Source organism: Nonomuraea longispora (assembly GCF_004348345.1).
In the GTDB taxonomy this organism is placed as follows: Bacteria; Actinomycetota; Actinomycetes; order Streptosporangiales; family Streptosporangiaceae; genus Nonomuraea; species Nonomuraea longispora.
In genome coordinates this window covers 1-47,341 of the sequence record NZ_SMJZ01000044.1, presented here as the reverse complement: position 1 = coordinate 47,341, position 47,341 = coordinate 1, and the positions used below count along the sequence as shown (strand labels likewise).

36 protein-coding genes and 1 pseudogene are annotated in these 47,341 nt (G+C 69.9%); 21 read left to right on the top strand and 16 right to left on the bottom strand.

Annotated elements, in window-relative coordinates:
* Positions 1-314 (top strand): annotated as a pseudogene (locus tag E1267_RS44325) (hypothetical protein); the annotation flags it as partial.
* A gap of 123 nt (positions 315-437) precedes the next feature.
* On the opposite strand, the gene E1267_RS14355 reads toward E1267_RS44325, so the two are convergent.
* Genes E1267_RS14355 through E1267_RS14345 form a run of 3 tightly spaced genes read right to left on the bottom strand, consistent with a single transcriptional unit; the run spans position 438 to position 5,060 of the window.
* Positions 438-1,811 (bottom strand): FAD-dependent oxidoreductase, encoded by a 1,374-nt coding sequence (locus E1267_RS14355; RefSeq protein WP_132332942.1) that lies wholly within the window; start codon positions 1,809-1,811, stop codon positions 438-440.
* The gene (locus tag E1267_RS14350; RefSeq protein ID WP_132332941.1) at positions 1,759-3,759 is read right to left on the bottom strand and encodes a molybdopterin oxidoreductase family protein; all 2,001 of its coding nucleotides are present in this window, start codon (positions 3,757-3,759) and stop codon (positions 1,759-1,761) included. Before E1267_RS14350 ends, E1267_RS14355 begins: the two co-directional genes overlap by 53 nt.
* Positions 3,756-5,060: an MFS transporter gene (locus tag E1267_RS14345; protein WP_132332940.1), complete on the bottom strand. Its 1,305-nt coding sequence runs from the start codon at positions 5,058-5,060 to the stop codon at positions 3,756-3,758. The genes E1267_RS14350 and E1267_RS14345 overlap by 4 nt, the downstream gene beginning before the upstream one ends.
* Before the next feature lie 104 nt (positions 5,061-5,164).
* Here E1267_RS14345 and E1267_RS14340 point away from each other — a divergent pair, with 104 nt between their 5' ends.
* From E1267_RS14340 to E1267_RS14295, 10 genes are all read left to right on the top strand, one after another.
* A complete protein-coding gene (locus tag E1267_RS14340; RefSeq protein ID WP_165959616.1) occupies positions 5,165-6,406 on the top strand; it encodes a cation:proton antiporter in 1,242 nt (413 codons plus the stop codon).
* A gap of 57 nt (positions 6,407-6,463) precedes the next feature.
* Positions 6,464-7,480, top strand: coding sequence for an LLM class flavin-dependent oxidoreductase (locus E1267_RS14335; RefSeq protein ID WP_165959615.1), 1,017 nt, complete (start codon positions 6,464-6,466; stop codon positions 7,478-7,480).
* A gap of 21 nt (positions 7,481-7,501) precedes the next feature.
* Positions 7,502-7,690, top strand: coding sequence for a tautomerase family protein (locus tag E1267_RS14330; RefSeq protein ID WP_132332937.1), 189 nt, complete (start codon positions 7,502-7,504; stop codon positions 7,688-7,690).
* Positions 7,691-7,700: 10 nt separating this feature from the next.
* Complete coding sequence (locus E1267_RS14325) at positions 7,701-13,913, top strand: non-ribosomal peptide synthetase (RefSeq protein ID WP_165959614.1); 6,213 nt, start codon at positions 7,701-7,703, stop codon at positions 13,911-13,913.
* Positions 13,910-16,393, top strand: a complete 2,484-nt coding sequence (locus E1267_RS14320) for an AMP-binding protein (RefSeq protein ID WP_132332935.1) — start codon at positions 13,910-13,912, stop codon at positions 16,391-16,393. Before E1267_RS14325 ends, E1267_RS14320 begins: the two co-directional genes overlap by 4 nt.
* On the top strand, positions 16,390-17,190 hold the full coding sequence (locus E1267_RS14315; protein ID WP_132332934.1) for an alpha/beta fold hydrolase: 801 nt from the start codon (positions 16,390-16,392) through the stop codon (positions 17,188-17,190). The genes E1267_RS14320 and E1267_RS14315 overlap by 4 nt, the downstream gene beginning before the upstream one ends.
* On the top strand, positions 17,171-17,566 hold the full coding sequence (locus tag E1267_RS14310) for a RidA family protein (RefSeq protein ID WP_132332933.1): 396 nt from the start codon (positions 17,171-17,173) through the stop codon (positions 17,564-17,566). Before E1267_RS14315 ends, E1267_RS14310 begins: the two co-directional genes overlap by 20 nt.
* Complete coding sequence (locus E1267_RS14305; RefSeq protein ID WP_132332932.1) at positions 17,563-18,858, top strand: SagB/ThcOx family dehydrogenase; 1,296 nt, start codon at positions 17,563-17,565, stop codon at positions 18,856-18,858. The genes E1267_RS14310 and E1267_RS14305 overlap by 4 nt, the downstream gene beginning before the upstream one ends.
* Entirely contained in the window at positions 18,858-19,892 is a 1,035-nt protein-coding gene (locus tag E1267_RS14300) for a zinc-binding dehydrogenase (protein ID WP_132332931.1), read from the top strand. The genes E1267_RS14305 and E1267_RS14300 overlap by 1 nt, the downstream gene beginning before the upstream one ends.
* Positions 19,893-20,010: 118 nt before the next feature.
* A complete protein-coding gene (locus E1267_RS14295) occupies positions 20,011-21,495 on the top strand; it encodes a DHA2 family efflux MFS transporter permease subunit (RefSeq protein WP_132332930.1) in 1,485 nt (494 codons plus the stop codon).
* Positions 21,496-21,693: 198 nt separating this feature from the next.
* On the opposite strand, the gene E1267_RS14290 is transcribed toward E1267_RS14295, so the two are convergent.
* The 4 genes from E1267_RS14290 to E1267_RS14275 all read right to left on the bottom strand — a co-directional run bounded on the left by E1267_RS14290 (position 21,694) and on the right by E1267_RS14275 (position 25,666).
* Entirely contained in the window at positions 21,694-22,455 is a 762-nt protein-coding gene (locus E1267_RS14290; RefSeq protein WP_165959613.1) for an IclR family transcriptional regulator, read from the bottom strand.
* Between the two features lie 142 nt (positions 22,456-22,597).
* Positions 22,598-23,548, bottom strand: coding sequence for a carbohydrate ABC transporter permease (locus E1267_RS14285; RefSeq protein ID WP_132332928.1), 951 nt, complete (start codon positions 23,546-23,548; stop codon positions 22,598-22,600).
* A complete protein-coding gene (locus E1267_RS14280; protein WP_165959612.1) occupies positions 23,538-24,401 on the bottom strand; it encodes a carbohydrate ABC transporter permease in 864 nt (287 codons plus the stop codon). Before E1267_RS14280 ends, E1267_RS14285 begins: the two co-directional genes overlap by 11 nt.
* Before the next feature lie 86 nt (positions 24,402-24,487).
* Positions 24,488-25,666 (bottom strand): ABC transporter substrate-binding protein, encoded by a 1,179-nt coding sequence (locus tag E1267_RS14275; protein WP_165959611.1) that lies wholly within the window; start codon positions 25,664-25,666, stop codon positions 24,488-24,490.
* Between the two features lie 441 nt (positions 25,667-26,107).
* Between E1267_RS14275 and E1267_RS14270 the strand changes: the two genes are divergently transcribed.
* The 5 genes from E1267_RS14270 to E1267_RS14250 all read left to right on the top strand — a co-directional run bounded on the left by E1267_RS14270 (position 26,108) and on the right by E1267_RS14250 (position 30,660).
* Positions 26,108-26,968 (top strand): SDR family NAD(P)-dependent oxidoreductase, encoded by an 861-nt coding sequence (locus E1267_RS14270; RefSeq protein ID WP_132332925.1) that lies wholly within the window; start codon positions 26,108-26,110, stop codon positions 26,966-26,968.
* Positions 26,965-28,113, top strand: a complete 1,149-nt coding sequence (locus E1267_RS14265; RefSeq protein WP_132332924.1) for a mandelate racemase/muconate lactonizing enzyme family protein — start codon at positions 26,965-26,967, stop codon at positions 28,111-28,113. The genes E1267_RS14270 and E1267_RS14265 overlap by 4 nt, the downstream gene beginning before the upstream one ends.
* Positions 28,110-28,985, top strand: coding sequence for a RidA family protein (locus tag E1267_RS14260; protein ID WP_132332923.1), 876 nt, complete (start codon positions 28,110-28,112; stop codon positions 28,983-28,985). Before E1267_RS14265 ends, E1267_RS14260 begins: the two co-directional genes overlap by 4 nt.
* 28 nt (positions 28,986-29,013) lie before the next feature.
* Entirely contained in the window at positions 29,014-29,754 is a 741-nt protein-coding gene (locus E1267_RS14255) for a creatininase family protein (protein WP_165959610.1), read from the top strand.
* A 120-nt stretch (positions 29,755-29,874) separates the two neighbouring features.
* Complete coding sequence (locus E1267_RS14250; RefSeq protein ID WP_220449487.1) at positions 29,875-30,660, top strand: HAD-IIA family hydrolase; 786 nt, start codon at positions 29,875-29,877, stop codon at positions 30,658-30,660.
* An 83-nt stretch (positions 30,661-30,743) separates the two neighbouring features.
* On the opposite strand, the gene E1267_RS14245 is transcribed toward E1267_RS14250, so the two are convergent.
* The 6 genes from E1267_RS14245 to E1267_RS14215 form a co-directional block, all read right to left on the bottom strand.
* Positions 30,744-31,391 (bottom strand): TetR/AcrR family transcriptional regulator, encoded by a 648-nt coding sequence (locus E1267_RS14245; RefSeq protein WP_132332921.1) that lies wholly within the window; start codon positions 31,389-31,391, stop codon positions 30,744-30,746.
* Complete coding sequence (locus E1267_RS14240; protein WP_132332920.1) at positions 31,384-32,220, bottom strand: alpha/beta fold hydrolase; 837 nt, start codon at positions 32,218-32,220, stop codon at positions 31,384-31,386. The genes E1267_RS14245 and E1267_RS14240 overlap by 8 nt, the downstream gene beginning before the upstream one ends.
* Before the next feature lie 58 nt (positions 32,221-32,278).
* Positions 32,279-33,496 (bottom strand): hypothetical protein, encoded by a 1,218-nt coding sequence (locus E1267_RS14235; RefSeq protein WP_132332919.1) that lies wholly within the window; start codon positions 33,494-33,496, stop codon positions 32,279-32,281.
* 34 nt (positions 33,497-33,530) lie between these two features.
* Complete coding sequence (locus E1267_RS14230) at positions 33,531-34,082, bottom strand: RNA polymerase sigma factor (protein ID WP_132332918.1); 552 nt, start codon at positions 34,080-34,082, stop codon at positions 33,531-33,533.
* A 487-nt stretch (positions 34,083-34,569) separates the two neighbouring features.
* The gene (locus E1267_RS14220; protein ID WP_132332917.1) at positions 34,570-35,454 is read right to left on the bottom strand and encodes a neutral zinc metallopeptidase; all 885 of its coding nucleotides are present in this window, start codon (positions 35,452-35,454) and stop codon (positions 34,570-34,572) included.
* A gap of 318 nt (positions 35,455-35,772) precedes the next feature.
* On the bottom strand, positions 35,773-36,933 hold the full coding sequence (locus E1267_RS14215) for a pyridoxal phosphate-dependent aminotransferase (protein WP_132332916.1): 1,161 nt from the start codon (positions 36,931-36,933) through the stop codon (positions 35,773-35,775).
* A 201-nt stretch (positions 36,934-37,134) separates the two neighbouring features.
* Here E1267_RS14215 and E1267_RS14210 point away from each other — a divergent pair, with 201 nt between their 5' ends.
* Complete coding sequence (locus E1267_RS14210; RefSeq protein ID WP_132332915.1) at positions 37,135-38,034, top strand: alpha/beta fold hydrolase; 900 nt, start codon at positions 37,135-37,137, stop codon at positions 38,032-38,034.
* Positions 38,035-38,386: 352 nt separating this feature from the next.
* Here E1267_RS14210 and E1267_RS14200 read toward each other — a convergent pair whose 3' ends face one another.
* Positions 38,387-39,316, bottom strand: coding sequence for a LysR family transcriptional regulator (locus tag E1267_RS14200; RefSeq protein WP_220449486.1), 930 nt, complete (start codon positions 39,314-39,316; stop codon positions 38,387-38,389).
* Between the two features lie 174 nt (positions 39,317-39,490).
* Between E1267_RS14200 and E1267_RS14195 the strand changes: the two genes are divergently transcribed.
* The 4 genes from E1267_RS14195 (at position 39,491) to E1267_RS14180 (ending at position 45,266) form a co-directional block, all read left to right on the top strand.
* Complete coding sequence (locus tag E1267_RS14195) at positions 39,491-40,345, top strand: SDR family NAD(P)-dependent oxidoreductase (protein WP_132332914.1); 855 nt, start codon at positions 39,491-39,493, stop codon at positions 40,343-40,345.
* A 310-nt stretch (positions 40,346-40,655) separates the two neighbouring features.
* Entirely contained in the window at positions 40,656-41,261 is a 606-nt protein-coding gene (locus E1267_RS14190; RefSeq protein WP_132332913.1) for an RNA polymerase sigma factor, read from the top strand.
* Positions 41,254-42,150, top strand: a complete 897-nt coding sequence (locus E1267_RS14185) for a CU044_5270 family protein (RefSeq protein WP_132332912.1) — start codon at positions 41,254-41,256, stop codon at positions 42,148-42,150. The genes E1267_RS14190 and E1267_RS14185 overlap by 8 nt, the downstream gene beginning before the upstream one ends.
* On the top strand, positions 42,147-45,266 hold the full coding sequence (locus E1267_RS14180) for a S8 family peptidase (protein ID WP_132332911.1): 3,120 nt from the start codon (positions 42,147-42,149) through the stop codon (positions 45,264-45,266). The genes E1267_RS14185 and E1267_RS14180 overlap by 4 nt, the downstream gene beginning before the upstream one ends.
* Positions 45,267-45,531: 265 nt before the next feature.
* Here E1267_RS14180 and E1267_RS14170 read toward each other — a convergent pair whose 3' ends face one another.
* A complete protein-coding gene (locus E1267_RS14170; RefSeq protein ID WP_132332910.1) occupies positions 45,532-46,530 on the bottom strand; it encodes a MerR family transcriptional regulator in 999 nt (332 codons plus the stop codon).
* 75 nt (positions 46,531-46,605) lie between these two features.
* Positions 46,606-47,341, bottom strand: a 736-nt coding sequence (locus tag E1267_RS44320; protein ID WP_165959609.1) for a MerR family transcriptional regulator, incomplete at its 5' end; no start/stop codon positions are given.

Genomic DNA, 47,341 nt, shown 5'->3' with positions numbered 1-47,341 from the left:
CCCCCGGCACTCCGCAACCCACCGACTGGGGCGACCCTGACCGGCTGCGCGCGCTGTTCGGCGACGGGATCGCCGACTTCCGTGCGACTCGCAGGGACTTCGTCTTCCGCTACCGCTCGCCCGAGCACTGGCTGGAGCATTTCAAGACCAACTTCGGACCCACCAGCATGGTCTTCTCCGTGCTCACTCCGCGCCAGGCGACGGCGCTCGAGCGGGACCTGATCGACATGTGGCACCCGTGGAACAGGGCCACCGACGGCGCCCTGGTCGCACCCGTCGAATACCTTGAGGCCATACTGACCAAGAAGCCCTGAGCAGGAACCGACCGCGCGGCCGGCCGGCGTTCGGCGGGATCGGGTCACACCGACCGCCGGCGAGCGCCGACCGGCGGAAGTCGTGAGAAAGGCCGACCGCGTGGGCGGTCGGCCTTTCGTCTGTCAGCCGGCCTCGGCGACGGGGGCGAGCGCATCGCCGAACGAGCCGAGCAGCGACTCGATGGCGGTCAGGCAGGTGCCGCACCCGGTGCCCGCGTGGGTCTCCCTGCCGATGGCCGCCGCCGTGTCCGCGCCCGCCAGCCACGCGGTCCTGATCCGGTCCTTGGAGACGCCGTTGCAGTGGCAGACCGTCGACGTGCCCGGCAGCCGGGCCGGATCGTGCGCCGGTTCGTGGGCGGCCAGCTCAGGGAAGAGCAGGCTCTCCCGTACGGCGGGCACCCGGCTTTGCCGGTCGTACAGTTGCGTGAGCGTGCCGACCGCGTCACCGCGGCCCAGCAGGATGGCGCCGGCGAGCCGGTGGTCGCGGATGACCAGCTTCCGGTAGATCCCGGCGGCGGGATGACTGAAGGTGACGGTCTCGCCTTCCGCGTGCACATCGCCCAGCGACGCCACCTCCAGGCTGGGCGCCTTGAGCCTGGTGACCACCTGAGACCCGCGGTAGCGCACCGGCTCCCCCGCGAGGTGGGCGGCGAGCACGGCGGCCTGGTCCCAGCAGGGGCCGACCAGGCCGTAGGTGACGCCGCGATGCTGCGCGCATTCACCGATCGCGTACACGGCCGGGTCATCGGTGCGGAGCCGGTCGTCCACCACGATGCCGCGCTCGACCGCCAGCCCCGCGTCCTGGGCGAGGGACGTGACGGGACGCACCCCACAGGAGGTGATCACCAGGTCTGCCTCGATCGACGCGCCGTCGGCCAGCACCACCCCGCCGGGCTCGACCGCCGCGACGCTGACGCCGACGTGGACGGTGATGCCGAGACCGGCCAGCGTCCTGGCGAGGATGTCGCCCCCGTGGGCGTCGAGCTGGCGTTCCATGAGGTGACCCGCGAGGTGCACGATGGTCACCCGGTTACCCCGTACCGCCAGCCCGCGTGCCGCCTCGATACCGAGCAGGCCGCCGCCGATCACCACGGCGTGGCGGGCGGTGCGGGCGCGGGCGAGGATGCGCTCGCAGTCATCCAGCGTGCGGAACGGGAGGGTGCGTTCGATGCCGGGCACGGGCGGCATGAGCGGCTCGCTGCCGGTGGCCAGGACGCAGACGTCGTAGCGGGCGCGGCTGCCGTCCTCGGCGACGACCTGCCGTGCCGCCCGGTCGATCGCGGTGACCCGCAGGCCGGAGCGGACATCGACGTCGTCGGGCAGCGGCGTCGCCAGTTGGCTCTCGCGGGTGGTCTCGGCGAGCACGCCGGAGAGCAACACCCGGTTGTACGGCAGACGCGGCTCGGCCCCGAACAGGGTGATGTCCGCGCCGCGCAGCCGTGCGTCACTGACCAGCCGGGCGCCGGCCATGCCGCCGCCGATCACTACCACTTTCACGGGCGGCCTCCACGCGTACTGCGCACACCTTCAGTTCCGGCATGCGCGAGATGGGATCCAGGGCTGGATTTGTCAGGAAATTTGCTCCCAACCAGTGGAAGGGCATGAACACCGTGTCGTGCCGGACACCCGCGGTGATCCTGGCGGGTACGGTGACGCTGCCCCGGCGGCTGCTCACCCGGACGGCGTCGCCCTGCGCCACTGACAGCCGGGCCGCCAGATCGGGGTGCAGTTCGACGTACGGCCCAGGGACGGCACGGTCGAGATCGCGGACCCGGCGGGTCTGCGCGCCGCTCTGGTAGTGCTGCAGCACCCGGCCCGTGGTGAGGTAGACCGGGTAGTCCGCGCAGATGTCCTCGGCCGCCGGGCGGAACTGCACAGGCACGAAGCGCGCCCTGCCGTCGGGGGTGGCGAAGCCGTCCTGGAACAGCCGCGTCCCTCCCCAGAACCCTCCGGTGTCGTAGTCGATCCGCGAGTAGTCGGCGGGGCCGCCGGCGCTGGCCCGGCGGAGTTCCGCGAAGACGCGCTCGGGGTCGGGAGTGAAGTCTCCCGGGGCGTTCATGCGCCGTGCGAGCTCGTACATGACGTCCAGGTCGGATCGGACGCCGGGCGGTGGGACGGTCGCCCTGCGGCGGCGGACCACCCTGCCCTCCAGGGTCGTCATGGTGCCGTTCTCCTCCGCCCACTGGGTGACGGGCAGGACCACGTCGGCCAGCCGGGCGGTCTCGGACGGAACGACATCGCACACCATCAGGAAGTCAAGGGCACGCAGTCGCCGCCGTACGCGTGCCGTATCGGGCGCGGAGACCGCCGGGTTGGAGCCGAAGACCAACAGCGCCCTGGGTCCGCCCGGCGCGCCCAGTGACCGGAGAAGTTCGTGGGCCGACCGCCCGGGCCCCGGCAGGTCCTGCGGACGAACTCCCCAGACGCGTGCGACGTGCGCACGCGCCGCGGGATCGCGGATGTCGCGATAGCCGGGCAACTGGTCGGCCTTCTGCCCGTGCTCTCGACCGCCCTGTCCGTTGCCCTGCCCGGTGAGCGTGCCGAAGCCGGATCCCGGACGGCCGGGCAGTCCCAGGGCGAGCGCCAGGTTGATGAAACCGGTCACCGTGTCCACGCCCTTGGCGTGCTGTTCGGCGCCGCGCGCGGTGAGCACGACGGCGGGACGGCGTGCCAGCGCGCGGGCCGTCTCGCGCATCAGGCGCACCGGCACCCCGGTGATCCGCTCCGCCCGCTCCGGCCAGTAGGCGTTGGACGCCGCGACCGCCTCGGGGAAGCCGCAGGTCCGTTCCGCTATGTAGCCGGCGTCGATGAGGTCGTCGGCGACGGCGATGTGCAGCAGCCCCAACGCCAGCGCCAGATCCGTCCCGGGGGTGATCTGCAGATGCAGGTCGGCGAGCCTGGCCGTCGCCGTCAGGCGCGGATCCACCACGATCAGCCGTTTCGCACCGCGCAACCGCCGTATGAAGGGCGGCATGGTCTCGGCCGGGTTGGCCCCGACCAGCAGCACGGTCTCCGCTTCCGCGAGGTCGGCGGCGGGGAACGGCAGGCCACGATCGACGCCGAAGGCGCGTTGCACGGCGGCGGCCGCCGACGACATGCAGAAGCGGCCGTTGTAGTCGATCTGGCTGGTGCGCAGCGCGACGCGGGCGAACTTGCCCAGCAGGTACGCCTTCTCGTTGGTGAGGCCGCCCCCGCCGAACACCGCCACGCCGTCCGGGCCGTAAGACTCCTGAACCAGGCGGATGCGAGTGACGGCCAGATCGAGCGCGTCGTCCCAGGTGGCGGGCTGCCCGTCCACCAGGGGCGTGGTCAGCCGATCCGGCGCGCGCAGCACCTCGGCGGCCGTCCAGCCTTTCTGGCACAGGTTCTCGGCGGAGATCAGCCCGCCGGACGAGACGTCCATGCCGCACTGGAGCGCGCAGTAGGGGCAGTGCGTCCTGGTCATACCCGCGCCTCGGCCAGGCTGGGCCGCCACCACAGCAGCACCGTGCGCATGTAGCACCACCACGTGACCCCGCAACAGACCAGGTAGAACAGCACGAACGCGGCCAGCGCCGCCCCCGCGCCGCCGACGGCCGCGTAGGACGCGCCGAACGCGCGGTTGATGAAGAAGCCGCCCAGCGCGCCGACCGCGGACACCAGGCCGAGGGCGGAGGAGGTCGCGCGCCTGCCGCCTTCCGCACTGCGCTCGATCGTCGTGAAAATGGCCGGGATCATGCGGTAGGTGGAGCCGTTCCCTACTCCGGACGTGACGAACAGGAGCATGAACGCCGCGAAGAACGCGGGGAAGACGGCGGACGCGATCGCCGCCCACACCGCAAGCGCGCCACAGCCCATGACGGCGAAGTTCCAGAAGGTCACCTTCGCTCCGCCGTACCGGTCCGACAGCCATCCGCCGAGCGGCCTGGCCAGTGACCCGGCCAGCGGGCCGGCGAACACCAGGGCGCCGACGGCCAGGTGCGGGAACTCGCTGCGCACCAGCAGCGGGAAGGCGGTCGCGTAGCCCATGAACGACCCGAACGTGCCGATGTAGAGAAACGACATGACCCACATCTGCCGGTGCCGCACCACCCGGAGTTGTTCACGCACGCTCGCCCTCGCCGAGGAGAGGTTGTCCATCCCCCACCAGGCGGCGAGGGCCGCGATCAGCAACAGCGGCACCCAGACCCATCCGGCGGCGGCCACCCCGTAGGCGGCGACCACCACCGGAATGACCACCTGGACGGAGCTGACCCCGACGTTGCCTCCCGCGGCGTTGAGGCCGAGGGCCACGCCCTGCTTGCCGGCGGGAAAAAAGTTGGTGATGTTGGCCATGCTGGAGGCGAAGTTCCCGCCGCCGAGGCCAGCCGTCGCCGCGATCACCAGGAACATCCAGTACGGCGTCGCGGGGTCGCGTACGGCGACGACGAGCAGCAGGGCGGGGATCAGCAGGAGCAGCGCGCTCAGCACCGTGAAATTCGCGCCTCCCATTCGCGCGGGCAAGAACGTGTAGGGGATCCGCAGGACAGCCCCCACCAAATTGGGTAACGCCACCAGCCAGAACAGCTGGTCCACGGAGAAATGGTATTCGCCGAGCGCCAGCACGGCCACGCTCCAGATCGTCCACACGGCGAATCCCAGATGTTCCACGAGGATCGACAGCACGAGATTGCGCCAGGCGACTCTCTTGCCCACCGCCCGCCAATACGCCGCGTCCTCGGGCCGCCAATCGTCGATGCGGCGGCGCCGGGAAAAACTTATGACCATGCTTTCTATAATGAGGCATACCGCAGGCGCGAAAACAATCACAGACGAAAAGGACAGTCGTCGTGTTAGAATCCCCCGTCGCCCTTGTCCCCGATCATCAGCTATTGATCTTCCTTTTGCAAGGCTGCACCCTGCTGGTCGCGGCCCGGCTGCTGGGTGCGCTGGCGCGGCGCATCGGAATTCCCGCGATCGTGGGTGAGCTTACGGCGGGCATGCTGCTGGGGCCGACCGTGCTCGGCAATGTCGCGCCTGAGTTTTTCGAGTGGTTTTTTCCGAGCGATCCCGCCCAGTTCCACCTTCTTGACGTCGTGGCCCAGTTGGGCGTGCTCCTGCTGGTCGCGTTGACCGGCGCGGAGACGGATCTCGCCGCGGTACGCAGACGCCGCCGGGCGGTCGTCGCCATCAGCTCCGCCGGAATGCTGGTGCCGCTCTGCCTGGGTGTGGCCATGGGGTGGCTGATGCCGGCGTGGGTGCGGCCCGACGGCGCGGATCCGCTGGTCTTCGCGCTGTTCCTGGGGGTGGTCATGGGCGTGAGCGCGTTGCCCGTCATCGCGAAGACGCTGATGGACCTCGACCTGCTCGGGCACCGGGTCGGCCAGTTGATCATTGCTTCCGGTGTGGTGCAGGACATCGTCGGCTGGCTGCTGCTCATGGTCGTGTCGGCGCTGGCGGTCACCGGCCTGTCCGCCGGCGACTGGGCGGTGTGGCTCGCCGCCCTGCCCGTGCTGGCGTGCGTGCTGCTCATCGGCAGGCCCGTGGCCCGCATGGCGGTGCGGTCCGCGCCCGGCTCGGCGGTCACCACGATCGTGATCATGACGCTGGTGGGGGCGGCGACGGCGCACGCCATGGGCATGGAGCCGGTCTTCGGCGCGTTGCTCGCGGGGCTCGCCATCGCACCCGTACGGGCGCGCATCGCTCCGGCCCTGTCCGTGGTGCGCACGTGGGTGATGTCGGTCCTGGCGCCGCTGTTCTTCGCCACGGTGGGCCTGCGCATGGACCTGACGGCGCTGGCCGAGCCCGCCATCCTGGCCGTGTCGGCGGCGGTGCTCTGCGTCGGCATGTCCGGGAAGTTCGCCGGCGCCTGGATCGGCGGCGCCTGCTCCGGCATGGACCGGTGGGAACGGCTGGCCGTGGGCGCGGGAATCAATGCCCGCGGCGTGGTCGAGGTGATTATCGCGACGGTCGGCCTGCGACTTGGAATTCTGGACGGCACGATGTACACCGTCATCGTGGTGTTCGCCATCGTGACGTCGTTGACCGCTCCGCCGATCCTGAGATTCGCCACCCGCAAGATGCCCCACACAGAAATGCCGGTGTCCCGCCAGCGAGACCTCGTCGTTGACTGAACCACCTTCCCGAGTATCGTCATGGCCATAAGAATTGGTTTCCCAGTGGAGATGCTCATGAAATTCGGAATTGGCATCGGCCGCACTTTGCCGGCCCATCAGGCGGCCGATGTCGCGGCGCTGGCGGACGAACTCGGATACGAGCACTGCACGTTCATCGAGTCGCAGAACCTGTGTCGCGACTCAACCGTCATGATGGCGCTCGCGGCCGAACAAACCACCCGCATCAAGCTCGGGCACGCGGTCACCAATCCGTATATTCGACATCCCGCGGTTCTGGCCAACACGATGGCGACGATCGACGAGCTTTCCAGCGGTCGCATCTTTTTGGGCATCGGCGCGGGCGGCAGTGCGGTCGCCATGGTGGGCCGCAGCGCGCGACCGCTGGGTGAGCTGCGCGACGTGGTCTCCTTCTTCCGCGCCTTCGTCGCGGGAGAGCAGACGACCTGGCACGACGCGCCGATGAGGTCGGGATGGTCCCGCAGGGACATCCCCGTCGTGCTGGGCACCCACGGCGCGCGCAGTTGCCGACTGGCCGGGAGCATCGCCGACGGCGTCTTCCTGCCGGGCCTCGACCCGCGGATCGCCGCGTGGAAGCGGGCACGGGTGGCCGAGGGCGCCGAGCAGGCCGGCAGGAGCCTGGACGACCTGGAGCTGTGGAGCCGGGGCGCCGTGTTCGTCCACGACGACGTGGACTACGCCAGGGAGTTCGTCCGCTCCTACGCCGCCACCTCGGCCTTCTTCCTGTGGCGCTCGGCGGTCAGCCGTCCGGAGCCGGTGAACCGCCTGCTCGCCTCCGCGCTGCCCGAGGGCGTGGCGGAGGAGATGGCCAAGCTGGCCGAGCGCTACCAGTGGGAGCAGCACGAGGCCAAGGGCGCGGCACACGCCCGCGACCTGTCCAGCGACCTGATCGACTGCTTCGCGATCTACGGCCCGCCCGGGCGGTGCGTGGAACGCCTTGGCGCCCTGGCCGAAGCCGGCGTCGACGCCGTGTCGTTCACCCTGTACGGCGTGCCGGACAAGGCTCACATGATCACCCGGATCATCCACGACGTGGCCGGTCAGCTCCGCTGACGACCGGAAAGGAATGCGCCGATGCCGTTCATCACGGTGCTCATGCTCAGCGGCAAGGATCTCGACCAGCGCCGCAGGTTCGCAGAAGAGGTGACCAAGTCGGCCGAGGCGACGCTGGGCGCCAGGCCCGAGGAGGTGCGTGTCCGGTTCGTAGAGATGGCACGCAGCGATTTCGCCCGGGCCGGGCGGCTGATGTGTGACGAGGTGTGAGGACATGGGTATGGCTACGTTGACCGACACAGGTGTCCGGGCGTCGGCCCGACAGACCCGGTTGTGGTACCTGCAGCATCTGCACGACGCCGTCGCCTCCTTCTCCACGGGCGACGCGCTGATCCTTGATGGCCCGCCGCGGGAGGACCGGCTGCGCGCCGCGATCGCTCAGCTCCGGCTGCGGCACACCGAGCTGCGGTCCGGTTTCATCGCCTCCGACGGCGTCATCCGCATGGTGCCGGTCGACCAGCCGTCCCCTGCCGTGGTCGTGGAGGAGGGCGAGGAGTCCGCCGTCCGGCAGTGGGCGGCGCAAGCGGCCAGGATCCCCTTCGACATCGCCAACGGTCCGCTGTGGCGGGTCCGCGTCCTGTCACTGCCGGACGACAGGCACGCGGTGATGCTTGTTGCCCATCAACTGATCGCCGACGGCTTCCGCGTCCGTGACCTGCTTGACGAGCTGCTCACCTGCTACGGCGGCGGTGTGCCGGAGCCGGGCGGGGACCCGGTGCCGGCACAGGAGTCGGCCGACGCCGTGGAGGCTGCGACGCACCGGCTCGCCAGCGCTCCGACCGGTGTCGAACTGCCGGCCGACCGGCTGCGACCGCCCGTGCTGAGCTACCGGGGCGGCCGGGTCGGCGCCGACGTCGAGGCCCCGGTGCTGGACCGGCTCGGTGGCGAGGTGGCGCTGCTGGCCGCGTTCGCGGTGCTCGCCCACCGCTACACCGGGTCGGAGGAGATGGTCATCGCGGTCCACGACGAGGCGGTGACCGTCGAGGGCGCGACCAACCCGCTGCCCGTGCGCATCGACCTGACCGGTGACCCCACCTTCCCCACCGTGCTGCGCCGGGTCCGAGGCGCTGTCGAGGAGGCACGCGTCCACGGCGCGGTGCCGTTCGAAGCCGTGATCGGCCGTCTGGAACGCGAACACGACCCCAGCCGGCGCCCCGTGTGCCAGCTCGCCTTCTCGTCGTCGCGGCGACGGCGCGGCGCGGTCGAGGTGGACGCGGGCCTCGCCCTGTTCGACCTCGCCCTGTCCGCCCGGCTGCACGAGCACGGCGCGTCCCTGACGTTCGACTACGACGCCGACCTGTTCACGGCCCAGACCGTGCGGCGGTTCGGGGGCAACCTGGTCGCGCTGCTCAAGAGCCTCGCGGAGAACCCCGATGTGCCGATCTCGCGGCAGCGGATCCTGACCGACGAGGAAGGCGCGCTGATCGCCGGTCACCAGGACGGCGGCCCCGTAGCGGGCACCGAGCTGGTGCACCGGCTCATCGCCGAACAGGCCGCGCGCAGGCCGCACGCGCAGGCGTTGGTCTCCGAGTCCGCGCGGCTGACCTTCGCCGAACTGAACGGCCGGGCCAACCAGATCGCGCACCACCTGCGTGACCTGGGCGTGCGACGCCAGACCCCGGTGGGGGTGTGCCTGCCCCGGTCGGCCGAGATGGTGGTGGCCGTGCTCGGCGTGCTCAAGGCGGGCGGCGCTGCCGTACTGCTCGATCCGGCGCAGCCCGCGCGGCGGCTCGCGATGATGCTCGACGACTCCCGGCCACTGGCCGTGCTCACCGCCGAGGAGCAGCTCGGCAAGCTGCCCGGCACGTACGCCGGTCACATCTGGTGCGTGGATCGCGACAGCGACCTGTTGAACCGATCGTCCACCGGCGACCCCGACGAGTGGGCGCATCCGCTGTCGGTCTGCCAGATCGCCTACACCTCGGGCTCGACCGGCGAGCCGCGCGGAGTGGCGTTCAACCACGCCGCGGTGGCCAAAGGCGCGCTGGGCACGCGGCAGTGCTACCGGCTCGGCGAGGACGACCGGGGCACGTGGATCTCGGCGCCCGGTTTCGGGATCTCGTTCGTCAACGAACTGTGGCCGTTCCTGACCGCGGGCGCGGCGGTGCACATCGCCGGCGAGCGGACCGTGAGCACGCCCTTCCGGCTGCGGGACTGGCTGGTGGAGTGCGGGGTCACGGTGTCGCTGGTGACCAAGGCCCTGGCCGAACGGCTGTGCGCGGTCGACTGGTCCGAAGAGGTGGCGCTGCGCGCGCTGCTGGTGTCCGGGGAGCGGACCGGCTGGCTGTCGTCGGCGGTGCCGTTCGAGGTGGCCACCATCTACGGCTCGACCGAGACCACGAACGCCACCACCTGCCTGAACGAGGCGGCGGGCATCCGCGTCACGCCCAAGCAGGTCCCCGAGCGGCAGCGGCGGTCGATCTCGTCGCCGATCGGGCTGCCGGTGCCGGGCGCGCGCGTGTACGTGCTGGACGCCAACCTGCGGGTCGTCCCCATGGGCGTGCCGGGCGAGATCCACGTGGGCGGCGACCTGCTGCAGAGCGGCTATGTCAACAGGCCAGGCCTGACGGCGCAGAAATGGCTGCCCGACCCCTACGCGGGACGCGCCGGCGCCCGCATGGTCGCCAGCGGGGACATCGGGCGCATGCTGCCCGACGGTTCGATCGAGATCCTCGGCCGCGTGGACGACCAGATCAGCCTCAACGGCTACCGGGTCGAGCCCGGCGAGGTGGCCGCGCGCCTGCTCGAACACCCGGCGGTACGGCACGCCGCGGTGGTCGTCCGTGAGGACGAGCCGGGCGAGCGGCGGCTCGTCGCCTACGTGGTGCCGGAAGTCAACCGCCGGGTGCACAAGTCCGAGCTGCTTGAGCTGCTGCGCGAGCAGTTGCCCGGGTACATGGTGCCGGGTGCGTGCGAGCTGATCGACGCGCTGCCGACGCTGCCCAACGGCAAACTCGACAAGCGCCGCCTGCCCGCGCCGGACCGTGGCAGCCGCTCGGTCTCCTACGAGGAGCCCGCCACCGAGGTGGAGCGGGAGCTGGCCGCCATCTGGCGCTCGGTGTTGAGAACCGACACCGTGGGCGCCGACGACAACTACTTCGAGCTGGGCGGCGACTCCCTGACCGGAATGGAGCTGATGGCGGCGATCAGCGCCGGCTTCGGCGTCGAACTCGCGCTGTCCGTCCTGTTCGAAGCGCCTACCGTGCGGGAGATGAGCCGGGCGATCGAAAGGGAACGCGACGGCGACGGCGCCCACGCCGCCGACAAGGACGCGCTGCCGGTGATCCGCACCGACCCCGCGTCGCGGTACGAGCCCTTCCCGCTCACCGACATCCAGCACGCCTACTGGATCGGCCGGATGACCGGCATGGAGCTCGGCGACGTCGGCTGCCACGGTTACCAGGAGTGGGATGTCGCCGACCTCGACGTCGAGCGCCTGCGCATCGCCATCGACCGGCTGGTGCGCAGGCACGACATGCTGCGCGCGGTGGTCACGGGCGACGGTCGTCAGCGGGTGCTTCCGACGGCACCGCCGTACGAGGTGGAGGTGACCGATCTGCGGCGGGCCGACGCGTCCGAGCGTGCGGCCAGGCTGGGTGAGATACGGGAGCGGCTCTCCCACGAGGTGCTGGCCGCCGACCGGTGGCCGCTGTTCGGTGTGCGGGTGACCCGGGTGGACGAGGTCATCTCCCGGATGCACATCAGCTTCGACCTGCTGATCTTCGACGCGCGGAGCGCCCGCGTCTTCACCCAGGAGCTGTCCCGGCTCTATCGGGACCCCGACGCGCCGCTACCGCCGATCGAGCTGTCGTTCCGCGACTACGTGCTGGCCGAACGCGCCGCGCGGGAGAGCTCCCCGCTGTACCGGGCCGCCCGGGAGTACTGGGACGGCAGGCTGGCCGAGCTGCCGCCAGCGCCCGAACTGCCCTATTTGCGCAGCCTCGGCTCGGTCGACAACCCGAAGTTCGAACGGCACGCGGGACGCATCGAGGCCGATGAGTGGCTGCGGCTCCGGCACGCCGCCGCCGGCGCCGGGATCACCCCGTCGGCGCTGCTGCTCGCGGCCTTCGCGGAGATTCTGGCCACCTGGAGCGCGGGGCCGCGTTTCACCGTCAACATGACGCTGTTCAACAGGCCGCCGCTGCATCCACAGCTCAACGATCTGCTAGGCGACTTCACCTCGGGAGTGCTGCACGCGGTGGACCACCGCGGCGCCGACTTCGCCGAACGCGCCCGTGACGTGCAGGAGCGGCTCTGGCACGACCTGGAGCACCGGCACGTGGGCAGCGTGCAGGTGCTGCGGGAGCTGGGCAGGCGGCAGGGCGGCGCCCCGCGGGCCGCCATGCCGGTCGTGTTCTCCAGCCTGGTCGGCGTGCCGCGCATGGACTGGGGCAACCTCGGCCGCTACGCCTTCGGCGTCACGCAGACCCCGCAGGTCGCGCTCGACCACCAGGTGATGGAGGTCAACGGCGGACTCGACTACTGCTGGGACGCGGTGGCCGAACTCTTCCCCGCGGGCCTGGTCGGCGACATGGCCGACGCGTACGGCAAGCTGCTGCGCCACCTCGCCGACTCCCCGGACACGTGGCGGGAGCCCAACCCGGTCAGGCTCCCGCAGGCCACCGTGGAGCGCCGCGGCGCGGCGAACTCCACCGAGGCGAAGGTGACGGCGGAACTGCTGCACGAGCCGTTCCTGCGTCAGGCCGAACGGACGCCCGACGCCGCCGCGGTGATCGACGAGCGGGTGATCACGTATCGGCAGCTCGCCGACGCGTCGTCGGCGCTGGCCGCCCGCGTGATCGACGCAGGGGCCGGGCCGGAGAAGCCGGTCGCGGTGGTCATGCGCAAAGGCTGGGAGCAGGTCGCGGCCGTGCTCGGTGTGCTCCGGGCCGGTGCCGCCTACCTGCCCATCGACCCCGACCTGCCGACCGAGCGCATCGCCTACCTGCTCGACAACGGCCGGGCCGACTTCGTGCTCACCCAGCACGGCGTGGACGTCCCCACAGCGGCCGAGGTGATCACGGTGCCCGCCGACCCCGGCGCGCTACGGCCGGCGCCGCTTCCCGACTGTCCCGCCCGCCCGGACTCCCTGGCGTACGTCATCTACACCTCGGGCTCCACCGGCAGACCGAAGGGCGTGATGATCGAGCACAGGGCGGCGTGGAACACGATCGCCGACATCAACGACCGGGTCGGCCTCGGCGCCGACGACCGTGTCCTCGCCCTGTCCTCGCTCAGTTTCGACCTGTCGGTCTGGGACATCTTCGGGTTGCTCGCCGTCGGCGGTGCCGTGGTCATCCCACCGGCCTCCGCCAACCCGGACCCGAGGGCCTGGGCCGACCTGGTCGCCCGGGAACGTGTCACGATCTGGAACTCGGTTCCCGCGTTGTGGCAGATCCTCTCCGACTACCTGCGCGGGCGCGGCGAGCGGGTGGCCCCGAGCCTGGCCACGGTGATGCTCAGCGGCGACTGGATCCCCCTCACCACGCACGAGCACCTGGCCGAGATCTCTCCCGGCACCCGGCTGATCAGCCTGGGCGGGGCGACCGAGGCCGCCATCTGGTCCATCGCGCACGAGGTCGGCCCCGCCGCGCCGGACTGGGCCAGCGTGCCGTACGGCAGGCCGCTGCGTAACCAGCGCTGGCACGTCCTGGACGGCAGGCTGGAGCCGTGCCCCGACTGGGTCACCGGGTCGCTGTTCATCGCCGGTGACGGGCTGGCCCGCGGCTACTGGGCCCAGCCCGAGCTGACCGACGAGCGGTTCATCACCCATCCGAGGACGGGCGAGCGGCTCTACCGGACCGGCGACCTGGGCCGCTACCATCCCTCGGGCGACCTGGAACTGCTGGGACGCGAGGACTTCCAGGTGAAGATCCTCGGTCACCGCATCGAGCTGGGTGAGATCGAGACGGCGCTGGCCGGCCACCCGCAGGTCGCCGCGTGCTGCGTGGTGGCCGTGGGCGAACGCACGGCCAAGCGGCTGATCGCGCACCTGGTGCCGGAGCCCGGCGCCGCGCCCGACCCCGCCGAGATCAGGCAGTTTCTGACAGGCAAGCTGGTGCGCGACGTCGTGCCCACGCACTACAACATCCTCACCGAGCTGCCCCTGACCGCCAACGGCAAGGTGGACCGGCCCGCCCTGGTCGCGCTCGGCGCACCCGAGCGGAAGAGCTCCGGTGACGCCCTGCCCGCCTCCCCCGCCGAGGCGGTCCTGCTCGACGTCGCGGCGGAGATCCTCGGAGTCGACGCGTTCGGCCCGGAGGAGGACTTCTTCGCCGCGGGCGGCGACTCGCTGCGGGCCATCGCGTTCATCAACGAGGCCGCGAACGCGGGCTTCGACATCCCCGTCGAGGCCTTCTTCCAGTACCCGACCATCCGCGCCGCCGTAGACGCGGGGCCGGTCGTGGTGGACATGAGAGGAGAGTCGGCGTGACCGGCACTGTGCACTCCCTGATCGAGGAGCAGGCACGGCGGAGCCCGCACAAGCTTGCCGTGGTGTCCGGCTCCACGGTCCTTTCCTACGGCCGGCTGAACAGCCGCGCCAACAAGGTGGCACGCCTGCTCGGGGAGCTGGGAGTGGCCGCCGACGAGCCCGTGGGGACCTGCCTCTCCCGGTCCCCCGACGCGGTGGTGTCCCCGCTGGCCATAGTCAAGGCCGGCGCGGCCCCCGTCCTGCTCGACCCCGCGGCGCCCATCGAGCGCACCGTCGACCAGATCCGCTCCTGCGGCGTCAAGGTGCTGGTCACCTCCACGGTGAACTGCGACACCCTGGCGCAGCTCCAACCCGTCCTGGCAGACCTGGGGGTGCAGGTCTTCCGGCTGGACGCCGACCGGCACATGTTCGACGAACTGCCCGCCAACGACCTCACCGAGGTGCGCGTCACTCCGGACAGCGCCGCGCACATCGTCTACACCTCCGGCTCCGTCTCCACTCCCAAGGCAGTGGTGGCCAGGCATGAGACCGTCAGCGAGTGCGTGGCGCTGGCCCGCGAGGACTTCGGCTTCACGGGCGACGACCGGGTGGCCTGGTGCTCCTCGCCCGGGTTCGGTGTGTCGCTGGTCAACGAGTTGTGGCCGGCGCTGGCCGCGGGCGCGACCGTGCACATCCCGGACGCCGGGACGCTGCTGGTGCCGAAGCAGCTGCAGGACTGGATCCTGCGGGAACGGATCACCGTGGCGCACCTGGTGGGGACGCTCGCCGTACCGCTGTGTGAGCTGAGCTGGCCCGCGGACTGCTCGCTGCGGCTGCTGCTCACCACTGGCGAGCGGTTCCGGCTCGGGCCCGAGGCCGCGCCGCCCTTCACGATCGCCGTGACCTACGGCTCCACCGAGACCACCCACATCACCGGGCGGTCGGGCCGCGGGGAGACGGTGGGGCGTCCGCTCGGCGGCGCCGCCGTGTACCTGCTGGACGAGACGGGCCGACCGGTGCCGGACGGCGAGGTCGGGGAGGTCCATGTCGGCGGACGGCGCCTGGCGCGCGGCTACCTGGACGACCCCGCGCTGACCGCGGCCAGGTTCCTGCCCGACCCGTTCGCCGGCGACCCCGGCGCCCGCATGTACCGCACCGGCGACCTCGGCAGGTTCGACGGCGACGGTGAGCTGGTCCTGGTGGGACGGGTGGACCGGCAGGTCAAGATCAGGGGCGTCGCCGTCAACCTGGACGAGGTGGAGGCCGTCGTCGCCGCGCACGCGGGCGGCGACGAGGTGGCCGTGGTGGCGGTCGGCGACGAGCCGCGCGCCGTCGCCTACCTCACCGGCGTCGAGAGCGCCGGCGTGCCCGCGCTGCACAGGACGCTGGCCGCGCGGCTGCCGCGCTCCCACATGCCCGCCGAGTTCGTACTGCTCGACCGGCTGCCCCGCACCGTCACCGGCAAGGTGGACCGGGCCGCGTTACCGCCGCCGCGCCGTTCCTCCTCCGCCACGGCTGGGGCGGACTCCACGGCGGGAGCCGGCGACATCGCCGGCATCTGGTGCGAGCTGCTCGAACGCGACCATGTCGGGATCGACGAGGACTTCTTCGAGCTGGGCGGCCACTCGCTGCTCGCGGCGCGCATGGTGATGGAGCTCCAGGAACGGCACGCCGTCAAGATCGACCTCACGGCCTTCTACGAGCGGCCCACCATCCGCGCTCTGTCCGGCCTGCTGGACGCGGCCGAACAGCCCGGCAACGTGCTGGTCCGGGTGAGCGGACCGGAACGGCCACTGACCCGGCTGGTGTGCTTCCCCTACGCCGGCGGCGGCGTCAACGCATATGCCCCGTGGGGTGAGCTGCTGCCTTCCCATGTCGAGCTGGTCTGCGCGCAGCCGCCCGGCCGCGGCCCCCGGCTGGCCGAGCGACCGCTGGAGTGGGTCGCCGAGCTGGTGGCCGGGCTGGGACCGCGGCTGGCGGCCGATCCGCACCCGCGCACCTTCCTGTTCGGGCACAGCCTGGGCGCGATCGTGGCCTTCGAGCTGGCGCGGTGGCTGCGCAGGAACGGGCACCCGGAACCCGCGGGGCTGCTGGTCTCCGGTTCCGCCGCGCCGCAGACGCCGATCAGCGCGCGGGTCCACCTGCTGCCCGATGACGCCCTGCTCGCGCATGTCGGCACGCTGGGCGGCACGGACCGCCGCCTGGTCGACGACGAACGGCTCCGCCCCGTACTGCTGCCGGCCCTGCGCGCCGACTTCACCATGCACGAAACCTACCGGTACACGACGGACGAGCCGCTGGAGTGTCCCGTCACCGCCTTCGCGGGCAGCCATGACGACGACGCGCCGATCGAGGACGTGCTCGGCTGGCGGGAGCAGACCGCGAGCCGGTTCCGGCTGGAGGTGCTGGACGGCGGTCACTTCTTCGTCGCCTCGGCGCGGGAGCGTCTGCTGTCGCTGGTGGGCGACGCGCTCGCGGTGGAAACGGAGCCGGTGACATGAGGGTTTCATCGGGGCACACGTCGATCGACGTCGAGCGCGCCGGCACGGGACCCGCGATCCTGCTGGTGCACGGGACGGGTGACGACAAGACGTGCTGGCGCTCGGTGGTGCCGCCGCTCTCCGTCCGCCACAGCGTCCACACCATGGATCGCCGGGGCCGGGGCGGCAGCGGAGACGCGGCCGGGCACAGCATCCGGGCGGAGGCCGACGACATCGTGGCCGTGCTCGATCACATCGGTCCCGCGACGCTCGTCGGGCACTCGTTCGGCGCGATCTGCGCGTTGGAAGCGGCGTCCCGCGCACCGTCCTCGGTCGAGGGGCTGGTGCTCTACGAGCCGCCCGTCCCCGTCCCCGGCACCCCCGACTTCTCCGGTGTGGCGGCCCGGGTCGCCGACCTGTGCGCGCAGGACCGCCGGGAGGAGGCGCTCTGCCTCTTCCTGGTCGAGGTGACCGGCCTGGAACCGGGACTCGCCAAGCTGCTCAGGCGCGTTCCCGGCTTCGCCGAACGAGCCGCGGTCGCCGACACCATCGCCCGCGAGATCGACGCCACGCACCACTACGTCCTCGATCGCGAGCGGCTGGCCACGTTGACCGTACCCACGCTGCTGCTCAAGGGAGACAGGAGCGCGCCGGGGCTGCACGAAGCCGTAGCGATGATCGCGGGTCTCATGCCTCGCGCGGTCACCGAGGTGCTGCCCGGGCAGGCGCACCGGGCTATGGAAGGAGCGCCCGCCATGCTGGCGGACGCTGTCGACACCTTTGCTGGGAGGTACTCACATGAAGCGCACATCCGTTAACCCGTGGGAGTGGAACATCAAGTTCGGTTTCCACCAGGCCGAACTCGTCGAAGGACACCGCAGCATGCTCGTGTGCGCGGGCCAGACGTCGCTGGACGAGAACGGCGAGGTCGCCCACCCGGGTGACATGGCCGCCCAGATCGGGCTGGCCCTGGACAACGTGGAAACCGTCCTTCACGCGGCCGGCATGCGACTTTCCGACGTGGTCAGGCTGAACATGTACACCACCGACATGGAGCAGTTCCTGCAGCACGTGAGCGTGATGGGCAAGCGGCTGGAGGCGGCGGGGGTCGCCCCTCCCGGGAGCCTGTTGCAGGTGTCCGGGCTGGCCTTCCCCGGTCTGGTGGTCGAATTGGAAGCCACCGCGGTGGCATGAACGTCCATGAAACGGTCGTGCTCCGCCCGGACGCCACCCTTGAGCGCACGCCAGAAGGGCACTGCCGCCTGGTCGTGCGCTCGGGTGCACGCTCCCAGGGCCTGGGCCGGGTGGACGACCCCCACGTGCTGGAGACGCTGGCCACCACAGGCATGCCGTTCACCGGGGACGACGTGGTCACGGACCTGTGGCGACGCGGGTGGCTGTCGCTGATCGTGAGCAGGGACGACACGCCCGTCCTCACCCTGCATCCGCATGCCGACCCGCCGCCGCGGCCGTCGGACGGCGGAACCGGCCGCCCGGTCTCGGAGCTGGCGGTGCTGCGCAAGGTGGGCGAGGACTACGCGCTGGAGTCGGCCCGGGCCTGGTGCTCGGTGCGCGTGGAGCAGTCCGAGGAACTGCCGGCGCTGCTCACGGGGAAGGGAGATCTGTGCCGCTACCTCGACTGGGCGGGCCTGACCGGCGACGAGGCGGAGTCGACACAACTGGCGCTGGCCCAATGGACGCCGCACGAGCTGGCCTTCCATCACCAGACGCGGATCCCCGGCGTCCACCGGGCCACCGACTTCGGCCGTTCCCATTGGGGGACACGGCGGTTCGCCGGGCTGCCCGCGCGCCACGAACGCTTCCGCGGTGAGGGCATCACGCTGGCCAAGCCGGACCTCGCCGGCCTGCGGCAGTCCGACCAGACGGTCACGGCCGTCCTGGAGAAGCGGCGGACCATCCGCGACCACGACGACGAGCACCCGCTCACCGTCGTCCAGCTCGGGCATTTGCTGTTCCGCTGTGCGCGCAACCGCTGGCTCGTCCAGCGGAACGGGTCCGAATACCTGAGCAGGCCGTACCCGTCGGGCGGCTCCGCCTACGAGCTGGAGATCTATCCCGTGGTGCGGAACGTCACGGGTCTTGATCCCGGCCTGTACCACTACGACCCCCAGGAGCACCGGCTCAGATACGTGAGCGAGCACACCGGCGACCTGCTCGCCCACGCCGCGGTCGTCGCGGGCGCCGAGCGGCAACCACAGGTCCTGCTGATCATCACGGCCCGTTTCGGCAGGCTCATGCGTACCTACCGGGGCATGTCATACGCCCTGATTCTCAAGCACGTCGGCATAGTCCAGCAGGTCATGTACACCGTGGCCACGGCGATGGGACTGGCGGTCTGCGCCCTGGGGGACGGCGACGCGACGGCCTTCGCCTCCGCCACCGGCCTGGATCCCATGAGCGAGGCCAGCGTGGGCGAACTCGCGCTGGGGAGCAGGCCGACTCGTGTGAATGCGGGAGGAGTCTGATGTCCACCACGATGGTGACCAGTCACGGCCGCTGCGCCGTGCTGGAGGAACCGCGGGGCCCCGAAGGCCTCCGGATGCACAAGCGCGCCCTGCCCGACCCGCCGCCGGGGAAAGTCAGCGTACGGCTGCGCGCCTCCGGGTTGAACCACCTCGATCTGTGGGTGGTGAACGGGGCGCAGCGGGTGCGCACGCCCCGCGTCATCGCCGCCGACGGCGCCGGCGAGGTCGTAGCCAGTGCCGTGGAGGGCTGGTCGCCGGGCGACGAGGTGGTGCTGTACCCGGTGGCCGCCTGCTGGAGATGCGCCAACTGCAAGGCGGGCCGCCACATCTACTGCAGCGGCTTCGCCGTTCTCGGTGAGCATGCGGAAGGCACCGCCTGCGAGGTGGTGCAACTGCCCGCACGCAACCTCGTACGCAAACCCGCGGCCCTGCCCTGGGCGCAGGCCGGCGCGCTGCCGCTGGCCTTCCTCACCGCCTGGCGGATGCTGGCGTCGCGGGGGCGGCTGACCGCGGGCGAGACGCTTCTGGTGGTGGGGGCCAGCGGAGCGGTCGGGACGGCGTCGGTGCTGATCGGCGCGCACCTCGGCGCGAGGGTGCTGGCCACCACCCGTGACCTCGGCAAAGCCGAGGAGTTGCGGGCACTCGGGGCGTTCGAGGTCTTCGCGTCCGACGGGTTCTCCAGGAAGGTCATCGACCACACCGACGGCGACGGCGCCGACGTCGTGATCGACCACGTGGGTGCGGCGACCTTTGACGAGTCGTTGCGCTCGGCGACGGTCGGCGGCCGGGTGGTCACTTGCGGGGCCACGACCGGGGGGAGCGTCCAGCTCAACCTGCCGAGGGTGTTCGTGCGACAACTGGAGATCCTGGGATCGACCACGGGCACTCTGGCGGAGTTCGAGGACCTGGTCGCGGCCACGGAAGCGGGACTACGGCCCGTCATCGCGCGGGAATTCGGGCTGGAGGAGATCCGTGACGCCCTCACATATCTGCAATCGTCTGACCAAATCGGAAAAGTCATCTTAAGGCAATAGTGAGTGTTCTGGTGGCTTGTCGTAGGCGTATCCCGGTCATGACCCTGCAGAAAATTGTCGGACCCACGGCCTACCGTCAGAAGTACGTGACTACCCATTCGACACAGGAGGAAGTCTCATGACGGCCCCCCAGCAGACGGGCCCCGTGCTGAGGCACAGTCCGTGGCTCGCGCTGATCACCATCGCGCTCGGCTATTTCATGAACGTGCTCGACAGCACGGTGGTGAACGTCGCACTTCCCAACATCATGACCGACCTGGCCGCTCCGATGGGGCACATGCTCTGGGTGGTCAACGGATACCTGCTGCCCTACGCGATGTTGCTGCTCCTCGCGGGCAGACTGGGCGACCTGCTCGGGCACCGGGCCGTTTTCGCCTTCGGGCTGGGCGTGTTCGTGGTGGCGTCGCTGCTGTGCAGCCTGTCCGCGACGCCGGAGCAGCTCATCGCGAGCCGGGTGCTGCAAGGCATCGGAGCGGGCGTGGCCGGTCCCCAGGCGCTCGCGATCACCGCGGCCGTCTTCCCCGCGCACCGCAGGGGCATGGCCTTCGGCGTGCTGGCCTCGATCATCGGCACGGCCGCGGCGATCGGGCCGTTCCTCGGCGGGCTGATCACCCACGTGCTCGACTGGCGCTGGATCTTCCTCATGAACCTGCCGATCGGGGTGGCCGGGTTGATCTGCACCTTCGTCTTCGTGCCGAAGACCCGCGTGGGTGGCCGCCCGCGACTGGCGTTCCTCCCCGTCGTCCTGGCCACGGCCGGCCTGTTCGGGGTGCTGTACGCGCTGATCGACGGTCCACGCGTCGACTGGGGAGAGATCGTCGCCGGAGTGCACGTCGGATACGTGTTCATCGTCGGACTGGTGATTTTCTTCGGTTTCGTTTATTGGGAGTGGTCCCGCACCGACGGGCTGCTGCCGCGAGCGCTGTTCGCCAACAGAAACTACGGCCTGATGGCATGGGCGTCCCTGGCCACATATTTCTGCATTTTCGGCACGCAACTGGCCATGACCCTGTATCTACAGTCGGTCCTGCACGTCAGCGCGCTGGAGGCGGGCCTGGTCCTGTCGCCCATGTGGTTGGCGTCCTCACTGGTGGCTCCGTTCAGCGGGGCGCTGATGCAGCGCGTCCAGCCGCGCTGGATCCTCGTCGGCGGCTTCGCGGCCTTCTGCCTCGGCACGGTCCTCACCGCGCTCTTGATAACCCCGCAGATGCCGTGGGGCGTGTTCGTCGCGACACTCCTGCTGGCCGGCGCCGGTGCCGGCTTCACCTTCGCACCGCTCACCACCGTGGCGATGAGCGAGGTGCCGCCGCATGAGGTGGGCGGAGCCTCGGGGACGCTGGAGATGGCACGCATGCTCGGCAGCGCCGTGTGCACGGCGGTCGTGGGCGCCATCCTGGGCAGCACCGCCACATCCTCGGCCGCCGCCCTGGCTGCCGACTCGCGTGCCGCCCTGCTCGTCACCGCCCTCGTGGTCGCGGTGGCGGTGGTCACCAGCTTGTTCCTCAAGCGCGGCGGCCTCCCCGCTCCGGCTACCGACGCCGGGGAGCAGCAACTCACCACGCCCACGTCGGCCACCGCGGCGGGGCACCCCGGGAATTCGTGACGGCGGACGCGATCCGGACGGCGCCCGCAGAACCCGCACGGGCTGACCTGCCGCGCGACGGCAAGCGGCGCGGGATGCGGGGCACCGGTGCCGGCCGTCGGTGCCGGTGCCCTCGGCTTCTGGGCGGCGCTGCGGGGGTGTTCACGCAGGTCAAGGAGCAGCGGTGGCGCCTCACAAGATAGCGAACGTTGTGGAGCGCTACCGAGGGAGGGGATTGGTGTATCCCATCGATGAGGAAATTGCTCTGGCCGCGTCCATCAGAGGGCCGGTTGCGTCCTTCATGCGGCTTTCGTCGAACCAGGTCGACGGTCCGGAGACGCTCAGTGCTGCCACCTCCGACATGGAGATGGGGATGGGTGCGGCGACTGTGTGGACGCCTCGCATGGCTTCTTCAAACGCCCAGGCGTAACCGCGTCGGCGTGTTTCCTCGATTTGAGCGAGAAGCCCGTTCAACGTCGGAGGGTTTACGTGGGTGAATGCCGCGTCTCCCACGTCGAGTGTGAAGCGAATGAGTTCTTCGCGTGGCAGGCTCGCCAGTAAGACCCGGCCGGCCGCGCCGGCCCACAGCGGGTACGGTCTGCCGACCTCGGCCTTCGCCTTGAGCCCGGACCGCGACTCGACCTGCTCCACGTAGACTCGGGAGTGCCCCACGCGCACCGCGAGCGCAATGGTCTCGTCAAGATCGTCTCGCAGTCGCATCATGTGCGGCAAGGCCTGCGAGCGAACGTCGATTCGGTCCAGGTACGACATGCCCAGGGTCAGGGTCTTCGGGCCGAGGCCATATCTGCGTGAGGCGGCGTCTTGCCGGACGAGACCGCTTTGCTCCAACGCCTGCAGCAGTCGCTGTACGGTGCTCTTCGGCAGGTCGAGGAGAACGCCGATTTCGCGGGCACTGGCGTCACGGCCGACATCGGCGAGGGCGGACAGGATATCCGCAGCTTTGCGGACGGATTCGTTCATGTTGCTCCCTCGCAGCAGGCTGCTGTGATTATGGCACCTGGGCTTTGCGAGGGGCGACCGGCGTCGTACCGGTACAGGCCGGGGCAACCGTCGGCTTCGCGCAGGCTTGGTGCCGTACGCGGCGTCGTTCGCGGCGTCCCGATCACTTCCCCGCCCCGAGGGTGATGCCCTCGATGATTCGCCGCCACAACCACAGGTAAAGAGCCAGCATGGGCAGAACGAGAATGCATACTCCGGCGAACAGCCCGCCATAGTCGGCGCCCGAGAACTGCATGCTCGACAAGAAGTTGAGCAGCGCCAGGGAAACCGTGTACTTCTCCACGGTCTGCAGAAAGACAATGCCGAGCAGTGTCTCGTTCCACATCGAGATGATGTTCAGGATAAGAACGGTCACGAGGCCCGAGCGGGCCAGGGGAAGCATGACCTGCCAGAAGGACCTGAACGGAGAGGCTCCGTCGATCGCGGCTGCCTCCTCGATCTCGCGCGGCAGAGAGCGCATGAATCCGGTCAGCAGGAACACGGTGAAGGGCACGTGCGTCGCGGTGTAGATGATGAAGAGACCGAGGAGGCTGTTGACCAGGCCGACTCTCGACATCATTTCGAACAGCGGGATGACGGTGACCTGAGCCGGGATGCCGAGCCCGAGCGCGAAGAACACGCTGAGCGGCCCGGCGGAGCGGGTTCGGATGCGGCTGAGCACGTATGCGGCGGGGGCGGAGACCGCCAGGGTGCAGAAGGAAGCCCCCAGCGCGAGCCCGGCCGTGTTGAGTGTGGCACGGGCGAAGCCGCTCTCGTTCCACGCGTTCGTCCAGTTGGCGAAGTTGAGCGAGCCTGGAATCCCCCAGGGCGCCCTGAAGATGTCAGTGGTGGTCTTGAACGATGACAGGATCAAGAACGCGAAGACCAACAGGTTGAAGGTGACGAAGGCCCAGACCAGGACGCGGCCGAGGGTACGGATCGGGTCGGCCCTCGTCGTTCTGACGCGCGGGGATTGCCCACCGGAGGGACGTCGGTCACGACCCCCGCGTACAACCGCGGGATCGCTATGCGGCTGCAATACCCCGGTCTGCGCAATTGAGTTCTCAGAATTCAATGGAGTCCCTCCGGAGCAGGCGCCTCAGCACGACGATCAGGGCGGTGAACAGCACCAGCATGAGAATGGCCGACGCAGAGGCGTAACCGAAGAGGTACGACGGGCTCCTCCCGCCGAACGACTCGCCGTAGACGAAGAGCGCCGAGTTCCACACGGCCGGCGGCGGCATATCGTTGGTCGTTCCGCCGAATGCGTAGATGAATTCGAAGATCTTCAGCGAACTGATCGTCCAGAAGATGGCGGCCACCGATATCACGTCCCACGACAGCGGCAACGTGACGAACCGCAGCCGCTGATACGCGTTCGCTCCGGCGAGCAGCGCTTCCTCGTAGAAGTATCGAGGAATACGGTCGACGGCCGCCAGGATGATGGTGACGTAGAGGCCGGTGGAGATCCAGACCGTGCCGATGAGGATCATCAGGAAGAGATTGTCGGCGTTCAACCAGGGGATCGGCTCCGTCCCGAACACCGTGGACAGGATGGTGTTGACCGTACCGTTGTGCTCGAAGATGAAGCCCCACACGATCGACAGGACGATGGCGGACACGATGTGGGGAAAGAAGAGCACCGAACGGATGAACGACCGCCCGCGCATCTCGCGAACGATCATGGTCAGGACGAAGCTGATGGCGAAGATGGCGGCGCCGGCCACGACCAGGATGATGAGGGTGTTGGCCAGCGCGGTGCGGAAGGTGGGGTCGTCGAAAAGCGCGGAATAGTTGTCGAGGCCGTTCCACCGCATGTCGCTCACGCCGTCCCACCGGTGAAAGCTGATCCACAGCGCGGCGAGGGTCGGCCCGATGACGAAGGCCAGGTACAACACGAGCGCGGGAACGACGAAGGGCAGATACAACCGTCGGCGCGACCGATCGAAGGCCCCCGTGCCCCGGGGTGAGCCGCGCCGGTGGCGTGGCTCACCCACAGGAGGTGTCGCGAGCGTCATGAGCGATGTCCCGCCCAGAAGTCGCGCTGACCGGTGGTGATCTGGTCGATGAACTCGTCCGGCGTGATCTTTCCGGTCATGAGCTGGAGGTTCAGCGGCTGGAAGACCTTCTTGTCGAAGTCCGAGAAGTCTCCGAGCACTCCGTCAGTGATCTTGCTCAGCTTCTTCTCCTGCAGAAGCTCGTTGACGTCCTCCAACTGCTCGGGCACCTCGACATCCGATCGGGGGGTGAGGTTGTTCGCCTCGCTGGAGATCTTGGACAGTCGTTCCTTGTGGAGAAAGTGGGCGATGAACTTCTGCGCCGCCTCGGCGTGATCCGCCGATTTCGGGACAGCGAATCCGATGACGCTCGCCGGCAACGACTCGTCGCTGCCGAACGTCGGGAAGTTGAACGACCGGTATTTGAACCCGGGTGCCGCCAGCGTGCCGGTCTCCGTCGGAGCCCAGCTTCCCATGTAGAGGAAGTCCGCCTGGTTCTGCGCCCACTTCGTCTGGATGGCGGGGAACTTGCTGCTGTCGTACCCCGGTATGAAGTATTTCTGCTTCGCGAGGCTGGCGATGGCGGCGAGCGCGTTGCGGACGCCGGGGTTGTTCCAGCCGCTTGCCTGCTTGTCCGACACGAGCTTGTAGAAGCCGCCCGGGCCCAGCGTTCTGGACAGCGCCGTCGCCGTCCAGAACTCCGCGTACCCGGCGATGTCGCCGTCAAGGGCGATCGGGTTGCGGCCGGACGCCTTCGACCTGGCCAGGACGTCTGCGAACTCCTGCCACGTCTTCGGCGGGTTGTCGGCGACGTCGGGCAAGGTCTTGGCGTCATACCAGATCGAGTAGCCGATCACCTCGTACGGGATCAGGAACTGGGCGCCGTTGGCTGTGGTCGTGAACTGGTCGTACTTCTCCGGGATCACCTGGCGGACGGTCTTGCTCTCGCCAGGTATCTCCATGTCGTGTACGTCGCTCAGGTCCTTGAACTGATCATTCTTGACGATCGCGTTGCTGACCGTGAAGTACTGCTGATCGATGAGGTCGGGGACGTCGTCGGTACGCAGCGCCGCCAGAAGTTTCGTGACATTGTCGCGCCCCTGCCACTCGACCTTCACCTTGATGCCGGACTCCTTCTCGAAGTCCGCGAGCGCCTTCGCCAGAACTTTGGCCTGCGGCTCTTTCTCCTGCCACATCGACCAATAGGTGAATTGCTGAGCGGAGCCGCCCCCCGAGTCGTCGGCGGAACAGGCTGCACCGAACAGTCCAAGTGTGACGGTGAGCGTGAGGGCGGCAGCCCTCACGCGGCGGCGCCGGTATCGCATCTGCATGGGCGCTTTCCCTTCAACGCGTCCCATTTAGTGGGACAGCGGACCGTTTCCCGGGGGCTTGAAGCTAGGCGGTGCTTGCGGGCCGTGTCAACGCCCTGCCCAGGACGCCTGCAGAACGCTACTTTCTGTTCACATTGCCGTCATTGACGGCATCCCACGCATCATTGACTCAACTTCCGTACCGCCTATAATGGTCCACTGTCCCAGAAATCGGGACAAATTAGATGTTGCGGCGAGAGGATCAAGGGTGTCTCGTGCTGGAGTCCGGACCGCGATCGTCGGTCGGCATCGTTTCCGCTACAGCACATGAGCGCCGCGCCCGCTCACGACCTCGCCGGCCACACGGTCCTCGTCACTGGGGCGTCCGGCCCCAAAATCGGCTCCGGGGTGTGTGACGCGCTCCATGCGGCAGGGGCGCGACTCGTCATCAACGACTTGAACGATGAGCACGTAGGGAGAACGGTGCATCGCTACCCCGGCGCGGTGGGGGTGGTGGGAGACGTCTCGCGGCCGGACGACGTGGCGCGGATGTTCAACGAGGCGATCGACCGTGCCGGACCCCTGACCGGACTCGTCAACAATGCCGGCGTCGGGCTCATCACACCGATGCTCGACGCGACCCAGGCCGAGTTCGACCGCATCGTCGACATCGACTTCCGGGGTGTCTGGCTCATGAGCCAGGCTTTTGCCCGGTCAGTGGCGGCGCACGGCCGGCCGGGCGCCATCGTCAACGTCTCGTCGGTCCACGCCGGGAAGACGATCGGCCGGTACGCCATCTACGCCAGCGCCAAGGCCGCGGTGGAGGGGCTGACCCGCGCCTGCGCCGTCGAGTTCGGACCGATCGGCGTGCGCTGCAACGCCATAGCGCCGGGATATGTCCCGATAAACCGGGATCTGGTGCCGCCCGACTATCCCGCGCCCGACGCCTCATGGATCGCCACGCACACCAACAGCGAGCAGGTGCTCCAAAGGGTGATCGAGCCGATCGACTGTGGCTGGGCAGCGCAGTTTCTCCTGTCGGAACAGAGCCGGTGCATCACGGGCCAGGTGATCACCATTGATGCCGGGCTCACCGCCCGGCTCTACAACGGCGACATGAGCGCTCGCATCTATGCCGATCGAGAGCGGCAGGCGACCCTACGTGCGGAAGGCCAGGACGCGCGATGAACAATCCCATGCAGATTGCACGGATCCGCGCGACCGAGGTCGTCGTGCCCGCGCATCCCGGAGTCATCGAGTCACCATCGATCCACCGCCCACTGCACAACAAGCCGTGGAAGGGTGCGGCGAGCTGGTCCGTCCAGTTCGACGAGATGCCCAAGGTCATCCTCGAACTCGAACTGCGAGACGGGACGGTGGGCCTCGGCGAGCTGTACCGCGCGCACGACTGGGAGTCCGTGGACGCGCTGGCCACCGCGCTGGTGGGTCTGGACCTGCGGTCGGTGACCCTGCAGGACGTGCCGCTTCCCCGCGTCCACGAATTCGACGGCTTCGAGATGGCCACCTGGGACGCGTTCGCGCGATCCCACGGCCTGAGGGTTGTCGACCTGCTCGGCGGACCGCTGCGCGACCGGGTCGCGGTGAGCGCGTGGTCGAGCCACCGCACAGTGGACGACGTCGGCGATCTGGTCCGCTCCTTCGCGTCCGCGGGCTTCACCTCCGTCAAGTTCAAATGCTCGCTCGAGGACGACGTCGTGGCGTGGTGCGGAGCCATCGCCGAGCGGGCGCCCACCATGTCCGTCGTACTCGATCCCAACGGCCGCTTCGAACGCCTCTCCGAAGCCCGCGCCATCGGGCTGGCCCTTGCCGAGATAGGCAATGTCGCCTGCCTGGAGGATCCGATCCCGCACTGGATGCTCGATGAGTGGTCACGGTTGCGATCCGCCGTCCCGATACCGCTGGCACGCCACATATCGCTGGCCTATCCGCAGTATTCCGACCGCGGCAGCGAAGCCGTCGCAATCTTCCGTCACGGCACCGCGGACATGCTCAACATCACCGCGGGGTTGAGCGATTTCCGCCGCCTCGACCATGCCGCCGACCTGTTCCACATGCCGACCTGGCATGGATCGCAGGTCGACCTCGGTATCGCGGAAGCCGCCTATATCCACTCCTGCGCCGCCGCACGAGCGTGCGTCCAGCCCAGTGACATCTTCGGACGCTTGATCCGGTCACACGACCTTCTCCGCCGGCCACTGCGGATCGAGCCCCCCTACGCGTTTCTTCCAGACGGAGACGGTCTCGGCGTCGAGCTCGACGAGCAGGCCCGCATCGAGTTCCGGACAGCCGAGAAGGAGTACCTGCCGCAGTGAGCCCAGAAAATCCGTTCCCGGCGGATCCGGATCGCGCCGCGATCTGGACGATGCTCGTCGACCGCGACATCACCGCGTACGTCCGCAACGAGTGGACCATGGTCGAGGCCGACCATGTCAGCGCGTCGGAATTCATGTCCATCGATGCCAGAACAACGTCGAACCCCGATTCCTGGACAGTCGGGGGGAATCTCGCGGCCTACCGTGACGCATGGTCGGCGGGCAGCGCGGAACTGAGCGCGGCCGTTCCGGCGGACACGTTGGAGGCCGGGTTGCGGGAGGTCACGACGCTCCGGGACATCGAAATCCACGAGGGAAACGCTGTCGCGCACAAGAAGTTCGACGGGACGATCCGCCGTCGCGACGGCGGACTGGTGCACCTCAACTGGCAGACCCTGTACTTCTGCAGGCAGGACGCCGGTCGCTGGCGTATCAGGGGGTTCATCGGCCGGCTGCCGAACCCCATGGGGGACACGTCCGTCGCGTCCCACGCGAAGGAAGTCCCCGCCCATGCCACTCAACATGTCACTGCCGGGCCTTACTCCCCGGTCCTGACCGTGCGCGCGGACCGCTTGGTAGTGGTGTCCGGCCAGGCCGCGATCGTGCCGGACGGCTCGATCGTGGGGGATGACATAGAAGAGCAGACTCATCTCACTCTCCAGAACTGTCGACGCCAACTGGCGTTCGCTGGATGCACGCTCTCCGACGTCGTGAAGGTGAACGCCTATCTCACCGACATGGCGACCTGGGAACGTTTCAACTCGGTCTACCGGTCGTACATGCCGGAACCCTGCCCCGTACGCACGGTGGTCGGAGCGACCCTGCTCGACGGGCTCCTCGTCGAAGTGGAAATGTGGGCGGTCGCACGATGAGAGCCACCTCATGACGTATTGGGAACAGATGACCTCGGCACGACTCGCCACGGTCGACAGGTCCCTGCCCGTCATACTCCCGCTCGGTGCGGTCGAGCAGCACGGACCACACCTGCCGCTGGCGACGGACCGTATCCTCGTCGACCACTTCTGCCAGGAGATCGACCGACGCCTCGGTGACGACGTGCTGATCCTGCCCACCGTTTCCGTGGGCTACTCCAAGCACCACGACGACTTCCCCGGCACCTTGTCATTGACGCACGAAACACTGCTGCACCAGATCGTGCAGACCGCCGACTCGGTTTTGCGGCACGGCATGACCAGCCTGCTGATGCTCAACGCCCACGGTGGCAACGAAGGCATCGCCCAGGTCGCCCTGGAACAACTCGGGCACAGCCGACCCGAATGCAAGATCGTCCGGACGGCGTGGTGGCAAATCGCATCCGAGGACCTGCTCGCCATCAGTACGACCGGCCCAGGCGGTGTCGGTCATGCATGCGAACTCGAAACCTCGCTACTGCTGGCCATCGCCCCCCAGCTCGTTGACGAGTCCGCCATACCGCCGCGCGAGAACAAGAGCTGGTTCGGCTGGGACACCGCCGACATGCTCCGCGCGGGAAGCGCCATCGTCTACCGCCGATTCGCCGACGTCTCCTCCACGGGCGTGTTCGGCGACCCCCAGGCCGCCTCCGCCGAAAAGGGGCAGCAGATCAGCGAGATCGTCACACAGCGCCTGGTCGACCTCGTCCGATCCATGACGGACCGGTGAGAGCAGAGCGCGTCCGTGTAAGACTTCCGGGCCACCGCTGACGAGAGGAACCCCGTGCGAGGCGACAATGAGCGCAGTCGTCCAGGCCGGACCGTGCCGCCCCGGGAGGCGTACCGGGCCGTGATCTGCGACCTCGACGGCACCGTTTACCGAGCAGGCCGGCCGCTGCCGGGGGCCGTCGAGGCCTTGCGGCGGATGCGCGCGGCGAACGTGCCCGTTCTCTTCGTCTCCAACAACCCGACCCGCTCCCCGGCAGCCTATGCCGAACGACTGCGGGCACTGGGCGTGGCCGCGGCGCCGGAAGACGTGCTGACCTCAGGCGGCGTGGTCATAGATTGGCTCTTGGCCGAGGCGGCGGGCGCAGAGGTGCTGTTGGTCGGCGAACCAAGCCTGCACGCCGAGTTCGCCGGACACGGCATCGGTCTCGTCGACAGCGGCCGCGACGCGGACGTGGTCGTGGCTTCGTTCGACCGTACCTTCGACTATCGCAAGTGGATGGAGGCGTTCCGCGCGCTGCGGGCCGGAGCCCGGTTCGTGGCCACGAACCCCGACCCGACCTGTCCCGTCGACGATGGGGAGGTCCCGGACTGCGGGGGAATCATTGCCGCTCTCGAGGTCACCGTCGGACGCCGGGTCGAGGTCGTCGTGGGCAAGCCGTCGGCCATGATGGCGCACGCCGCACTCGATCGGCTGCAAGCCGCCGCTCATGAGGTACTCGTCGTTGGAGATCGGCTCGAAACAGACGTTCGCCTGGGCACGCGCAACGGCCTGGACACAGCGCTCGTCCTGACCGGTGTGACCGATCCGACCGACCTTCACACGGCACCAGACCAGCCGACCTTCGTCCTCAGCGACCTCGCGGCGCTGCCGTCCCTGGTGGGGCTCGCCGACCCAGAGCCCCACTGACCGTTCTGGCTGAACTGTCGGAACCGGCCGTCCGGAAGATCAACCGGCGCGGTCGTAGGCATCCCGGGATGCCGACACGTCGCTCACGATCGACCATTCCTGCAGTGCGCGCAGCCGCCATCGTCGCGGAGGCCGCCGCTCGCTGTCACGACGTCACCGCGCTGAGCCGCTCGCGTCCCGACACGCCGATCCAGACCCTTGAGCAGCATGTCGATCAGCAGTTCGTAGCTGTCGCCGGTCTGCTCGTCCATCGCGAAGCCGCCGGAGACCTCCAGCACCGCGAAGCCGTGGGCGGCCGCGCGCAGGCAGCGGGTGGCGTGGATCAGCGCCGAACCCTCCAGCCCGTACGCGCGCAACACCGCCGCGGAGATGCTCAGGAGCCGCTGCCCCGCCGGGGTGGCCTGTGGTCCTGGGTCCTGCCGGATGGCGGCGTAGCGCTGGGGGTGTTCGAGCACGTACGCACGCCAGGCCCGCAGGAAGGCCCGTACGGCCTCGTCGCCCGAGCGGCCGAGCACGGCTTCTGCGGTGCGGTCCGCGAGCTCCGTCAGCACCCGTTCGGAGAGCCGGTCGCGCAGCTCGGCCAGGTTGCGCACGTGTTTGTACAGCGACGGGGTGGCGACCCCGGCCCGCCCGGCGACCGCCGACAACGTCAGCGCCTCGGCGCCCTGCTCGTCCACGATGCAGCAGGCGAGTTCGACGACGGCTTCGGCCGACAACGACGCCCTAGGCACCCACGTGCTCCTTGAGGAAGGGGATCATCGCGGCGGCCACCTCGTCGGGGAACTGCGTGTGGGGGTAGTGGCCGGCGCCGTCGATCGTCACGACCGTGCCTAGGCCCTGCGGCATGTCGGCGACGGCCCGTTCGGCGGCGGCACGGGGGTCGGGCCAGTCGGGGTCGGCGGTGCCGACGACGACCAGAGCAGGGCATCGCACGTCGCCCAGCCGGGCGCCCGCGTCGGCGGGCGCCGACCGCCCCAGCGCGCTCACCACGGCCATCCGGCCGGGTCTGCGCAACTCGGCCTGGAGGGCGTCCATGGCAGCTGCGTGGTCGGCGGGCCTGCGCGCCTGATAGTTGTGCTCCAGGTAGCGGCGCCACAGCCGCGGGCTGCGCAGCAGTACGGCGCCGAACAGGCGGAGCATGCCCCTGCGGTGGTGGGCGTTGCGCAGCAGCGCCCCGGCCGCCATCTTGTCGACGCGGGTGAAGGGCGCGATCTCGACGATGGCGCTGACGGACTCGGGCGCCTCGGCCGCCGCGATGGTGGCGGAGCCGCCGGCGCAGGAGTGCCCGACGATCACGGCGGGTCCGCCGAGGTGGCGGACGAGGGCGAGGATGTCGCCTGCCGTGTCCGTCCGCGTGTATGAGCTCCAGCCCGGGGTCGAGCCGCCGTGGCCGCGCAGGTCCATCGTGGCCACCCGGTAACCGGCCGACACCAGCCGCGGCGCGAGGAAGCGGAAGGCCGCGCGGTTGTCGCCCATGCCGTGGACCATCACGACCAGCGGCCCCTCGCCGGCGATCTCGTAGGTCAGCTGCCCGTCGCCAACGCTTAAGCTATTATCCATAGCTCGTAAGCTAATGGCATTAGCCAGGTCTGTCAAGACCGTCGACACGCTGGGCCGGCTAGCGGTGCGGGCGCCGGCCCAGCTTGTCGGTCCAGCCGAACTCCTCGAAGGTCACCCGCGCCGTGTCCTCGCCCTTCTCCACCACCGCGTACTCCAGCAGTTCGGCCGTGTCCTCGTTGATGACGAGCTGGAACTCGGCCCCGTCGCCGCTCTTGACCGCCAGGCTGACCCCCTCACGCCCGGCGGTGTCCTCGGTCTCGCCGCTTGAGGTGATGCCGGGCTGGTCTGCGAGGACCTGGAAGAGGGCCGCCCGGGTGCCGGGAGTGGTCGGCGCGGTCATCAGGTCGACGGCGGTCTGCCACAGGTAGAGGTCGAACTCCTTGTGGGGGTCCGGCAGCTTGGCGAACCGGGCGCGCAGGCGGCCGGCCAGCGCCTTCTTCGACCCGGGCAGTGCGCCGACGTTCTGCATGGTGATGTCCATGTTGGAGATCGACAGCGGCCGAGGGAGGTCGTCGTCGACGCTCTTGGGCTTGTCCTCCAGCAACTTCGGCGCGCCCTCCTTCTTCCACGTGGCCTCGTCCTGCGGCGTGGGGAAGACGACCTCGCGGTCCTCGCTCTTCACGCGGTGGGTGCCGCCCGCCCGCTTCGGCCGCCACCGCTCCTCCGACTGGACGACGTACGCCTTGTACGGCGGCCCGTCGGGGTAGATGCTCTCGCGCAGCAGCGCCAGCTTCTTGTTGTACTTCTCGTTGATCGCCACCAGCTCGTCGTCCTTCGCGCCGGTCCTGTCGACCTCCGCCTGCTCCTGGCGCTGGAGCTCGCGCACCCCGGTCCAGAACTTCTCCGGCCAGCGGAAGGTGGGATGCGTCGTACGCTGTCGGACGTACCAGTAGTGGCCGGACGTGGCGGGCTCGCGCAGCGCGGTGTCCGCGGCGGCGAGCAGGAAGGATCGGGCGTCGATCCGCGTGGCGGCCGGCGACGCCCCTGTGCCACCGGTCGTGCCGCGCGGGGTGCTCTCCGCCGCCACCGGCGGGGTCCGGCCGGCGGGCGAGCCGGACAACACGCCCGTGGAGACGACAACCGCGCCCGCGGCGACCGCGCCGGTGGCCAGGAGGAACATCGGACGGCGGGCCATGAAAGCTCTCCACGTGGGTGTCGGGTTCCGGGTGCTGGAAAACGTCCGGGCAAGGTCCTCGCGGCGGCGCCGCCGGTAACTCTCCTCGGCGAGTTCGTCCAGCTTGCCGGGCCTGAGCCGGGCGAACATACGGTCGGTCATGTCTTCCCCCTACGGGTGGATCCTGCTGCGGACGTCAGCTCTCCTCGGCGAACAGGCCGGGGGTTCCTCGCACCGGTCGTCGCGCGGCTCCCGCCTCCTGGTGCAGCCTGCCGGTGAGCCGTTTGCGCGCCCGGTGCAGCCGGACGTTGAACGCCCGCGGCGAGCAGCCCATGACCGTCGCCGCCTGATCGGGCGTCAGGCCGTACCAGGTGGCCAGGATCATCGCCTCCACGTCCTTCTCGGGAAGGGCGCGCAGGGCGGAGACAGCCTGCTCCCGGTCCACCACGTGCTCGGCGACGTCCCAGGCGACGTGCTCCTGCTCACTGGTCAGCGCGGCGATCCGCTCCACCAGGTCGGTGCGCCGGTAGCGCACCTCGCGATGCTTGGCGAGTCTGTTGCGGGCCACGCCGAGCAGCCACGGCAGCACCTGCTCGGGCAGTTCGTCGAGCCGACGCCAGGCCACGAGGAACGTCTCGCTGCACACGTCCTCGGCCACGTTCTGCCCGACCCTGAGCAGCACGTAGCCCAGCACGTTCCGGTAGTACCGGTCGTACAGCATGGTGAATCGCTCTTCGGGATCGTCCACACCAAGTAGTCCCGCCGGCCGCCTCTCGATTACCACCCGGCTCGGAGTTTCTCACCCCGGGCCCGGACACGTCGTTGATGCGCAGCTGGAGAAAGCCCGCCTGGCGCGCCTGGATCCACCTGCTGCGGCCGATCCGGTAGATGTCGTCGTTGATCCTCGCGATCACCGCGATGTGCCTGGGATATCCGGCCGAGGACACGTAACGGAACTTGCCGGAGTCGACCGACCACCGACCGGCGAGATAGCGCACCCGCACCCAGTCGCCGGGCTCGACGTACACGCCCGCGTGCTGCCGTGGCCGAGGCGGGCGAGGCGCCGGCGAGGAGGCAGCCGCCGGCGGTGAGGTGTTCGTCATGCGCGACGGCAAGATCGCCGAGCGTCGTGCCTGGGTCGTCGAGCTGAAGGAGAACGACCACCGCTGACAAAGAAGGAAGGGGCCGGGCCACTTCGGGCCCGACCCCCCTTCTACGCGTACGTGAGGATCTGGTCAGGTGGTGTTGCGGGCCGAGGCGGCCCAGGTGTTGCACGCTCCGGGAGAGCCGCTGTTGTAGCCGCGGGTCATCCACTTGGCCTGCGTCGGCCCTCTGCCGTGGTCGTTCTGCGGCCAGGCCTTGTGCCCGTTCTGCCGGAACCAGTTCACGGTGTAGTTCCACTGCTGGTCCGAGAAATGCCGCCCGTCCCTCAGGGTCCTCATGAAGGCGCCGGAGAAGCACTCGGCCTGCAGTTCGGACCTGCGGGAGAGCGCGAGGCGCTGCGAGCTGCCGGCCCTGTTACGGGCCGTCCAGTAGTAGCTCCAGATCTTCGAGACCTGCTGAACGTGGTGGCCGTACTCGTGGGCCATGAGGCGCGCGATCCCCAGCGGGAACGGCTGGCGCAGCTGCTTGCGGGTGATCAGCATGTACATCGTGCGGTTGGAGGAGCAGTAGTAGCCGTCGGCACCGGCGCTCCACTTGCCGCAGGGCGTGTTGACCTTCCTGGTGATGATGCGCAGCCGCGGCTTGGAGAAGGGCAGCCGTGCCTTGCGGAACTGCGAGCCCCACGCCGTGTTCAGGCAGTTGGTCACCCGCGTCAGGAACCGCTTGTACGCTGCCGTGCTCCCGGACGGCAGCGAGCCGGTCCGGCAGTTCACGTCGGTGAGGCGGCCGGTTCGGTAGATGCGGTTCTTGGTGGCCAGCGACTTGTTCGCGAAGGCACTCGCGCTCTGCGCGCCGGCCGCGCCCCCCGCGACCGACGGAGCAGCCTGCTGGACCTGGCTGACGGATGCCACCGATGCCGAGGCGGCGTTGGGCAGGACGAACACCTGCGAGGTCGCGGCCACCGTGAGCGTCAATCCGGCAGCCGCGAGCGCCGCGAATCTGTGAGAAACGTTCATAATCTCCCCAAGATTAGGTCAAGATCATGCATTTTGCGATGAAATTGAGTCAATTACCTGGGAACATTCCGCGCCGCAGGCTGGTGACTTCGGTTCGCTTCGAGTGCGTGACCAGCGCATACGAGGCCCGCCGACCCACCCGCACAACCGCGGAGCGCCTCCCCCTACCTCGCGAGGCGGGTGGTCGTCACCCTGGTGCTCTTCGCCGTCTCAGGCCTGCTGTACGCGGTGCGCCGGGCCACCGGAAGGCGGGGTCGTCGAGCGGGTCACACCGTGCACTCGGGTGTCCCGGCCGCTCCCCGTGATAGACATCTTCCGTCATCCCCACGCTGCCTCGACGCGCGAGCGGAGGTCGCGAAGGCGCTCGACCGGCTCGTTGGCGAACACGAACCGGAGGTGACGGTCTCCGGAAGGCCCCCAGCCGTTCATCGGCGTGGCGGCGACCCGGCCGCGCGTGAACAGGCGCTCGGAGGCCTCGGCCGGGCTCATGCCGAGCTGCGAGGTGTCGACGAGCAGCGACCAGCCGCCGTCGGGAGGGATCACCGGGTAGCCGGCGAGCTGGTCGAGGATGGTGTCACACCGACCGCGCCAGACGTCGACCGCCCGCGCCACGTCCGCGTCCGCGTCAGGAGAGGCCAGCGCCGCGGCCACCGCCTCCTGGGCGAGCCCCACCTGGCAGACGACATTGCTGAGCCCGACCAGGTTGACGTCGGCCATGATGGTCTCCGGGCCGACGACCCATCCGACCCGCCACCCGATCATCCTGAGTTCCTTGGACGCCGAACCGACGGTGACCGTGCGTGCCGCGAGCCCTTCGTGCCGGGCCGGGTGCGCCGGTTCCGCGTCGTCGAAGCGGATGCGTTCCATGGCGGCGTCGTAGAGCAGCCATGCCGGGGTGCCGTCGAGCGCGCGGGAGAGGGCCTCCCAGTGGGCGGGCCCGAGCACGGACCCGGTCGGCATGGCCGGTGACATCATCAGGACCACCGCCGTGCGCCTGGTGACCGCGGCGGCCAGTTCCCCGGGGTCCAGGGTCCATCCGCCCGCCGAGGCGGCCAGCGGGACGAAGCGCGGCACCCCTCCCGCGAGCCTGACGCGGTTGACCAGCCCGGCGTAGATCGGGTCGGCCATCACCACCTCGTCGCCCGGTTCGACGGTGGCGAGCAGCGTGTTGAGCACTCCGTTGAGCCCGCCCGCCGTGATGACGCACTCACGTGCCGGGTCGTAGCGTCGTCCCGCCATCCGGCCGACGTGGGCGGCGGCCGCCTGCCGGAGCGTGACGCCGCCCTGGAAGGGCAGGTAGCTGTTCGCGCTGTCCTGGTCGATCGCGGCCTTGGTCGTCTCCAGGGCCACCGCCGGGGGGCGGAGGTCGGTGTCGAGGTTCTCCAGACGGAGCAGCGTGTCGTCGTTCTCCTGGTCGGCCCGGTCTCCGAGCAGATCCACACCGATGCCGGGAATCTCTCTCAGACGGCTGACGGTCATACATCCTCCTCTGTTCCATATATGGAACAGCAGTCGTGCCGTACGGTCAACCGTCGCCGTCAGGCGGCTTGTCCCCCGTGCGAGCTACAGGCGGATGTCCACCGTGCGGGGACGCAGAGGGACCCCTCCGATCCGTAGCGTTACCGACGTAGCCGCGGCGCTCGGAGCCGCTCCCCCTACTCGCTCTCCTCGGAGGACCTCATGCTCGGCAAGTTCAAGGCACCCGTCCTGGCCGCACTGTGCACCACCGTGCTCGGCATGGGGGTCGCCGGTTGCAACGGGGACTCCCTGGACAACTGGGACCCCTTCGCGGGCACCGAGCAGAAGATCGAGGCCGACCTGTTCTCCGGGACCAAGAAGATCACGGTCGCCGGCAGGAAGGTGAACGTGTCCTGCTCGGGTGAGGCCGCCGACGGCAAGCCGGTCATCGTGCTGATGCACGGCGGCGGCGACGACGTGACCAAGATGGCCGCCCTGCAGAAGACCCTCAGCGCCAAGAACCGGGTCTGCTCCTACGACCGGCCCGGCGCCGGCGCCAGCGACAAGCCCGCCGGCCCGCAGGACTTCGCGAGCACCGGCAAGATCCTCACCGGCGTGCTCGACCTGATCGCCGGCGACCACCAGGTCGTCCTGGCCGGCCACTCGCTCGGCGGCATCATCGCCGCCCGCTACGCACCCGACCACCAGGACCGCGTCAAGGGCCTGGCGCTCCTGGACGCCACCCCCTCCACCATGGCCGCCGACATCGCCCGCGTGATCCCCAAGTCGGCCAAGGGCCCCGCTGCCGAGATGCGCGCCCAGCAGCTCGCCATCTTCGCCGGCCAGAACCCCGAGCAGCTCGTCGTCGCCGACGGCGAGGTCCGCTCCGTCGGCGACATCCCGGTGGAGGTCGTCCAGCACGGCCAGCCGTACCTGGCCGCCATCCCCACCTACGGCAAGCAACTGGAGAAGGCGTGGAGCGCCGGCCAGCGCAAGTGGCTCGCCCTCTCCAGCAACAGCAACCTGAGCACCGCCGCCAAGAGCGGCCACTACATCTACACCGACCAGCCCGACGTCGCCGTCAAGGCCATCGAAAACGTCGCCGCCCAGGCCACGGGCTGAACACCGCCCGCGGCTCCGTCGACAGCGGTTGCCAGCCGGCCGACGCGGCGAAGGCGGCGAGCACGAACACCGCCTGCTCAGGAGGCTCCATCGCCGTCTGGGTGCCCAGCACGAGCGCGGCGAAGTAGACGCCGGCCGCAGGAAGGACATGATCGGCTCGATGAGGCCGGTGAGCACGGAGTCGCCGATGACCGCGACCAGCGCACAGAGCACGTCCGCGGTCGCCATCCCCAGCGCGGCACAGAGGCCGATCCTCAAGAGTGTCAGGCCCTGCGAGCCCGGCCGGTCGAGCGAATTTCACGTGATGTGCCGATCTCATGCCACTACGGCCGCCGCCTCATGAGCGCACCGCTCACCCGTGGTCCGGCGGCCATCGCGCCAGGTCCCTGACCGCCTGCCCGTCCTGCCTCGCGCAGACGGCCCGGCTGTGATGGGCGAACCTGCGTACGGACCGCATCTGGGAGTGGTCACGCAGCCAGGCCAGGCGCAGCGGCAGCGACGGCCCGTCGCTGAGCCGGACCGCCCTGACGTCCGCCGATCCCGTCGCCGCCGCCGCGCGGGGCGTGCACAGGACGACGGCCTGCCCCAGCCGGACGACCGCCAGCATCTGCATGCCGTCGCTCACCTCCGGCCCCGGGCGCCCCGGCGGCCCGTCCGGCCAGAGCTCGGCGGCGACGTGCCGGAAGTTGTCTTCCTTCCAGCGCACCACCTGCTCGTCGCTCAGGTCCGCCATGACGATCGCCTCCCTGCCCGCCAGCGGATGTGACGCCGCGAGCAGCACGTGCACCTGTTCCATGAGCAGGATCACGCTCTCCAGCGTCTCGTCGTCGATCGACCCGCGCAGCAGCGCGAGGTCGGCCGCACCGGAGCGCAGCTGGTCGAGCTGGTCGCCCGCGTTGCCGACCATCACGCGTCCGGGCATCAGCGGCCGGGTCTCGTCGTACGCGTGCACAAGCTCGTTCAGCAGCCAGGCGTCGCAGCCGGGCCCTGTCACCGTCAGCGGATCCTGCGTCCCCGCCGCCCTGCGCGCCCGTGACATGGCGTGCCCGGCCTGGGAGACCAGGGTCCTGGCCTCGCCCAGCAGGATCTCACCCGCGGGAGTCAGGCTCACGTCACCGGGGGCGCGGACGAGCAGTGGGGCGCCGACGTCCCGCTCCAGGGCGCGGATGGCACGTGAGAGCGCGGGCTGGGTCATGGTGAGCCGCGCGGCGGCTCGGGTGAAGTTGCGTTCCTCGGCCACCGCGATGAAGTAACGCAGCTGGCGAATCTCCACATCGGCCACCCGCGCAGTCTCTCACGTGCGCCTATGCCGTTGGGACATGGCTGCCTGCCACATCGGACCTTCCTTTCCCCCGGCGGCCGGTGTGTCCTGGACAGGCGCCGCGGCGCGGAGCCTGTCCGGCCCGCGACCTCACCCGCGGCACTCGTTCACCTCACCCTCTTGATTGGATGACGCATGTCGGAACATGTCCGCAAGGCGGTCGTGACCGCGGGAACCGGCGGAATCGGCATGGAGACGGCGGCGGGACTGGCGGCACAGGGCTGGGACGTCACCGTCGTCGGCCGCGACCCCGACCGCGGCGCCGCCGCGACGGCCCGGCTGGAGGAGGCGGCGGGGCGCGCCACGGGCCGTTTCCTGCGCGCCGACCTCTCCTCCCTGTCCGGCACCCGCGCGCTCGCGGATCGGCTGGCCGCGGAAGGGCCCCTGCACCTGCTGGTCAACAACGTGGGCGGCATGTGGACCCGGCGCTGGGAGGGCGCCGGCGGCATCGAGGCGAGCCTGGTGCTCAACCACCTGTCGCCGTACGTGCTGACCGAGGCTCTCCTGGACGCGCTCAATGCCGGCGCGCCCAGCCGCATCGTGAACGTCACCTCCTCCGCCATCATGGCCGCGGAGCCGGTGTTCGAGGAGGCGGAGCCGCCGGGGCCCTACTACGGCATGGCCGCGACGGGCCGGGCGAAGCTCGCCCACCTCGTCCACACGATGGACCTCGCCGGGCGACTCGGCGGCCAGGGCATCCAGGTCGTGGCCGTCGATCCGGGACCCGCCGCGACGCCCAACGCGGCGCAGATGACGATCGACATCCTGCCACCGCAGATGCGACCGCTCTGGGACCAGGTCCAGGAGTGGGTCACCCGCCCGGTGACGGAGGCCGGGGCCGCCGTCCTGGCCGCGTGCACCGGGCCCTCGCACGGGGCGGGTGTGGTGATCGGCCCGTCAGGCGCTCCCGACGACAGCCTGCTCCAGTACCTGACGGAGGACGTCACGCAGGCCGTACGCGCGTGGACCCCGAGGCTGCTCGGCGACTGACAGCCGCCGTGAACGGTCAGGAGCGCGGCCCCTGGCCGGGCGAGCGCGCGGGGCGTCGGGCGCTCACGGAGCACCCACGCCCTGCTCGCCGCTGCGTCGGCCGCCCGGGGGCGCGGTCGAGGCACGTCGGGCAGCGGCGCCAACCCGACCGACGCGGCCTTCATCGACGCGGCCGTCCGCGACCTGCTCGCCACGCCCTCACCCCGGTAGACGCGCCCGTGCACACGGGCCCCACCACGCTCATGGGGAACTTGGGGAGCCTCTGCGGATAAAGACAGTCGTGACAACCACCGCAGAACGGAAGTTCCCCGTGAAGGATCCTCCATGCCCTCGACCGGCGGATCCCAGAAACGACTCCTCCATCATCGAAGCCTCGCTGTCTACGCCGGAGTGCTTCGCGGTGCTCTTCGACCGGCACGCCGCCGTACTGCACCGCTACGCCGTGCGGCGGCTCGGGCCTGAGCATGCCGAGGACATGCTGGCCGAAGCGTTCACCAGAGCCTTCGCGACCCGCCACCGCTACGAGTTCGGCCGCTCGGAGGCGCTGCCCTGGCTGTACGGCATCATCACCAACGTCATCGGCCTGCACCGACGGGCCGAAGCCCGCGCCTACCGGGCGCTGGCCCGCACGGGCGAGGACCCCGTGGTGGCCGCGTTCGACGAGCGGGTGGCCGCCCAAGTCTCCGCCTCGGCCACACGGCAACGCCTCGCCGCCGCGCTGGCGGGCCTCGGCCGCGGTGAGCGGGACGTGCTGCTGCTGATCGCGTGGGGCGATCTGACGTACGAGGAGACGGCCCGGGCGTTGCGGGTGCCCATCGGCACGGTCCGCTCGCGCCTGTCGCGGGCCCGCCGCAAGGTCGCGCACGCTCTGGGCGGCGTCAATCCGGTTGAGATGAGCGGGGGCCACCATGAATGACTTTGACCTGATCAAGAAGCTGCGATCGGAAATAGGCGAGAGCGAACCGGAGGCCCTGGACGGGGCGCGGGAGCGGCTGCTGACCGTGATGGCCCGAACGCCGGCGCGCAAGCGGTTCCGGCTTCCCGTGGCCCTGCCCCTCGCGGGCGTCGTAGCGGCCACGGCGGCGGCCGCCGTCGTGATCGCCACAAGCTCGGCCACGCCCGTCAACCCACCGGCCGGTGACACCCCGCCGCCTCTCTCGGCCCGGAACGTCCTGCTCGTCGCCGCCGACAGCGCGGAACGCACACCGCTGGGCTCCGGGGCCTACTGGCACGTCAGGAAGGAGAAGGACGACAGCGGCCGGCTGTTCACCGAGAGCTGGACCACGCGGGACGGGCAGCGGTGGACGCGGCCGGTGCCGGGCCGCGACCGGTCGGCCGTGAGCAAGGCGCCGTCGGCCGGCTATTATCTCGCGCCCGGCCAGGGCGAGCTCAGCGTCAAGGACATCGAGGCGTTGCCGACCGACCCCGAGGCGTTGAAGCAGCAGGTCACCGAGATGGTCCCGGAAGCAGTCGACCATCGCGACCCCGCCTTCTTCCCGCTGCTCTCGCTGATCGCCGAGATGCCCGCGCCGGCGAAGGTGCGTTCCGCGGCGTTCCGGGCTCTGGCCACAGTGCCGGACGTGCAGCGGGTGGGCACGGTCGAGGGCGGGGAGGAGCTGATGGTTCGCGGCGGTGACCGGGAGATCAGGCTGGTCGTCGATCCCGAGACCTCCCGGGTGGTCCGCGCCAACATGCTCCCCACCGTCAGCGGAGGGGTCGCCGGCGCCAAGTGGGGGCACTTCATCAAGCTGACCACCGAGTGGACCGACGACTTCCCCGGCGCGACCGAACGAGGCACGTCATGATCGCGGGCAGATCGGTTCTCGCCGTTCTCCTGGCGGGAACGGCCGGCGTCGCGGCACCGCAGGCAACCGCGGAACAGCCGAACGGGGTGACGCTGATCACGGGTGACCGGGTCGTGGTCATCGGCAAGGCCCACCGGGTGGACCCGGGACCCGGCAGGCAGGTGCACTTCACGAGCCAGGTGCGCGACGGGCATCTGTACGTGATCCCGTCGGATGCGATGCCGCTGATCGCGAAGGGGACGCTCGACCGGCGGCTGTTCGACGTCACCCAACTGCTGGCCTGGGGGTACGGCGACGCTGCGAGGTCCGACATCCCGGTGATCTCGCAGGGTGCCGCCACCCGGGGCTTCGCCGGGGCACGGCGGCTGTCCAACCTGGGAATGAGCGCAGCGCTCGTGCCGAAGGCGAGCGCCGCCCGGACCTGGCGGGACCTCACCGGCGGCGCGCGCACCTTGACCGCGGGACGTTCCAGGTTATGGCTGGACGGCCAGAGGACCCCCGTCCTGGAAGACAGCGTCAAGCAGATCGGCGCCCCACAGGCGTGGCGGCAGGGGCTCACGGGCAAGGGCGTCACGGTCGCGGTCCTCGACACCGGCTATGACCCCGACCACCCCGACCTCAAGGACGCGGTGGCGCACGAGCGCGTCTTCAGCGACTCTCCCGACATCCGTGACATCCACGGCCACGGCACCCACGTCGCCTCGATCGCGGCGGGCCGGGGAGAGCGGTTCCGCGGGGTGGCGCCGGAGGCGGAACTGGCCATCGGCAAGGTGGGCGACGGCGTCATCACCGAATCGGCCGTTCTCGCCGGCATGGAGTGGGCGGCCGCCGAGGTCAAGGCCAAGGTCGTCAACATGAGCTTCGGCGGTCCGGACAGCCTCGAACTGGACCCGATCGAGCAGGCGGTCAACACGCTGTCGGAGCAGTACGGCACGCTCTTCGTCGCGGGGGCGGGCAACCAGGGCAGGAAGCAGTCGGTGTTCAGTCCGGCGAGCGCGGACGCGGCTCTGGCCGTGGGCGCGGTGGACAAGCAGGGGCGGATGGCCGACTCCTCCAGCCGGGGGCCGCGCGTGGGCGACCACGCGATCAAACCCGACCTGACCGCGCCCGGCCAGGACATCACAGCAGCGGCCATCGGGGGCGGCCACAAATCGATGAGCGGCACCTCGATGTCCACCCCGCACGTGGCCGGGGCGGCGGCGATCCTGGCCCAGCACCATCCTGACTGGACCGGGGCGCGGCTCAAGGCCGCGCTGATCGGCAGCGCCGCGCCCACCGAAGGCGTCACGCCCTATGAGCAGGGTGCCGGACTGGCCGACCTGACGCGGGTGCTGAAGCAGACGGTCGTGGCCGAGCAGGCCAACCTGTGGGAGCCCTTCCCGTGGGACGGCGACGAACGGGTGGCCACCAGGACGATCGCGTACGCCAACGTGGGCGACACCCCCGTAGATCTCGACCTTTCGGCGCAGGGCGAGGTGCTGAAGGTGCCGACCGGCAAGGTCACGGTCCCGGCCAAGGGCGAGACGTCCGTCACCGTCACCATCGACGCCACCGGAAAGCCACCAGGCGACTATCCGGGAACGGTCACCGCCGCCTCGGGGGACACCGTGGTCCGCACGCTCGCCGGCGCCTACGTCGAGCCGGAGTCCTACGACGTCACCGTCACGGCCGTCGACAGGCAGGGCCGGCCCGTCGAGCCTCGGGGGGAGATCTACGACGCGAAGACCGGGGAGAGCCATGACCTGGCCTTTTGGGACGGCTCCGCCACCGTGCGGCTCCCCAAGGGCGACTGGAACCTCTACGCCTCCGTCTCCGAGACGGTCGACGGAAACCGGATCAGTACGCTCGCCGCCACCCCGTTCCGTGTCGAGGACGGTGACCTGCAGCTGAGTGTGGACACGCGCCGGGGCAAGCCGGTCAGGACCACACTCGACGACCCGGACGCCGAGCTCAGACGCGGTTACCTGTTCCGGCTGGAGCATGGGGCCTGGGACATGGCGGCATCGGGCGGCGGTACGGACGCCAACAGCCAGCTCTTCGTCGTCCCCGCGCGGCAACCAGGCATGACCTACACCCTCGTCACCACGTGGCTCAGCAAGGACGTCTCCCCCAGCCCGTACGTCTACACCATCGTCGATCGTCGCAGCGAGGGCATTCCTGACGACCCCTCGCACAACGTGCGGCAGCAGGATCTGGCGAAGGTGACCGCGACCTACCGAGCCCCAGGGACGGCCGTGACCGGGGTGCCGATGGCCACGCTGGAGATCGGCCAGCCCGTTGCCACGTCGCTGGACTCACTGGTCGGGGAGATCCCGCTGCCCGGCAAGCTCGTCCACTACCGGACGCCCGGGCTGAGCTACGGGAGCGGGCTCCAGACCGGCACCTCGATCATCTTCGACGGCGGGCGACGCGCCGAGCGGGGTGAGACAGACGAGGTCTGGAACGCCGCCGTCATCGGGCCGTCGTTCCTGCTGGCCGGTGGGAGCCGTACCGGTGACGAGCTGAGCTTCTTCGCGACGGGAATGTTCGCCGACGGGCGGCAGGGCCGATCGGGTTCCGACTCGGCCGCCACCGGCCTCGCCACCCTCGCCAGGGACGGGCGAACGCTGGCCACGGCCGACCTCGCCGGCTGCTCGGTCCACAAGGCGCCAGGATGCGGCCTGCGGGCCGGCCTGCCCGCGGTGTCCGGCGCCTACACGCTGACCGCGTCGCTGCGCCGGCAGGCCACGCTCTCCACGAAGGTGGAGTCGGCCTGGACGTTCACGTCCGCGACCACCGGCGACGAACAACCGCTGCCGCTGATGGCCGTCCGCTTCAGCCCGGAGGGCCTGGACGACTCGAACCGCGCCGAGCCGGGCGGCACCAGCCGCCTGCCGTTGCGGGTCGAGCGCAACCCCGGCTCCACCGACGCGGACGTGGAATCGATCCGGCTGGAGATGTCCGCCGACGACGGCGCCACGTGGCGCCCCGTCCCGGTCACCCGTACCGGGTCCGGATGGACCGCCACGCTGCAAAACCCTGACCAGGCCGGGTACGTCTCCCTCCGCGCGGTGGTCACCGACGCCGCCGGCGACGGGGTGACCCAGACGATCACCCGCGCGTACGCCGTCGGCTGATCCTCACGCTGAGCGCCTCCCGGCCTGCCCTGGCCGGGAGGCGCGTGCAGTGTAGCGACAAGCAGACCCTGCTGAGTCCGGCCACCTGCCGCACCGGGACGAGCGGACCATGGCCAACGCACCCGACTGGGGCAGGGCAGGGTCAGGCGGCCGCGCCAGGGCCGGGCAGCAGCTCGACGTCGCCGGCGTGCATGGGCTCGCCACAGTGGGCGCAGCGCAGGACGAGGAGCAGCACGACTGTCAGCAGTGTCGAACCAGCTCCGGGTCACTGCCGGGTCGAAGCACGCAGCGCCTCGGCGATCCACGCGAACGCCGCGGCATCGTCCTCGCCCGTGCTGGGAGGGGTGCCGTTGATCAGCTCCACCAGGGACAGGTATCTGCCGTGGGTGGCGTCGTACCGCTCCTCCTCCTGGGAGTCCTCGCGCCGCAGCTGCTCGACCAGGAGAAAGGCCCTGGCGAGCCGCTCACGTTGCTCGGTCGTGGACTGCGCCCCCATGGCGTCGGCGGCGGCGCCCGCCATGCGGACGACCAGCTCGCACGCCCGTGGGGAGTCCGGCGCCAGCCCCGAACGGTACGCCGCCACGACCTCCTCCCCGATCTTGGCGCCGTCCTCGTGGATGAAGTCCCACACCGGCGCGGCGGCCAGGCTGCTCCCAGGGAAGGTGCCGTACACGTCCTGGAGGTAGGAGCGGACCGCGGCGCGGAACCGCTGGTCCTGGACCAGGTCGGCCAGCTCGATCCAGGCTTCGAGCTGGGCGGCGCTGGGGTCCTCCGGCAACCGGGGCCGCATCGTGCTCAGGCGTTCGACGAAGCCGTCCGGCACATCGAGCCCTTCGCCGACCTCGTTCCAGAAGTCGTCGACGAGCCGTTCGCGCTCCTCGTCGGACATCGACACGAGCTTGTGCATCAGAGCCGCCTGCGCGGCCGTGCCGCCCTGCTTGACCAGGGTCCGCAGCACGGCCCTCCTGGCCCGCAGGTCGCGCTCCTGACGCTCGACCAGCTCCAGGTGGGTCGCGAGAAGATCGTGCAGGGACGTCTCACCGCCGAGGAGCCGTCGGATGTCGTCCAGCGCGGCGTCCAGGTCGCGGAGGGTGCGGATGAGTTCCAGCCGCGCGATGGCGCGGACGTCGTAGAGGCGGTAGCCCGCCTCGCTCACACGTGTCGGGTCGATGACGCCGGCGTCGGAGTAGTAGCGGATGGCGCTGACGCTCAGCCCGGTCCTCCTGGCCACGTCCCCGATGGGGTACAGCTCGTTGTCGTCCATGCCGCCACTATGGAGTCTCAACCGGCTTGAGACTCAAGCCCCGCCCGCCGCACCGCGTCCGCCTTCCAGGCTCCGTCAGGGGGTCGAAGCACGAAGGGCCGCCGCGATCCACGCGAAGGGCACGATCTCCTCGTCCGCGCCGGACTGCGTCCCGTTGATCACGGACACCAGCGACAGGTACCTGCCATGGGTGAGGTCGAACCGGGACCCGGGGTCGTCGTCGTCCTCCTCGCGCAGGAACTCGTCGATCTCGTCGAACTTCGCGGCCAGCTCCCGCCGGAACGAGGCGGAGGCCTGGCGGCCGTCGAGCGCGGCGGTCGCGTCCACGAGGCGGACGGCCAGCTCCTGCGAACGTGGCGCGTCCGCGGGCAGCCCGGAACGGTACGCGGCCATGATGTCCCCCATGATCGTCATACCTGTCCCGTAGATGAAGTCCTGCACCGGCGTGGCGGCCATGAGCCGTCCCGGGGACGTGGAGAAGGTGTCCTGGAGGTAGGAGCGGACCTCGCCGCGGAACTCCTCGTCCTGGACCAGGTCGGCCAGCTCGATCCAGGCTTCGAGCTGGGCGGCGGTGGGGTCCTCCGGCAGGTGCGGCCGTATCTCCCGCAGCCGGCCGACGAAGTCGGGGTTGACGTCGAGACCGTCGCTGACGTCGTCCCAGAAGTCGTCGACGAGACGTTCGCGCTCCTCGTCGGACATCGACACGAGCTTGTGCATCAGAGCCGCCTGCGCGGCCGTGCCGCCCTGCTTGACCAGGGTCCGCAGCACGGCCCTCCTGGCCCGCAGGTCGCGCTCCTGACGCTCGACCAGC

Excerpts from the sequence above, each read along its gene's own strand:
- E1267_RS14255 (WP_165959610.1), top strand. The coding sequence starts at position 29,014 with ATGACCTCGGCACGACTCGCCACGGTCGACAGGTCCCTGCCCGTCATA.
- E1267_RS14295 (WP_132332930.1), top strand. The coding sequence starts at position 20,011 with ATGACGGCCCCCCAGCAGACGGGCCCCGTGCTGAGGCACAGTCCGTGG.
- E1267_RS14220 (WP_132332917.1), bottom strand. The coding sequence starts at position 35,454 with ATGAACGTTTCTCACAGATTCGCGGCGCTCGCGGCTGCCGGATTGACG.
- E1267_RS14305 (WP_132332932.1), top strand. The coding sequence starts at position 17,563 with ATGAACGTCCATGAAACGGTCGTGCTCCGCCCGGACGCCACCCTTGAG.
- E1267_RS14315 (WP_132332934.1), top strand. The coding sequence starts at position 16,390 with ATGAGGGTTTCATCGGGGCACACGTCGATCGACGTCGAGCGCGCCGGC.
- E1267_RS14290 (WP_165959613.1), bottom strand. The coding sequence starts at position 22,455 with ATGAACGAATCCGTCCGCAAAGCTGCGGATATCCTGTCCGCCCTCGCC.
- E1267_RS14325 (WP_165959614.1), top strand. The coding sequence starts at position 7,701 with ATGGCTACGTTGACCGACACAGGTGTCCGGGCGTCGGCCCGACAGACC.
- E1267_RS14310 (WP_132332933.1), top strand. The coding sequence starts at position 17,171 with ATGAAGCGCACATCCGTTAACCCGTGGGAGTGGAACATCAAGTTCGGT.
- E1267_RS14330 (WP_132332937.1), top strand. The coding sequence starts at position 7,502 with ATGCCGTTCATCACGGTGCTCATGCTCAGCGGCAAGGATCTCGACCAG.
- E1267_RS14345 (WP_132332940.1), bottom strand. The coding sequence starts at position 5,060 with ATGGTCATAAGTTTTTCCCGGCGCCGCCGCATCGACGATTGGCGGCCC.
- E1267_RS14300 (WP_132332931.1), top strand. The coding sequence starts at position 18,858 with ATGTCCACCACGATGGTGACCAGTCACGGCCGCTGCGCCGTGCTGGAG.
- E1267_RS14210 (WP_132332915.1), top strand. The coding sequence starts at position 37,135 with ATGCTCGGCAAGTTCAAGGCACCCGTCCTGGCCGCACTGTGCACCACC.
- E1267_RS14180 (WP_132332911.1), top strand. The coding sequence starts at position 42,147 with ATGATCGCGGGCAGATCGGTTCTCGCCGTTCTCCTGGCGGGAACGGCC.
- E1267_RS14195 (WP_132332914.1), top strand. The coding sequence starts at position 39,491 with ATGTCGGAACATGTCCGCAAGGCGGTCGTGACCGCGGGAACCGGCGGA.
- E1267_RS14235 (WP_132332919.1), bottom strand. The coding sequence starts at position 33,496 with ATGACCGACCGTATGTTCGCCCGGCTCAGGCCCGGCAAGCTGGACGAA.
- E1267_RS14170 (WP_132332910.1), bottom strand. The coding sequence starts at position 46,530 with ATGGACGACAACGAGCTGTACCCCATCGGGGACGTGGCCAGGAGGACC.
- E1267_RS14270 (WP_132332925.1), top strand. The coding sequence starts at position 26,108 with ATGAGCGCCGCGCCCGCTCACGACCTCGCCGGCCACACGGTCCTCGTC.
- E1267_RS14335 (WP_165959615.1), top strand. The coding sequence starts at position 6,464 with ATGAAATTCGGAATTGGCATCGGCCGCACTTTGCCGGCCCATCAGGCG.
- E1267_RS14265 (WP_132332924.1), top strand. The coding sequence starts at position 26,965 with ATGAACAATCCCATGCAGATTGCACGGATCCGCGCGACCGAGGTCGTC.
- E1267_RS14275 (WP_165959611.1), bottom strand. The coding sequence starts at position 25,666 with ATGTGGCAGGAGAAAGAGCCGCAGGCCAAAGTTCTGGCGAAGGCGCTC.
- E1267_RS14350 (WP_132332941.1), bottom strand. The coding sequence starts at position 3,759 with ATGACCAGGACGCACTGCCCCTACTGCGCGCTCCAGTGCGGCATGGAC.
- E1267_RS14215 (WP_132332916.1), bottom strand. The coding sequence starts at position 36,933 with ATGACCGTCAGCCGTCTGAGAGAGATTCCCGGCATCGGTGTGGATCTG.
- E1267_RS14185 (WP_132332912.1), top strand. The coding sequence starts at position 41,254 with ATGAATGACTTTGACCTGATCAAGAAGCTGCGATCGGAAATAGGCGAG.
- E1267_RS14240 (WP_132332920.1), bottom strand. The coding sequence starts at position 32,220 with ATGGATAATAGCTTAAGCGTTGGCGACGGGCAGCTGACCTACGAGATC.